We start from the raw sequence: 44,144 nt of genomic DNA, 5'->3' as shown, positions 1-44,144 counted from the left end.
CCGAGAATATCGATTTCCATGACGAACCTCCCAATGTGGTCTCGTTAAGACGACATTCAGCAGTATCGCGCTTCCCCGAAGGGGCGTCGGGTCCATCTCAGTAAATCAACAATCAGGCAGCAACTGGAGTTCGCCGTGCGCGACATGGGCCTGCGTTTTGGCGCGGATGTCATGTCCTCGCAGGTTTCGCCGTTGACGTTTCGGCTCGCAAGCAAGAGCGACGCGCTCGTGCTCGCATCGCAATGCATTGCGGAAGAGTTACATGCCCTGTATCGACTGCAACCCGTGCTATGTGAATTGCCACTTCATCTCGGCCCGCTCGTCGCTGTCACGCGCAGCGACAAGCCACTCAGCAAGGCAGCGTCCACGTTCTTGCAGCAGCTGAGAGGCGCGACGAACACACGCCATCCCGCACAGGGATAACTTGGCGGTGATCGGCCACGGCCTCGACCAGGACGCCATTACAGGAGCGAGCGCGGCGAGACAGCCGCATCGGCGAGTCGCGCTTCGTTTATTGTCGTACTCACTGAGATCAATTGCCTGCATGCGCCAGTATCGCGTCCTGAGTTGGTGGAAAACGAAGCGCGCATACGTCCAGTTTCGCCCAGCGCCTTTGCACAAAATGAACCGTTGACGGGTTCGCCCCCCGTATTGGGAAGCCATCTGCACCCGGGCGTGAGGAAGGCAGCAACGAATCGAACCGCGCCCCACGTCGATACGCCACATGATTTCGGTGCCCGACGCATCGAAGACGCTCAGCGAATGAATCGATGGACCAATCACTATCGTCAATTTTTTACAAGCGCGATCAAAGGCGAAGGATCACAGTAGGGGTAATCTTGCGCTGAGAAGCTCGGCATGGACATGTCGGTTTGCGAGCGCTCTTCGCTAAAGCAGCCTGGAGGTTGAAAGATATGAAGGTCGCGTACTATTCCTCAAAAGGCCCCGCTCGAGACGTTCTCGTCGTTGGCGAGCAGCCTGATCCGGCCCCTCAGGTGGGCGAAGTCCTGGTCCGCATCGCACACTCGGGCGTGAATCCTTCAGATGTCAAATCGCGCTCGGGCGTCACAAGCTCCGCGATGGAGTTTCCGCGCGTTATTCCTCACAGCGATGGCGCTGGCGTCGTCGAAGCAGTTGGGGAAGGCGTTTCGAAACATTGGATCGGACAGAGAGTCTGGACGATCAACGGCCAGTGGAAGCGACCGTTCGGTACAGCAGCAGAGCTGATCGCCTTGCCCGAAAGCCAGGTTGCACCTCTCCCTGACAAGGTGTCGACCGAGACGGGCGCCTCACTTGGGATTCCGCTTTTGACGGCCTGGTACGCCGTGCATGCTTGCGGAGGACTTCTCGGCAAGACGATTCTTGTCTACGGTGCCACCGGTGCGGTAGGTGGCTACGCGACGCAACTGGCCGCGCTCTCGGGCGCAAGAGTCATTGGCGTAGCGGGCAGTCGGGAGAAGTGCCAACTCGCATCCCGCCTGGGTGCCGAGTGGGTCATCAATCGCAACGAGCAGGATGTGGCTGCTTCGGTACGCGAGATCACAGACGGCCAAGGTGTGGACGCCATCATTGAAGTCGACGCCGCGGCAAATGCCGGCAAATATGGGGAAATGTTGAAGTTCGGCGGCGACGTGATCATCTATGGGTCGGGGGCCGGAGTGATCGAGGTCCCCTTCAGGTCGATGATCGTTGGTTTCGTGAATCTACGATTCTTTATCGTCTACAACTTGCCCATCCCGGTGAGGAAGGCAGCCATCAATGTGCTCACCCCTCTGTTAGAACGAGGGGCGCTGCAACATCCCAAGGTCGAAATTTTTCCTCTGTCGGAAATCGCGAAGGCCCACGAACGCGTCGAGTCGGGTGCAAACGCAAAGATCCTCGTCGACACGCGCAAATAGAGGTTCGCAATCCTCAAGCTTCACGGCACTCTTTTCGCCCCCCAAAAAATCCCGGGACCGTGCCACACGAGTTCGTTCAGATTGACGCCTTCACCGACTTGACAGAACCGCGTCAAAAGCGCCCCACGCAGCGTGTATACGCTCGCAGCATCATTGCGCTTGCCCATGGCGGGCACAGGGCCTGCAACTACGTCCTGCCTATATTAGGCACACTATTGTGGATGGTTCGGAGAACGCCGAGCAAGTGCGCCTTAGGGCGGCGGTTCGCTCGCTCCAATGCCGAAGGAATGCTCCGCAGAAGGCCCTGATGAAAGATCGCGTCGAGTACAAACGCAGCAACGAGATTCCGGGTCTCGTGCTTGGCGAGGCGCGCTTTTCTGATTACCGCTTCGAACGTCACTACCATCTGGACTACCATATCGCGCTGGTGACCGACGGTGTCCAGCGACAGGGATTCCATGGGGAAACGCTGCTACTCACGCCGGGCAGTATCCAGTTGATGCCACCCGGCGAGGTGCATGACGGCATCAGCGCCGGGGACGAGTCTTATACACTAAAGACGTTTCGCCTCTCGCCTCAATTGCTGGACGGACTCGGAGAGGAAATCTCCGGGCGGGATCGTTTCCCTGCACTGAGTGGAGCGGTCGTTCGGGATTCGTCGCTTGCCGGTCATCTGTCCCGATTGCACGATGCACTGCGGGCGGCTCCATCGGGATCCGGGCCCATTGAAGTGCAGTCCGAATGGCTGACGTTACTTGACCGTCTGTTCGTCCAGACGCGTAGGGTCAAGCCGCAGTTTGTCAAAGGCACGCTCACATCGGGACAGTGGCAGCGAGTCAAAGAGTATTGCGATGTCCACCTGGCTGAAAAAATCACCCTCGAAGAGCTTGCGGCCCTTTGCAATCTTGAGCGCTTCCACTTAACGCGCAGCACCCGTGTGCCCTCCCGCTGCAGTTAAACGACTGCTGCCTCAACGCATTGACGTCACGCAGCGATATCCCGGGCAGCTAGTCCATGCCTGGCATCTTATCCGCGCCGAGCGCCCCGCCGACGATTGAACCTCACAAGCGAAAAAACCCAACTTTTTACAAGCGGGACGGGCGTACGTTCTTTAACGTGGAGTCATGCGGAGAGTGACTTGTCGTCGCCCGATCGTCACGCTTCACGAGTCGCCTTTTGCCAGCAGGGCGCGACTCATGTCAAATGAGTTTTGACGAAATCAGATCGCGATGAGAAATACAACATAAGGAATACGAAATGACACAACCCACGTACTACGACATCGACGAACTGACGATGCGCACGCATGTACTCGATTTTTCGCCCGCCGACGACGGCAAGTTCCATGTGACGCTGGCCGAGACCCTGTTCCACCCGCAAGGCGGAGGACAGCTCTCGGTCCAGTACGACCTCGAATCCCGATTTTGACGATTTCACTCATGCCGTGTGCCCGTGTGCCCGTGTGCATTGGGCGTCTTGTGTCGTCACCTATTTCACTATTAAGGAATTCTTATGAACCGCGCTGAACTGGATGCCCGTCTCGCAGATCTAGGCATTGAACTACAACCGCCGAAGGCGGCGATCGCCAACTACGTACCCACCGTTCTGGCCGGTGGCTTTTTGCACATTTCTGGACAAGTCTCCTTCAAGGACGGCAAGCCGTTTGCGCTCGGCCAGGTCGGCAAAGAAGTCAGTATCGAGCAGGCGAAAGAAGCCGCACGGATGAGCGGCATGGCGATTTTGTCGCAACTTCGTTCGCAACTGACGGACGACCTGAGCGTGATCCGCGTCTGCTCCGTGACGGGTTACGTACATGCAGCAACTGAATTTACGGAGCATCCGGAAGTCATCAATGGCGCTTCGGAAGTTCTCGTTGAAGTTCTCGGCGAAAAGGGACGGCACAGCCGCGCCGCAGTGGGTGTTTCGAGCCTGCCGTTCCGTTGCCCGGTTGAAGTTTCCGCTGTTATCCAGATTGGCTAACGCCTTTCACCAATGAAGTCCTGCTATGACACTGCATATCGAAACACCGCTAATCAAGTCCCGCGCGCTCTCACTTAAGACGGGCAGAACAGTTCTCCTGAAGCTTGAAGGTCTGCAACCGAGTGGCTCGTTCAAGCTGCGAGGCGTTGGCTTTGCATGCGAAGAACATCAGCGCCGCGGTGCGCGGCGCTTCGTCACAGCGTCAGGGGGTAACGCGGGGTATGCGGTGGCCTACGCGGGCCGTGAGCTTGGCATTCCGGTGACAGTCGTCGTGCCGCAGACGACATCTGAGCGAGCCCGTGCCCTCATTCGTGGCGAAGAAGCAGAGGCTCAGTCCGTGGCCACGTCGCTTGGCGCCAACAAGGTATCCGCACGCATCGTGGCGCTCGCCAGGGAGCATCAGATACGGAACTGCCTCGTCACTGACGCTGAAGCGATTCAAGGCAGCGTGACCCTGCTCGAAGAGCATCGCCTTCTGACCGAGCCGGCCTGCGGTGCATCCGTGGCAGCACTCGCGCGGGTTCCCGAGTATTTCCCGGACGCGCGGCGCATCGTAGTCATTGCCTGCGGCGGTGTAGGTACGACAAGCCAGCAGTTGCTGGAGTGGTCCGATTTTTACCGGCTGGAGGGCAACCAGATCGCCACCAGTCATTCCGATGAAGTGAACTCGCCCGAGGCTCAGCAACCATGAACGACATTCTTATTAGTTCGCTTGGTGACGAGCTGTACGCCGCAGTAAAAGACTGTCGCGTGGTCGACCCGCTCACCAGTCGCCACCCCGATCTGATGATCGACGACGCATACCGCATCCAGCAACGCGTGAACGCCCGCCGCATCGAAGCGGGCGAACGCGTCATCGGCAAGAAGATCGGTGTGACCTCGCAAGTCGTCATGGACATGCTCGGGGTCCATCAACCTGATTTCGGCATGCTCACCGACGCGATGCTTTACGAGCAAGGCGACGCGATTCCGGCCGCCGCCCTGATCCATCCCAAGGCTGAGGGAGAGATTGCCTTTGTGCTCAAGCGCGATCTGCAGGGACCCGGCGTTACCGCCGCGGATGTCCTCGCCGCAACCGGAGGCGTGATGGCGTGCTTTGAGATCGTCGACTCGCGCATCCGCGACTGGAAAATCCGCATCGAAGACACGGTGGCCGACAACGCATCGTGCGGAGCAGGAGGACATGATCGAGGACACTGCGCTCACCCTGGCCAAGGCGTGAAATCTGGAGGGAGAGATTTGATGTGTTTGAGTGGATTTCTGGACAGATTGAACGCCTCGGTCGCGGCGGTCGCGATGTGGCCAAGGTCAGCCGACGCGACATTCCGATTCTTGTCGCACGTGGCGGCGATGGTGCGACGACGATCTCGGCGACGATGATCATCGCAAACTTGCTGAGGATTCATGTGTTCGCCGCCGGCGGTCCCGGTTTCGGTTTCGGTTTCGGTTTCGGTTTCGGTTTCGGTTTCGGTTTCGGTTTCGGTTTCGGTTTGCGTGGCATACATGCTCCTGTGAGCTGCATGTTATGCCTTACACACAAAATTTCTGACAGGCCCTTGGATGTCTTTTCATTGGCAACAGGCAATAAAAAACCCGCAGAGCCAGTAGCCATGCGGGTTTCAGCGGATTGCTCCGGACATCTTTGGACGTTTCCAGACGTCCTCGCGAAACGGAAATGGTGGGTGCTGAGAGGCTCGAACTCCCGACCTACGCCTTGTAAGGGCGCCGCTCTACCAACTGAGCTAAGCACCCGTTTCACGATTCAGTGCGCTGCTTTTGCCACCTGATTTGTCGACTTGCGCTCTAGCCCATACAACTGCGCATCAACTCAAGCAAGCCATGCAGAATTCGCCGCACTTCCTTCTAACGAATCCGCAATTCCCCAGGCAGCAAGCGCATTAGTTTAGCGCATCCTTCAGAGCTTTGCCAGGCCTAAATTTAGGCACCATCGCTGCCTTGATCTTGATGGCGGCGCCAGTGCGCGGATTGCGTCCCGTGCGCGCGGTGCGCTTGCCCACCGCAAACGTGCCGAAACCAACCAAGGTCACCGAACCGCCCTTCTTCAACGTACCTTTGACCCCGCCGATCACCGCATCCAGTGCACGGCCTGCCGCGGCCTTCGAAATATCGGCTTGCTGAGCAATGTGATCGATCAATTCCGTTTTATTCATTCCAACCCCCGAGAATGTTTATGGCAATCGTGACGGTGCTCTTTAGCACCTGGCATCACGCGGCTGGCGGCGAACGCCGAGCCGACTCATTAGAATTGGCCGAAACCCTTGTGTCAAGCGGGGTTGAGCCTGATTAGAAACGTTCTGGAGGAGGCTTCTCATCACCAGATATTCCAGCAAATCGATGCGCGCACAACCAGTCGGCAACTGAGAACGTTCTTTGCTCAAAAAGTGGGATAGCATGGGTTCCAGACACGTTTTTCGTCATCTCGCTGCCAATAAAAAACCCGCGACCAAGGTCGCGGGTTTCTTTACAGCAAACAGCTTTCGCCGCTGACTACCTTAGTGCTTCACGACTTCCGTTGCACCGGCGTCCTTGCCTGGCTCCGCCGCTGCAACAGGCGCAGCCGGCTTGGGCTCTTCTTCCGGCAATGCCTGAGGCACGCGTTCGAGCGCCAACTCGAGCACCTTGTCGATCCACCGGACCGGCACGATTTCGATCGCGTTCTTCACGTTGTCCGGAATTTCCGTCAAGTCCTTGACGTTTTCTTCCGGGATCAGCACCAGCTTGATACCGCCGCGATGCGCTGCAAGCAGTTTTTCCTTCAGGCCGCCAATCGGCAGGACTTCACCACGCAACGTGATTTCACCCGTCATCGCGACATTAGCGCGAACCGGAATACCGGTCAACACCGACACGAGCGCGGTTGTCATCGCGATACCGGCGGACGGACCGTCCTTCGGCGTCGCACCTTCCGGCACGTGGATGTGAATGTCCTGCTTCTCGAACGCTTCGTCCTTGACGCCCAGACGGCGCGAACGCGAGCGGACTACCGAGCGCGCAGCTTCGACGGATTCCTTCATCACGTCGCCGAGCGAACCCGTGCGAATCACATTGCCCTTGCCCGGCATCACCGCGGCTTCGATGGTCAGCAGATCGCCGCCCACTTCCGTCCACGCAAGACCCGTGACCTGACCAACCTGATTTTCCTTTGCGGCCAGACCGAAGTCGTACTTGCGCACGCCGAGGAAGGTGTCGATATTGCTGCCGTCGACCGTCACCGCGCCTTCCGCCTTCTTCAGCAGAAGCATCTTCACGACCTTGCGGCAGATCTTCGAAATTTCACGCTCGAGCGAACGGACGCCCGCTTCACGCGTGTAGTAACGAATGATGTCGCGGATCGCGGTTTCCGTCACATCGACCTCGCCATCCTTGAGGCCGTTGTTCTTCTTCTGCTTGGGCAAAAGATAACGTTGCGCGATGCTGACCTTCTCGTCTTCCGTGTATCCCGAGAGACGGATCACTTCCATCCGGTCGAGCAACGGCGGCGGAATGTTCAGCGAGTTCGACGTCGCCACGAACATCACGTCCGACAGATCGAAGTCGACTTCAACATAGTGATCGGCGAACGTATGGTTCTGTTCCGGATCGAGCACCTCCAGCAGAGCCGACGACGGATCGCCGCGGAAATCCTGGCCCATCTTGTCGACTTCGTCGAGCAGGAAGAGCGGATTGCGCACGCCGACCTTGGTCAGGCTTTGCAGAATCTTGCCGGGCATCGAACCGATGTACGTACGACGGTGGCCGCGAATCTCGGCTTCGTCGCGCACGCCGCCGAGCGCCATACGCACGAACTTGCGGTTCGTAGCGCGAGCGATCGACTGACCCAGCGACGTCTTACCGACACCCGGAGGCCCAACGAGGCACAGAATCGGCGCTTTCACCTTGTCGACACGTTGCTGGACCGCGAGATACTCGAGAATGCGTTCCTTCACTTTCTCGAGACCGAAGTGGTCTTCGTCGAGCACGCGTTCCGCATTTGAGAGGTCGTTGTTGACCTTGCTCTTCTTGCGCCACGGCAAGCCGATCAGCGTATCGATGTAGTTGCGCACGACCGTTGCTTCAGCCGACATCGGCGACATCAGCTTGAGCTTCTTCAACTCGGAGTCGGCCTTCTTCTTGGCTTCCTTCGGCATGCGCGCGGCGGTGATGCGCTTCTCGAGTTCCTCGAGATCCGCACCTTCTTCGCCCTCGCCCAGTTCCTTCTGGATCGCCTTGACCTGTTCGTTCAGGTAGTACTCGCGCTGGCTCTTCTCCATCTGGCGCTTTACACGCCCGCGGATGCGCTTTTCAACCTGCAGGATGTCGATCTCGGCTTCGAGCTGCGCGAGCAGATGCTCGAGGCGCTCGATCACCGGGAACATCTCAAGGATGTGCTGCTTCTGGTCGAGCTTGAGCGGCAGGTGCGCCGCGATCGTGTCAGCCAGACGGCCAGCCTCGTCGATACCCGACAGCGACGTCAGGATCTCCGGCGGGATCTTCTTGTTCAGCTTCACATACTGGTCGAACTGCGACACGATCGCGCGGCGCAGCGCTTCAGTTTCAGCGCTGTCGGCGTGGTCGGGTTCGAGCGGCATGACTTCGCACGAGAACTGCGTTTCCTGTTCTTCGATGGAAAGCGTTTTCGCGCGCTGCAAGCCTTCGACGAGCACCTTGACGGTGCCATCGGGCAGCTTCAGCATTTGCAGGATGTTGGCGATACACCCTACTTCGTACATGTCCTTTTCGGTCGGCTCATCTTTCGCAGCCGTTTTCTGGGCGACGAGCATGATGTGCTTGCCGCCTTCCATCGCTGCTTCGAGAGCCTTGATCGACTTCGGGCGGCCTACGAAGAGCGGAATCACCATGTGCGGGAAGACGACTACGTCACGCAGCGGGAGCAGCGGGAGCGTAATGCGTTCCGGCGGAAGGAGTTGGGTTCCTGACATTTCATTTCCCCATGAGTGGAATCAGTTCGTTCGATAGGTGAGGCCAGCAGAAAAGATTGCAAGCCTCCGCGTGTGGGAAAAGTTCAGTGACTCCGAAGGTTCAGTGACTCCATAGTGAAAACAACCATCCTGACCACACGATAAACGAAAAAAGCCGTTCACGTCGCCATGAACGGCTTTTTTTGCAGTACCCGAAAGCCGATCAGTTCGAACCCGCCACTTTGGGCGCGTCTTCGTAGATCAGCAGCGGCTTGCCGTCACCGTCAATCACGTTGTCGTCGATGATGACCTTGCTAACACCTTTCATTTGCGGCAGGTCATACATCACATCAAGCAACGCCTGTTCGAGGATCGAACGCAGACCCCGGGCACCCGTCTTGCGACGGATCGCCTTACGCGCAACAGCCTGCAATGCAGCCGGGCGAATTTCGAGCTCGACGCGTTCCATGTTGAACAGCTTGTGGTATTGCTTCACCAAGGCGTTCTTCGGTTCGACGAGGATCTTCATCAAGGCCACTTCATCGAGCTTGCCGAGCGTAGCCACCACCGGCAGGCGGCCGATCAGCTCAGGAATCAGACCGAACTTGATCAGATCTTCCGGCTCCACTTCGCGCAGCACTTCGCCGGCGTCGCGGTCCTGCTTGCTCTTCACGCTTGCGCCGAAGCCGATACCGGTCTTCTCGGTACGGTCGACGATGACCTTCTCGAGGCCGTCGAATGCGCCACCGCAAATGAACAGAATATTGGTGGTGTCGACCTGGATGAAGTCCTGATTCGGATGCTTACGGCCACCCTGCGGCGGCACCGACGCCATCGTGCCTTCAACCAGCTTCAGCAAGGCCTGTTGCACGCCTTCGCCCGACACATCGCGGGTGATCGAAGGGTTATCGGACTTGCGGCTGATCTTGTCGATTTCGTCGATGTAGACAATGCCGCGCTGGGCCTTGTCGACTTCGTAATTGCAGTTCTGCAGCAGCTTCTGGATGATGTTCTCGACGTCTTCACCGACGTAGCCGGCTTCCGTCAGCGTTGTCGCATCGGCAATGACGAACGGGACGTTCAGAAGACGTGCGAGCGTCTGCGCGAGCAAGGTCTTGCCGGAACCGGTCGGACCGATCAGCAGAATGTTGCTCTTGGACAGCTCGATCTCGTCTTTCTTGTCGAGGTGCTTGAGACGCTTGTAGTGGTTGTACACCGCGACTGCGAGAATCTTCTTCGCGCGCTCCTGACCGATCACGTACTGGTCGAGGATCTCACGGATTTCCTGCGGGCTCGGCAGATCGGACTTGGACAATCCCGCCTCAATGCCCGCGCCTGCAGCCTCATCGCGAATGATTTCGTTGCACAGGTCGATACATTCATCACAGATGAACACCGACGGGCCTGCAATCAGCTTTTTGACTTCATGCTGGCTCTTGCCGCAGAACGAGCAATACAACAGCTTTTCGCTGTTAGAACCTTTCTTGTCCGCCATAGATGTGTGAGCCTCCGGACACTCGATTACATGATACGCCGTTTGCCCCGGCCACGCAGTTTGGGCGCGGCAGGGCTTGAGCCAAGGTGACGGCGTTTGCCGCAGGCGCTCGGACGAGTCTTGATTATTTCACAACCGATCCGATGAAGGCCTCACCCCTTTTTGGGGCAAGACCCCACCAGTTCAAGGACGCTTGTGCGCCACCTGGTCAACCAGACCATAAGCTTGCGCGTCATCGCCGGACATGAAATTGTCCCGGTCGGTGTCGCGTGCGATACGCTCGACAGGTTGGCCGGTGTGATGCGCAAGCAGATGATTCAGCCGCTCCTTCAGGTACAGGATCTCACGCGCCTGGATTTCGATGTCCGACGCTTGACCGCGCGCGCCGCCCAGCGGCTGGTGAATCATCACGCGCGAATTCGGCAAAGCAAAACGCTTGCCCTTTGCGCCGGCTGCCAGCAGGAACGCACCCATGCTGGCCGCGAGGCCCATGCACAGCGTCGACACGTCCGGCTTGATGAACTGCATCGTATCGTAGATCGCCATCCCGGCCGAAACCGAACCGCCCGGGCTGTTGATGTAGAAGCTGATGTCCTTGTCCGGATTTTCGCTTTCAAGGAACAACATCTGCGCGACGACGAGATTGGCCGTCTGGTCGTTCACTTCGCCAACCAGGAACACGATGCGTTCCTTCAGCAGGCGCGAATAGATGTCATACGAGCGCTCGCCGCGGCCGCTCGTTTCCACGACGATCGGCACCAGTCCGAGCGCCTGCGCTTCGAGATCCCGCGACGACTGGGAGGTCAACGTGTCCAGCATTTGGGCGCGAAAGGTCATGCAATGGATCCTTGTCTGGAGATATTCTAAATATTAGATGCTAGACAGGTGTGGCCGACCAACCCGTATTCAAGTGCGCGATCAGTACGAACGCGGTATGCGAGGCGGCGTGAATCGCGCCATGCATAACGCAACGTACTTCCACAGCACAAAAAAACGGCGTGCGCGCCGTCGCTCCGACAGCCGGCACGCCGTTGCAGCGACGCTTATGCTTGCGCCGTTGCGCTTGCCAGTTCTTCGAAGCTTACTTCCTTGTCCGTCACCTTGGCCTTGCTGAGGACGAAATCGACGACGTTGGCTTCAACGACGTACGCTTCCATTTCGGCAAGACGTTGCTGATTGGAATAATACCAGCGGACGACTTCCTTCGGGTCTTCGTAGCTTTTCGCGAATTCGTCGACTTCGGCACGAATCTGCTCCGGCTTGGCTTGCAGCTCATTGGCCTTGACCAGTTCGGCCAGCACGAGGCCCAGCTTCACGCGACGCTCAGCCTGTTCCTTGAACATTTCAGCCGGGATCGGTGCGTCAGCGGCATTCGGCACGCCACGTTGCTCGAGGTCCTGACGCGCCATGCCGACCAGACGTTCCTGATCTTGTGCGATCAGCGCGTTCGGCACGTCCAGTTCCGAAATCTTCAGGAGCGCGTCCATGACCTGGTTCTTGACGATAGCTTGCGTGCGGCGCTTTGCTTCGCGTTCGAGATTGTCTTTGATCTCAGCGCGCATCTTGACCAGATCGCCGTCTTCGATACCGAGCGACTTCGCGAATTCAGCGTCGATTTCCGGCAGGTGCGGCCACTCGATCTTCTTCATCGTGATCGTGAATTGCGCGGTCTTGCCTGCGACATCCTTGCCGTGATAGTCAGCCGGGAAAGCCAGGTCGAATTCCTTCGCCTCGCCGACCTTCAGGCCGAGTGCCGCCTTTTCGAATTCCGGCAGCATGCGGCCTTCGCCCAGCACGAATGCGAAGTCTTCAGCGCTGCCGCCCTGGAACACTTCACCCTCGATCTTGCCGACGAAGTCGACCGTCACGCGGTCGCCGTCTTTAGCCGCCGTGTCCGCGCCGCCGTCGCCGTGCTCGCCGGATTCGCCGCGAGCGTGGAAGTGCACGCGCTGCTTGCGCAGAATCTCCAGCGTGCGGTCGATTTCCGCTTCGCTGATGGTGGTCGTGGTGCGTTCGATTTCAGCCACGGCGACGTCGCCCAGCTTCACCTCCGGATACACCTCGAACGTCGCGTCGAACGCGTAGTCGCCTTCAGTAGCGTCGACCTTCGGCGCGAAGCTCGGCTGACCGGCAACGCGCAGGTTTTCGGTGCGGCTGATGTCGAAAAATTCCTTGCCGACCTTGTCGCTCAGCACTTCGGCTTCCACCTGGCCCGAATACTGTTGCGTCACCATCTTGAGCGGCACCTTGCCCGGGCGGAAACCCGGCATGCGCACATTCTTCGCGAGTTGACGGATACGCGAGTCCACTTCCTTCTGCACGGCGTCCTTCGGCAGGGAAATCGTTACGCGGCGTTCGAGCTTGCCGAGGTTCTCAACAACGTTAGCCATGGCTTCAATCGTCCTAAAATTATTCGAGCGAATCAGTTATCTTCTCCGTGCCGCTTGTCGATGTCGCGCGATGTCGCTTATGTTGCGTTCGCGTCGTTTAGCATCGATTGCGCGCCTGCGCCGCGGGCTTGCAGGCCGCCGGCAGCACGGTTGGGTCCAAAGAGCCGAATATTTTAGCAAACTATTTGCGCGCTTAGCCGGGATTCGAAGATTGCGCGCGTTTTTATCGGCGTTCGGGCCGTTTTCCGCGCTGTTTTTTACCGGTTTGCAGCTCGCCTGGTGACTGTTTCGTACTTGCCTTGCGCCCATTTTCTGACGGCTTCCAGCCTGCTTGCGGCAATTGAACAGTCCCTTTCACCGGCGCCGCTTCCGCCAGAAAAACCCGCATCGCCGACAGCGTCGCGCTTGTCGCGCGCTTCGCCACGCTTGATTCCCGAGGGCCCTCCCGCGGACAATCCCGGCTATGCCATTCGACATATTCAGTCGGCGCGCCCATGCTGATAAGCTAATGGGCGCGCTCGGGGCTGCGCCTGCGTCAGTTCATTTCACCCGCCCTCGCAACGACTCCAACCATTCAGAGACACCATGCCGAATTTGCCGTCCTCGCCTGTCGTCGTCATTGCTCCCGATTCCTTCAAAGGTTCGCTTAGCGCGGAACAGGTCGCGCAGGCGATTGCGTCCGGCATCCAGCGCGCGCGGCCGGACGCCACTGTGCGCATCTGCCCGATGGCCGACGGCGGCGAAGGCACACTCGACGCCATGCTCACGAGCGGCGGTGAACGCCGCAAGCTGAGCGTGCGCGGCGCGGCCGGGCCAGTGCGCGAGGCGTTGACGGGCCTGCTTGCGGATGGCAGCGCGATCATCGAAACAGCGGAAATCGTCGGCATTACCGATCCGGTCGGCATGGGTGTACCGGTCGAGGCGCGCAGCACGCGCGGCATGGGCGAAGCGATTCGCGCACTGCTCGACGCGGGCGTGCGGCGCTTTTTCGTCGCGCTCGGCGGCAGCAGCACGAATGACGGCGGTGCCGGCTTGCTGGCCGGCCTCGGTCTGAAACTTTTCGACGCGCAAGACAAGGAACTCGACGCCACGCCCGAACAACTCGCCCGTGTGACGCGCCTCGACGTGTCACAGCTGGACGCCCGCCTCGCGGACACGCAGTTCGTCGGCATGTCGGACGTGGACAATCCACTGACCGGCGAACACGGCGCAACCGCCGTATTCGGACCGCAAAAGGGCGTGAAGCCGGAACAGGTTGCCCCGATCGACGCCGCCCTCGCCCGCTTCGCCGACCTGCTCGAGGCGGCGCTGGGGCGCACGGCCCGCGACCAGCCCGGCGCGGGCGCGGCCGGCGGTCTCGGCTTCGCGCTGCACATGCTGGGCGCGCAGTTCGAGCCGGGCGCGGAAACCGTCGCGCGGCAGATCGGTCTGGACCCGGCGCTTCAAGGCGCGAACTGGCTGATCACCGGCGAAGGCCGCTCGGACGTACAAACCTTGCATGGCAAGGCGCCGTTCATTGCTTGCCGTCATGCGCAGGCAGCGGGCGTGCCGGCCACCCTGCTTTCCGGCGCGGTCGACTCCGCGGCGCTACCGCGACTCGCCGAATATTTCAGCGGCTGCTTCTCGCCGGCGCCCGGGCCGATCACCCTCGAGGTCGCGATTCGCGACGCGGCGCGTTTGCTTGCCGACGCGGCCGAACAGTTGACGCGCCTTAAATACGGCGCGCGTTGACCGGCGGGGCGGTTGCGGCAACAATCACAGCGCCACGACCGCGCCACTCATCACGGGAAGACCATGAAGGCCTCCGCCAAAACCGGACTCGAACAGTTCCTGACGTACCGCCTCCATGTCCTGAATAAACTCGCCGAGCGTGGCATCGGCGAGCGCTATCAGGACAAACTGGGCGTGACACTCCCCGAAGCGCGGGTGATTGCATCGGTAGGTTCGTTCGGACCGTTTTCGATCATGGAACTGGCGCGGCATGCCAACCTCGATAAGAGTCAGGCAAGCCGTGCAGCCGAGGCGTTGATCAAGCAAGGACTCGTGAAACGCGAGCCGAGCGCTGAAGACGGCCGCGTCGTGCTGGTATCGCTGACCTCTGAGGGCCGCGCGCTCTATCGCAAGGTGATGCCGATCGCGCGTAAGTGGAACGGAGATCTGTTCGACTGCCTCGACGAACAGGAAAAGCTCGCGTTCGGCCACGCGCTCGACAAGATCATCAACACGATGTCGGAACGCGAGGAGTAAGCAACGGCGTGCCACCGCTGGCGGCGAGGCAACCCACAGTGCTGCGCAGCGCCTTGACGTTGCGCGAATCCTCCGCGCACTGCGGTTCCTCGTTTCGCAATCCGGCGCCAGCGTGCGGTCTCTCGGTGCGCTCCAATCTCGCGGTTCCGTGCAATCTTCCGCGCCGAATTACGCCCGCGCCAACGTCAGTTCTTTCCGGTGCTTTGGCCGTCAGCGCCGGCTGTGCCTGAGTCCTTGGCGGTGACGGTAACGCTTGCCGCGCCTGACCCGCCAGTCACATCACCGGCCGCTCCACCCGCCCCTCCCGCTCCACCGCCACTATCGGCCGCGCCCCCAGCCACACCGCCAGCCTGCGCCCCCGCCTGAGGCTGAGCGCCACGCGCAAGCCGCCAGGCGATCGCACCGAGCGAACCGACGGCGAGCAGCAAGGCCGTCCACAACATATAGCGCCGCATCGCATCCGGGTCTTTAGCCCGCGACTGCGCATCGGCCCCCTGCTCATCGGCCTGCGCCTCGCCCAGCCGCGCCGTGACGGCGACCGACGAAGCCCCCATCAGCAGATCGGCCCGGCTCACCGCCGACGACACCGCGGACGCGCTTCCGACCGCCAGCGTGAAAGGCGCGGCCCCACGCGCGACGAAGGTCAGTGTCGCCGGGCGCCAGCCTGCGGCAACGGTCAGCGTGCCGCTTCCCAAGCCGCCATTGCGCGTGTCGACCACCACGCGCCACTGACGATCCGTGTCGGGCGCCATTTCAAGCGATGGATTGCTTTGCTCCACCGTGCCGTTGTGCAACCGGAACAGCGTGGCGCTCGATACTTCTCTCCAGGCCGCCTCCAATCCCGTACGCGAGTAGACGGCAGCAGGCGCCACGGTGTTCGGCTGCGGCAGATTCAGCCGCAAGCGATCGACGGGATAAGACCCACCGGTATCGAAGTAATACTCGCCGTCTTTCGGACCCGGGCGGGCAACGATGCCCGCGCGCCATTCCCGTTGCGTATCCGCGCGCTGTGCGTTGTCGGCGCCGGCCGCCTGCACCTGAGCATCGATCGACTCGACGTACGGCGCGCCGTCGAGCCAGTGCAGACGCAGGTAGCGTGCGCGCCTGCCGTTGAGCTCGATGCGGTCCTGGCTCAGCGTGCTGCCGTTGTAGCTCACCTTGAGCAATTGCGCCTCGCCGGCGGGTTGCCAGTTGCGCAGATCGTCGCTCGATTCGACGCTGACGCGCCCCTGGTAATTGTCGTCACGCACATGGACGACCAATGCATCGACCCGCGCCTCCCCCCGCGTCTCGCGCGCGACGTCGATCAGGTCAGTGTCATGTTGCGCGCGGTCGGGTGGCGCTGACGTCGCACGCAGCGACCCGTCGGCGGCAATCGTCACGCCGAGTGGTGCGCCGGTGCTGCCGGGAGCCGCTGACGGCAAGGGAAACCAGCGCGCCGGACGCAGCGTGGCCGGTGCGCGGGAAGCCTCGCGCGGCGTGTCGAGCGAATATGGCACCGGTTCTCCGGCGCCATTGAACACGCGCACGTCGCCGAGATCGGCACGCTGACTGGCGGCGTAGACGGCAGCCGGCAGCGTCACGCTGTAGTAGGCGGCGCCGCTCTCGAATTCGAGTGCAAAGCGCTGCGCGAACCGATCGGCCGCGACGCCCGGCGTCGACACCCACACGGTCGATAAAGCAAGACACCACCCTGTCACGATCAAGACACGCTTCATTGCTCAGTTTCCAGAACTACTGCCTTGGGCGGCAACGGCGAGAAGTAGCCGATCAGCAGCAACATCAGGCCGATACCGATGAACGACACGATCCGCTCGATACCGGTCACATGCGACAGGTCGAACAGGAATAGCTTGACGACGGTGACCGCCAGCAGGCCCCCGCCGATAAACCAGAAGATCCGGCTGGCCCGGCGGGTCGCCCAGATCATCATGGCCAGCGCGCAGACCGTCCAGAACACCGACACCGAAGCCTGCACCAGCATCGAGTGTGACATTGTGTCGAGCCGGTACGGCAAGCCGATCCAGTGATGCAGCGTGCGCAGCAGCATCGCGTTGAGCCAGATGAATCCGGTCACGCCGACCGCCACCTGCAACGGCACACGGTATTCGCCGACAGGCACACCCAGGCGGTTGATACGCACGAACCACAACGACGCCAATGCAAAAATCACCGCCTGCACCAGGTCGAGCGGATTGAGCAGCGGCAGACGCGCCCACGCACCGCCGTCCTGTGTCAGGTTCGCATAGAACGTCCACACCCACATTACCAGCACAAGCGGCGTCGATGCGATCGCGCACAACCGCACAATGCTGTCGCGACGCGCGAGCCACAGCCCGGCAAATGCAAACGCGCTCCAGCCGACCAGGAACACCTGCTGGAAGTTGAACGACGCCAGCACCGATTCGACATCGTACGCCGCATGGAAATGATGATGCAGCGTGCGCAGCAGCAATGCGTTGAACCATATGAACAGTGTGGCGAGCACCGCATAGTCGAAAGCCCGCGGATGCCAGTGCACGCCCAGTGCGCGAAGGCGCCGCAGCCACACGGTGCAGGCGATAATCGCGAGGATCTGCGCCACATCCAGCGGATTGAGGATCGGCAGCCAGAACAGCGGCGCGGCGCTGCCATCGCTCGTCACGCTCGCGATGCTCCACGCCCACAGCAGCGCGGCGAGCGGCGCGGCGCCCCACACCTGATAGGCCGGTTCGAAGCGCGCAACCGGCCAGCGCAAACGGTGCCCGACGCCCGCCACCAGCAACAGCAGAATGCCGAAGCCATAAGCCCATGCGCTCCAGCTCCATGCGCCTTCCGGCACGTATGCCCGCAAGCCCCAGTAGCCTTCGAGCGCGCAGAGCGCGCCGGCCGTCCAGAACATCGGCACATGCAGCGCAGCGAGCACACGATCGCCGACGTCACGCTGCTGGCGCCACAGCAGCCCGTAGGCAGACACCGCCACGACCGCGCAAACCAGCCAGCCGTAACCGCTAACCGGCGCCATGCTCAGCCTGAACAGACTCAACGTCAGCAGAGCGAGGACCGGTACGAGCGCCAGCGCCGGCAGTTCGGCGAGCGGCCAACGCAGCGTGCGTTGCGCGCCGTGTGCGAGCCATGCTGTCAGAACAGCGAACAGCGCGACGACGGCAGTCTCGAAGCGATCCCGGTCATACGCAAGATGCGTCTGCGCGTACGCGTGGATTTCGTGAAGACCGCCACAGACCCACCACAACAGCCCCCACACGCTGGCGACAAGGCCGATCTGCGGGATCCATGCGTGCCACGCGCCCGCTTCGCTGCGCCCATGCAGGCGCCATCCCGTGAAGACGCCCGCGGCCGCGATCAGCACGGTCGCGATGTAAGCGCCGTTCAGGACTGGCCACGCATGTGCGCCATCGAACTGCGTGAGCGTGCCGACGCTATACGCGCCCGCCGCGGCCAGTTGCATCAGCAAACCGAATCCAAACGCCGTCAGGCGCCGTTGACGCACGGCGAGCCAGGTGATCGCGGCGCCTTCGATTGCCCAGGTCGCGCTCGTGGTCGGTCCGGTGAATGCGAGCGGCACAGCGAGCGTCGCGAAGATCACCGCAAGTGCGAGCATGGCCTCGAACATCATGCCGAGGCACGCGCGCCGCCGCCCCAGCCAGCCCGCGATCACGAGATAGAACGCGGCCAGTGCCGCCGCGCTCCAAGCCAGACCGAATTCAGTGCCCTTCATCAGCGCCGCTTGCAGACCGATCACGACGAGAGGCGTGCCGAACACCAGCGTGCCGTCGACGTAATGCTTCAGCGCGACCTCGCGGCGCACCGCGTAGAGCAACGCGATGCCGACATACATCAGGAAGAACAGGATCAGGAACGGCTCGGTGCTGGCAAGCAGCTCAGGCCGGTAAGCCGTCACGCCCCAGACGACGCCGATAGAAAACGTGAACACGAAGCCCAGCAGATTCAGAGGCCGCCATGCCTTGAACCACGCGATCGCGAAAATGCCCGCATTGAGCAGCACGTAGTAGCTGAACAACATGACGTGATTGCCGCCGCCCGTCGACAGGAGCACCGGCGCGAGGAAACCGCCCGCGCTGCCCATGAAGGCCAGCGACGACGCGTTCTGCCGCACCGCCAGAAACGCGCTCAAGCCGCAGATCGCGATCAGAAGCGGCAAGGCCGCACCCGCCGGCAGCAAGTGGTAGAGCCTGGTTGCCGCGAACACAGTCAGATAGAGCGCACCCACGCCGCCACCCTGCAAGATCAGCCCGTACGCGCCGCGGCGCTCGCCGATGCGCCAGCCAAGCCCGAGCAGGACGGCCGCGGCAAGCGCAACGCCGGCAAGGCGGAATTCGATCGGCAGGAGGCTGTTGTCGGCGGCGTACTTGAGCAGGAACGCAATGCCGAAGAACAGCACGATGATGCCGACCCGCACAACGGTGTTACCGCCGAAAAACCAGTCGCGGCCCCGTTTGAAGAGGCGTTCGACGAGACCTGGTCCGCGCGGCGATGCGGGCGGAGGCAGTGGCGCAGACGGGGGGCGCGCCGGCGGCGGTTCGGTGGGAAGCGGTGGCGACACGGCTATCGGACTGCTCGGCTGAGCATTCAGCGCGCTCGATGAACGCGGTTCGCTTGAGGCCGGCTCGCCAGCCACGCTCCCGGTCGCCGACGCACCGATAACGCCGGCCCGCAATTCGTGGATCTCACCGCGCAGAACGGCGATCTCGCGCTCGAGTCGCTCGACACGCCCGGCCAGATCGCCGGATGAACTGCCGGGTGGGGTCCAGTTATTAGGCGCCGCCGGTTTGCGCGCGGGTTCGTTCGCAGCCCCGCGCGACCTATTTTGCAGCAGACGTGCAAGCGCCAGGCCGGCCACTCCGCCCGTCAGCGCACCCAGGCCGATCGAGAAATCGTTCGAGAAGGCGGCCAGCATCCCGACCAGCGCACCGATCAAGGCAAATATCACGCTCATCGCATCCCTCTTTTATTGTCTTCTGCTGCGAGATCCGTTTGTCGCACGGCCTAGATCAGGCGGTATCCATTGTCACGCTAGATTAACTGCGTCGAACACCTTCGTCACGCTTCAAGCATGGCAGATCCGCCGGGGCCGTCGCGTTCGCCGCAAGCCGCCAACCATGTCAAAATTCGGAGTTCGGCATTCAGAATTGGCCACCGGGCCTTCAATCACCCCATCTCATCCAGGGACGTTTTAGTGGACATCAACAAACAGGTAGCGGCCCTCACCGCCTCAGAACTTCAAACCGCCGGCGCGAGCCAGGCGACGGCGATCGCCGTCAGTGTGCTGCTGCGTCATCTGCGTTCGCCTGAGCTGGCAAAACTCCTGTCGTCGGCATTCGAGAACCACCAGGCGGTCATGCTGCAAACGCCATGGCCCGACCCGATGCTGCAGGCGTTCGAATCGACCCGGCGCTTTCTCGAAGGCGCCACGCAAGCCGAGTTGCCAGGCACGCAAGCCGAAGAAAAACCGCTGACGCCTGGCGCCTGAGCGCAGCCCGGCACACGAGGCTCGATGCCCGTCACGCGGAAAACAAAAAACCCCGTCAGCCGAAAGACTTAACGGGGTTCTCTGCTACATACGGATGGTGCGAGGGAGGGGACTCGAACCCCTACACCCTTGCGGGCGTCAGGACCTAAACCTGGTGCGTCTACCAATTTCGCCACCCTCGCAGCCGGGCAAAGCGCTGGATGCTCCGCCCGATGTCCTGCATGCTCACGACCGCGTAAAAACCGCGCCCGAAAGCGTAAGCGCGAGATTCTAACCGATAGATTCGCGCTTGTCTGCATTTGCTCGTGCATCTGCCCGAGGAGCGTCGATGCTACAATTTTTGGCTAACCGCACGCACGCTGTGCCCTGAATGCCCGCCCTTCCCCACATTCCAATTCCGTGAATTTCGACGAATATTGCCAGCAGAAAGCGACGCCGCCCGGTTCGAGCACTTACTATGCGCTTCGGCAGGCGCCCGCGGCAAGCCAACCGCTGCTGACCGCGCTGTTCGCGCTGCGCCGCGAGTTAGAGGAAACCGTAAAAGAAATCAGCGATCCGGCCATCGGTAGAACCAAACTCGCGTGGTGGCAAAACGAGATCGCCGCGCTGGCTTCGGGCTCGCCGTCGCATCCGGTTTCAAAGGCGCTGGCGGCTTATCTGCCCGACGTGCAGGCCGAGTATCCGGCATTGCAGGCGTTGCTCGCCGGTTTCGAAATGGACCTCGACCAGGCGCGCTACCTCGACTACCCAAATCTGCGGCGCTACGTGCAGAGCGTCGGCGGCACCTTCGCTTCGCTGGTCGCGCGCGCCGCGGTGAAAGTAAAAGACCCCGCACAGACGTCGGGCTGGTCGGCGCCGATCGGCGAGGCGCTACAGCTTGCGCAGTTCGTCGTCGAAACCGGCAATGATGCGCGTCACGGCCGCATTTATATTCCGGTCGACGAAATGCAGCGCTTTAACGTCACTGCGGCGGATCTGATCAATCGGAAATATTCCGATGCATTTACCGAGCTGATGCGCTTCGAGACCAAGCGGGCCCGCGATGCGTTGCACGCGGCACGTGCCGCGATACCCGCGAATGAGCGCCGCTCGCAGCGCACGCTGGCAGCCCAGGCGGCGCTCGCGCTCGCGCTGCTCGATGAAATCGAACGTGACGGCTATCACGTGCTGCATCAGCGCATCGCGTTGACGCCAATCCGCAAACTCTGGATCGCGTGGCGCGCCAGGTAAGCAGGCGACAATCACGGCCGCTATCTCATGCTGTCCAGGAAGTGCCGTCCAGTATCAGACGCGTAGCAACGGCAGCGGCTCGAACCGCTGCTGCAGGATCGCGGAGGCGTCGAGCCCCCACCAGGGGCCGAGCACCGTCGCGTAGAGTTGCTGGAAGTCGATGCCGACCGGCAAGTTGCCGTTGCCGTCAAGCCGCGCGAGCACCGGCGGCACGCCATACAAACCGCCCCGCACTCGCCCGCCCATCACAAAATGCGGCGCCACGGTGCCGTGGTCGGTGCCGTTGCTCTGATTCTCACGCGGGCGCCGGCCAAACTCGGCATAGGTCATGACCAGCGTCTCGTCCCAGCGGCCGAGTTCCACCAGCGCCGACTTCATCGACGCAAACCCTTCGGCCAGTTGCTTGAGCAGCGCCGCCTGCTGCCCGGGCTGGTTCTGGTGCGTATCGAAACCGTTCAGCGTCAAGCGGATCACCGCGACGCCCTGCCCGGCCTTCGGCTGCCATTGCGGCGTGCCCCCCGAGGGGGCTTCCTTCAGGGCGTCCCCGGCGGCAAGTACCTGCATCGCGGTCTTGATCGAACTGCCGAAGGCGCCACCAGGAAACACCGTCTTCAATTGCGCCTGACCTTGCGTGGGGCGCAGGCGATCGGCGGCTTTCACGATGTCGTTCTCGACGTCGAGAATGTGCGCCAGCTCAGGATTACGCTCGTGCAACGACACTGGCGTGGCGAGACGCGAAGCCTTGACGAATTGCGCTGGATTGACCAGGGCGATCGCGCGCGCGCCGTTGGCGAGCGGTCCCATTTCGGCGCTGCCGATCACGACGCCGTCAGCAGCAAAGCCGGCGGGCACCGGAACCTGCGCGAATGCACGGGTGAGCCAGCCCTCGCGCAAATATTGATCCGAACGCGACGCGGTATCCCAGATCTCGATCGAGCGGAAATGCGACAGGTTCGGTTGCGCGTAGCTCACACCCTGCACGATCGCCAGTTGCTGGCTCTGCCAGAGCGGCATCAGCGGCTGCAGCGACGGATGCAGCGCGGTGCGCTCGTCGAGTTGGATCGCCTGCTCGCGCTTGATGCCGATGTTTTTCCGCAGCTGATAGTACGTGGGATCCGCGAACGGAATGACAGTGTTCAACCCGTCGTTACCGCCCTTCAACTCGACGAGAATCAGCAGATTGCCGTAGCCCCGGTTCATTGAGCCGCCCAGAGCTGCCGCCTGCGCGCCGAACGCGCGTGGCAACCACAGCGTTGCACCGGCGGCGGCACCCATCGAGAGAAAGCTGCGTCGTTTCATCCTGCACCTCGTTCGATTGTCGTGACGCGTGTCTTGCCGCCGCCGACGGACCGTTCATTTGCGCTGCCGATCTGAGTTAAACGGTTGAGCTGCCCAATCCCGTCGCCCGTCACAGTCGCTCACCTCAACAGAAAAGCCAGTGTCTCACTTCAACTGGTAAGCCGGGTCCATCAGCAACGACTCCAGATAAGCGCTGGCGGTCGAATCGGTTGCGATCGCGTCGACCGGCGTGAGCGGCAAGACCGCGTGCTGCAACTGAAGCTCCGCCGACAACCCCGCCTTCGCCGTCGGCGCAGTGTTGTAATGCGCAAGCCATGTATCGATGTCAAAGCGTACGCCACCCTGACCCGCCTGGCCGGCTCGCGCCGCCGCGCGCTGCATCGGCGGATTCGCCTGCATGTTGCCCGGTGCGCCGCTTGCCGGCGTCTTTGGGCTCATCGGATTGCTCATACGCCGCGGACCGGCGGTTTCAGTCGCGCGAAACAGTTGCTCGACGAATTGCTTGCGCGCAAGCAGCGTCGAACTATTGATCCATATCGTGCCGCCCGGCCAACCTTTGACGTTGGGCGGGTAGAACAGGTTCTCGCCGAGCGTGCGGATCTGTGCGGCGAACGGTGCCGTGTTGTCATAGCCAATGTCGAACGCACGCAGTGTCCCGACCACGAATTCCACGGGCGATTTCACAAGGACGCCGCGATCGCCTTCGTCCCAGAACGCGTCGCTCATAAAGAGGCCGCGCAGCGCCACCTTGATATCGTAGTGACTCGCGCGGAACTGCGCGGCGATCGGCGCGATGCGGGCGGGGTCCGGCGTGTCGGAGACAAACTCGCGCCACAGTTTGGTCGTGACGAAGGTCGCGGTTTCCGGGCGCGCAAGGAGGATGTCGAGCACCTGATCGCCGTCGAACGGACCCGTTTGACCGAGCACGGTCTTGTCGCCGTCGTCGTGCTGGTTGGCGCGCCACACGTACGTCTGTGTGTCGGGATCGAGGCTCCACCCTGTGTACGCACGCGCGGCTTCCGATACGTCGCGCTGCGTGTAGTGCCCTTCGCCGAGCGTGAACAGCTCCATCACTTCACGCGCAAAGTTTTCGTTAGGCTTACCCTTGCGGTTGCTTGCGCCATCCAGGTATTGCAGCATCGCCGGATCTTTCGCGACGTCGTGCAACAGCTCGCCGAAGTTGCCGAGCGCGTCACGGCGCAACAGCATGTTCTGCTGCGCCATTTGCTGCGGATACTGGACTTTGTCCTGCCCCGAGGTGAAGTGGTTGTGCCAGAAGAGCGTCATGCGTTCGGTCAGCGGCGACGGCGTGCTCAACATCTCGCGCACCCACCACGCACGTAATATTTCGTAACGCTGGCCACGTAGCCGCTGTTCGTCGCGGCGTTGATCGTCTGTCCATGTCTTGCGGATTTCGCGTGTCGGGACCGGCTCGAGCACCCAGTCCGGCAACGGTGTGACGGCTTCGGTTCGGGCGCTCGCCAGCACCTTGTCGACGGCCTGCTCGCGCGTGAGTCCAACGTATTGGGTGAGCTCGCCACTATCTGGCGCAAAGCCGACTCGTGTCAGGAAGAAGCGCGCGTCGTCGGCGTCGAGGATGTCCTGGTCGGCCGCGGAAGCGGCAGATGCGGCAGCCGGCGCGCGATGCTTGTTGTGGGGCGCATGAGCGGTGTCTTGCTGCACGGCCGGAGCCGGTGCGCACCACGTCACGGCCGTGAGCGCGGTGGCCGTGACTGCCAGCCAGCGCTTACCCTTACCGCCTGTCAGCATTTTCATCATCGACCATCCGGTTGCGGGGCGTCACGAAAAGGCATTGGCGCATGCAAAACGCGCTGTGCTCTGGCAGCTCAACGGCAATTGGAATGGGAAAGTTGACGGGGGAAGTGCAACGAAATCTTTCAAGCGCGGAGAAAGCGCGCGCGGCGTGCCGAGGGCGGGCACGGAAATGGCTACCGTTTGTAGAGTTCGCGGACGGCGTCTTCGATGTGCTGGCGTAACAGACGCCGCTCGTCGGGCGTCATATGGCCGTCACGACGGCGTTGATCAAGATCGGGGGGAACTGCAGTGCGCAACATGACGTCTGACGCAGGGTGGTCATTGTTAATGTTGGGGTTGCGGCGACTTGCTTTGGAAACAGGCGACCTGGGCACGCGCTCGCTCGCAGCTCTGTCGGCCGAAGGCTGGGCGTGGGCGAGCATTGGTCCTAGTGTGCCTACAAGCGTCCCGGCTATCGCCAGTGCAATTACGCTTAGGCGCACATTCGGCCAAACCCCTCCCTTCATGTTGTTCCCTTCGTGGTGCGGCAACCGGCTACCTCAAATGCGTATACAAACCCCGGTAGCGAGCCGGGTGCGAGAGTTTTAGTCGAGTGAAGTATCCACCGAACAGCCGCATTCAGTAAAGGAGTCTACCTGCCCCCGCTTTACGTCGTGCCACAGTGCGGGTAAATTTTGTAACTGACTGTAACGTGACAAATGATGCAACCGCGCACCACTTTCTAATCGCGCTAAGATGCCGACCATGGAAACCAAAAACCCTTCGAAAATCCTCGTCGTCGACGACGATCCGCGCCTGCGCGATCTGCTGCGCCGCTACCTCGGTGAACAGGGCTTCAATGTCTATGTTGCCGAGAACGCGCCGTCCATGAACAAGCTCTGGGTGCGTGAGCGCTTCGACTTGCTCGTGCTCGATCTGATGCTGCCCGGCGAGGACGGCCTGTCGATCTGCCGCCGCTTGCGCGGCAGCAACGACCGCACGCCGATCATCATGCTGACGGCCAAGGGTGAAGACGTCGATCGTATCGTCGGCCTCGAAATGGGCGCTGACGACTATCTGCCCAAGCCGTTCAACCCGCGCGAGCTGGTTGCGCGGATTCACGCGGTGCTGCGCCGCCAGTCGCCGTCCGAATTGCCGGGCGCGCCGTCCGAAACCACCGAAGTGTTCGAGTTCGGCGAGTTCGCGCTGAATCTTGCCACCCGCACGCTCACCAAGGCCGGCCAGGAAATTCCGCTGACCACGGGTGAGTTCTCGGTACTGAAGGTGTTTGCGCGTCACCCGCGCCAGCCGTTGTCGCGTGAAAAGCTGATGGAACTGGCGCGCGGCCGTGAATATGAAGTCTTCGACCGCAGTCTTGACGTGCAGATTTCGCGTCTGCGCAAACTGATCGAACCTGATCCGGGCAGCCCGCGCTTCATTCAAACCGTCTGGGGTCTTGGCTACGTGTTCATTCCTGACGGTGCAGCCTGAGTTTGTTCTCGCCTCCCGTTTTTGATTTCAGATAAGAAGGGCCCATGCGGATCGACCGGCGCCTCCTGACGCTCGCGTTCGGTGGCCTTTTCTGGCGGACCTTTCTGTTGATCGCGCTGTTGATCGCAGTCAGTCTCGCCGCGTGGTTCCAGAGCTTTCGGGTGATCGAACGCGAGCCGCGCGCACAGCGCGTGGCGTTGCAACTGGTTGCCATCGTCAAGCTCACGCGCACCGCACTCCTCTATTCCGATCCCGACCTGCGGCGCGCGCTGCTGCAGGATCTGGAGAGCAATGAAGGGGTGCGCGTGTACCCGCGCGAAACCACCGACAAATACAAACTCCAGCCTGACGAGTCGCTGAACCGGCTGATCGAGCACGACATTCGCGGCCGCCTCGGCGACGACACGGTCATTGCGCAGAGCGTCAACGACATCCCCGGCGTCTGGATCAGCTTCAAGATCGACGACGACGATTACTGGGTGGCGCTCGACCGCGATCAACTGGACAACGCGACGGGCTTGCAATGGGCCGGCTGGGGCGTGTTCGCGCTGGCGCTGTCACTGTTCGGCGCGGCGTTCATCACCAGTCTCGTGAACCGCCCGTTCGCCCGGCTTGCGATGGCCGCGCGCAAGGTCGGTTCCGGCCAGTCGCCGGAGGCGCTGCCCGAGCGCGGCATGGGCGTGGCCGCCGAGACCAATCGCAGTTTCAACCAGATGGTGCAGGACCTCGAACAGCTCGAAGCCGACCGTGCGCTCATGCTCGCCGGTATCTCCCACGATCTGCGCACCCCGCTCGCGCGGCTGCGGCTCGAAACCGAAATGAGCCCGTCCGATCAGGCCACCAAAGATGCGATGGTCGACGACATCGAGCAGATGGACATGATCATCGGCCGGTTCCTCGATTACGCTCGTCCGGTGCAGCGGGTGCCGGAGCCCGTCGATCTGTCGGTGATCGCCGGTGAACTGGCCGCGCGCATGCAGAGCGAAGACAGCATGCGTCTCATCACGCGCCTCGCGCCATCGGCGGTGATCGAGGCGGATGAAACCGATATGCGGCGCGTGGTCGGCAATCTGCTGGAGAACGCCCGCAAGTATGGTCTGAGCGACGGCGACGGCATACCGCATGTGATTCTGGAAACGCGGGTGTCGCACTCGCGGGTCGAGTTGTCCGTGGTCGACGAAGGGCCCGGCATTCCTGAAGACCAACTGGCCCTTGTCACGCGGCCGTTCTATCGCGTGAACTCGGCGCGCACCCAGGCGAACGGCACGGGCCTTGGCATGGCCATTGTGCAGCGGCTGGTAGGCCGTTATCGCGGCGCGTTGCGTCTGCGTAATCGCACGCCAGGTCCTGGGCTTGAGGTGACGATCGAGTTTCCGCTGGCAAAGGGCGCCTGACCAGGCGGGGCATTGCGTCACCTGGCGAGCGTCGGCCGCGTTGAATGGTCGCTTACCCATGACATTATGAAAAAACTATTGATCCGACAGTGTCATAGGGCTATGGTCAAACACGTGTAACGTGTTCGTTACGACGAGCTGATAGCGTCAAACATGCTGTTTTTCGATCCCAGGAAGGAGCACTCGCATGAAAACCGTTGGCGATAAAGTCGAAGCGTTCACTGTGACTGCGGCCAAGCCGGGCTTCAACAACCATGAAGAAAACGGCGTGTCGGCGTTCGAAGAGATTACGGAGCAGTCGTTTCCGGGCAAGTGGAAGATTATCTATTTCTATCCGAAGGACTTCACGTTCGTGTGCCCGACCGAAATCGTCGAGTTCGACAAGCTGGTCAAGGATTTCGACGAGCGCGACGCGGTGTTGCTCGGCGGCAGTGTGGACAACGAATTCGTCAAGCTGGCCTGGCGCCGCGAGCACAAGGACCTGAGCAGGCTAAACCACTATTCGTTTGGTGACGTGAAGGGGGAGTTGATCGATCAGCTCGGCGTGCGAGACAAGGAGGCCGGTGTGGCGCTGCGCGCGACGTTTATTGTCGATCCGGACAATACGATTCAGCACGTTTCGGTGAATAACCTGAATGTTGGCCGGAACCCGGAGGAAGTACTGCGGATTCTCGATGGTTTGCAAACGGATGAAGAGTGTCCTTGTAATCGAGCCGTTGGCGGCGCAACGCTGTAGGGCATGCTGTTGGAAGCCTGCCAGGCTTGAAGGCGCCGCCGGCTTTTTAATCGACAGTTCATTTGGATATTGATGTTTGTTTTGGTTTATTTAGATCTTGGTTTTTTGGCCTTTCCTTGAATTCTTAGTGGTCTATTAGCGTCGCCCCTGTGCGGGGCGGCACTTACTTTCTTTGCCGCCGCAAAGAAAGATAAGCAAAGAAAGCGGCTCAAACCGCTAATTCTTAAGTGGGTCCCCCGCGCAGTTGCGGTAGTGGTGCATCTGGAATCTGTGTTCTCGCACATTCGGCGTGAGTGACAAGGCTGTCATACTTCCGGCGGCGCTGCGCGCGCCGACGCGGTAGTTCATTGAACCGCTCGCCGTTTTTGCATTTGGCAATATTTCATAACACCGCTCGCTTATTCAATGCCCTCGATACTGCATAAAACTGCCTGTCGTATCTGATGCTCGCGGCACTTAACCAAATTGTGTGCCGTACTTGATACTCGTGGCACCTAACCAAACTGCCTGCCGTAATTGATGTCCGTGGCATGCAAAAGGCAGCTTGCCGTTTTCAGCGCGCGTCGCGCTTCGTATGCCGTTAGGTATGTCTGGCGTCGGGGCGGGTCCGAAACGCTGAATCAGTAAGCATGTCGTCGAGGCGAAGCCAATGGCCCCGCCACGCTCCAAACGAAGCCCCGTGTTCTTCGATGAACCCTTCCGGCGAGCACGCAGTGCGAGGCGGGAAGAATGACGCCCTTGTCACTCACGCCGAATATGCGAGGAAACAGATTCCAGATGCACCACTACCGTGGCTGTGCGGGGGACCCGCTTAAGAGTTAGCGGTTTGAGCCGCTTTCTTTTGCCTACTTTTCTTTGCGGCAGGCAAAGAAAAGTAGGTGCCCCCCGCACAGGGGGAACGCTAATAGACCAATAACAAATCAAGGAAAGGCCAAAAAAATCCAGACCAAGAAAAACCCCAAACATCAACCCTTAATCAACAAAACCACAGCCTGCGCCTCAATCCCCTCACCGCGCCCGAGGTACCCCAACTTCTCATTAGTCTTAGCCTTAACATTAACCCGCTCAACCGGCAGGTTAAGATCCGCAGCAATATTAGCCCGCATCCCCTCAATATGCGGCGCCAGCTTGGGCGCCTGAGCAACCACACTACTATCCACATTAGCAATAGAAAACCCCGCCGCGGTCACACGAGCAAAACACTCCCGCAACAAAACCCGACTATCCGCGCCAGCGAACTGCGCATCGGTATCGGAAAAATGCCGCCCAATATCCCCCATCGCGGCAGCACCAAAAATAGCATCGGTAATCGCATGCAGCAGCACATCCGCATCCGAATGCCCGAGCAGCCCGCGCTCATAAGGAATCGTCACGCCGCCGATAATCAACGGACGTCCAGGCACCAGCGCATGCACGTCATAACCCTGCCCAATTCTGAAATCCATATGCGTCAAGTCCTCAAGCCCATTCATTAAAAATCGATTATCCGCTCAGGAAGCCGAAATCGGCCGGGACAGAATCGCCTCGGCCAGATCGAAGTCTTCCGGATAAGTGACCTTGAAGTTACGCAAACTCCCCTGCACCAACCTGGGCGCGTGCCCCAGCCACTCAATCGCGCTCGCTTCGTCGGTCAAATCGTGACCGTCCGCCTGCGCGCGCAAAATCGCCTCGCGCAACATGCCGATGCGGAACATCTGCGGCGTCTGCGCTTGCCACAGGCCGTCGCGCGCCTCGGTGCGGGCAATCCGCCCGTCGGACGAACCGGCGTCTATCCGCTTCAAGGTATCCGCCACGGGCAAGGCCATGATGCCGCCCACCGCGTCGTCCTTGAGCGCCGTGATCAGCGCACGGATCAAGCCTGGCGTAATACCAGGCCGCGCGGCGTCGTGCACCAGCACCCAGTCGTCGTCATGCGCGCCGAACTCGGCCAGCGCGTGCAGCCCGTTCAGCACCGACGCCTGGCGCGAGGCCCCGCCGGAGCGGCGCACGGCAAAACGCAAGCCGCTGAAGCGGCGGGCGTCGAAATGCTGGTCGTCGGGGGCAATCACCACAAGGGTTTGCGCAAACTCGCTGCAGGCGTCGAAAGCCGCCAGCGAGTAATGCAACATGTCGCGACCGGCGACAGTGCGATATTGTTTGGGCATCGCGGCGCCGGAACGGCTGCCGGTGCCAGCGCACGGAATCAGGGCAAATAGACGGGAAGTCACGAGTGCGGATGCCGCGAGGTCAAAGTAAAGGACGGATTTTATAATAGGTCCTTCGCATCTTCGCCCCGACACGCGTAAACTTGCCGATCACGTGTGAGCCCAAGGCCGCCTTTTCTCTTCTATGTCAGACATCGCCGCATCATCGCAGTACTCCCCGCCCGTCGCGCTCGTCAAGGCCGGCCAGCGTTTTGCCTTCGACGGCACGCACGGCTCGTCCGATGCGCTGCTGATCGCCCGCTACCATCTCGCCTACCGCGAGAAGGTGCCGCTATTGGCGGTCGTCTGCGAAAGCGCGGTCGACGCGCAACGTCTGTCGCAGGAAATCGCCTTTTTCGCGCCCGAGGCACGCGTGCGTTTGCTGCCCGACTGGGAAACGCTGCCTTACGACACCTTTTCGCCCCACCAGGATCTGGTCTCCGAGCGCCTCGCCACGCTGCACGATCTTGGCGAAGGCCGCTGCGACATCCTGCTGGTCCCGGCCACAACCGCTTTGTACCGGATGCCGCCCGCCTCGTTCATGGCGGGCTACACGTTCGCCTTCTCGCAAGGCGAGCGCCTCGACGAAGCCAGGCTCAAAGCGCAATTGACGCTGGCCGGCTACGAGCACGTGAGCCAGGTGGTGCGCCCCGGCGAATACTGCGTGCGCGGCTCGCTGCTCGACCTCTTTCCGATGGGCTCGCCGCTGCCGTACCGGATCGACCTGTTCGACGACCAGGTCGACTCGATCCGGGCATTCGATCCGGACACGCAGCGCAGCCTCTATCCGGTGAAAGACGTGCGCATGCTGCCCGGCCGCGAATTCCCCTTCGACGAGGCCGCCCGTACGGCATTCCGCAGCCGCTGGCGCGAGACCTTCGAGGGCGATCCGAGCCGTGCGTCGATTTACAAGGATATCGGCAACGGTGTGCCCTCGGCGGGCATCGAATACTATCTGCCGCTCTTCTTCGAAGAAACGGCGACGCTGTTCCACTACCTGCCCGAAGGCGCGCAACTGGCGTTCGTCGGCGATCTGGACGCGGCGATCCGGCGCTTCACCAACGACACCAGACAGCGCTACAACTTCCTGTCGCACGATCGCGACCGGCCCATTCTGGAGCCGCAGCGTCTGTTCCTGTCGGACGAGGATTTCTTCGCGTTCGCCAAGCCGTTCGCGCGACTCGCTTTGCCTGCCAACGCCGGCGGCGGCTGGTCAACGCCGTTACCGAATCTGGCGATCGACCGTCACGCGGAAGATCCGGTCGCGCCCCTGCGCGCCTACCTCGACACCACGCCCAACCGCGTGCTGTTCGCCACGGAATCGGCAGGCCGGCGCGAAACGTTGTTGCAACTGCTTGCCGACAATCACCTGAAGCCCGTATCGAGCGACAGCTTCCAGGACTGGCTCACGAGCAACGAACGTTTTTCGCTGGGCGTCGCGCCTTTAGCCAACGGTTTTGCAGTGCCCGCCGACGGCATCGCGATCATCACCGAAACGGAGCTTTACGGCCCGCTCGCGCGCCGCGCAGGGCGCCGCCGCCAGGAACAGGCGAGCAACGTCGATTCGATGGTGCGCGATCTGTCCGAACTGAAGATTGGCGATCCGGTCGTGCATTCGCAGCACGGCATCGGTCGCTATATGGGTCTCGTCACGATGGATCTTGGCGAAGGCGAGACCGAGTTCCTGCACCTCGAATACGCGAGCGACAGCAAGCTCTACGTGCCGGTCGCGCAGTTGCACGTGATCTCGCGCTACAGCGGCGCGGATCCGGAAAGCGCACCGTTGCATTCGCTCGGATCAGGCCAGTGGGAAAAGGCCAAGCGCAAAGCCGCGCAGCAGATCCGCGACACCGCGGCAGAACTGCTGAACCTGTACGCCCGTCGCGCCCTGCGCGAAGGCCACGCATTCGCGCTTGAACCGAAAGACTATGTGAAGTTCGCCGAGAGCTTCGGCTTCGAAGAAACTCCGGACCAGGCCGCGGCGATTGCCGCCGTGATCGGCGACATGACGAGCGGCAAACCGATGGACCGCCTCGTGTGCGGCGACGTCGGCTTCGGCAAGACCGAAGTCGCACTCCGTGCAGCGTTCATCGCGGTGATGGGCGGCAAGCAGGTCGCACTGCTCTCGCCTACCACGCTGCTCGCCGAACAGCACACGCAAACCTTTACCGACCGTTTCTCGGATTGGCCGGTGCGCATCGCCGAATTGTCGCGCTTCAAGTCGACCAAGGAAGTCAATGCGGCGATCCAGCAGATCAACGAAGGCACGGTCGATATCGTGATCGGCACGCACAAGCTGCTGTCATCGGACGTGCAGTTCAAGCGGCTGGGGCTTGTGATCATCGACGAGGAGCACCGCTTCGGCGTGCGTCAGAAAGAGGCGTTGAAAGCGTTGCGGGCCGAAGTCGATGTACTCACGCTCACTGCCACGCCAATCCCACGTACGCTCGGCATGGCGCTCGAAGGCCTGCGCGATTTCTCGGTGATCGCCACCGCGCCGCAAAAGCGCCTCGCCATCAAGACCTTCGTGCGACGCGAAGAAGACAGCGTGATTCGCGAAGCGATGTTGCGCGAGTTGAAACGTGGCGGCCAGGTGTACTTCCTGCATAACGAAGTCGAAACGATCGAGAATCGCCGGCAGATGCTTGAGGCGCTCGTACCCGAAGCGCGCATCGCCGTCGCGCATGGACAGATGCATGAGCGCGAACTCGAACGCGTGATGCGCGACTTCGTTGCCCAGCGCGCGAACGTTCTGCTGTGCACGACGATTATCGAAACCGGTATCGACGTACCGAGCGCTAACACGATCCTGATTCACCGCTCCGACAAGTTCGGCCTCGCGCAATTGCATCAGTTGCGTGGCCGCGTGGGCCGGTCGCATCACCAGGCGTATTCGTATCTGCTGGTACATGACCCGCAAGGTTTGACCAAGCAGGCGCAGCGCCGTCTGGAAGCAATCCAGCAGATGGAGGAACTCGGTTCGGGCTTCTATCTCGCGATGCACGACCTCGAAATTCGCGGCACAGGCGAAGTGCTCGGCGACAAGCAATCGGGCGAGATTCAGGAGATCGGCTTCCAGCTCTATACCGACATGCTGAACGACGCCGTGAAGGCGCTCAAGGAAGGCAGGGAGCCGGACCTCACCGCACCGCTCGCCGCGACCACCGAGATCAATCTGCACGCGCCCGCGATTCTGCCGGCGGACTATTGCGGCGACGTGCAGGAACGTCTGTCGCTCTACAAGCGCCTCGCCAATTGCGAACACAACGATTCCATCGACGGCATTCAGGAAGAATTGATCGATCGCTTCGGCAAGTTGCCGCCGCAAGCGCATGCACTTGTCGAGACGCATCGTTTGAGGTTGGCGGCCAAGCCGTTGGGCATTTCGAAAATCGATGCGGGCGAAGCCGTGATCGGCTTGCAGTTCATCCCCAATCCGCCGATCGACGCGATGCGGATCATCGAGATGGTGCAGAAACACAAGCACATCAAGCTCGCGGGCCAGGACAAACTGCGTATCGAAACGCGCAGCCCGGATCTGGCCGTGCGTGTGGCGACGGTGAAGGAAACCTTGCGCGCGCTCGGAACGCCCAGCCGCGGCACGGCGGCCACGGCTGCCGCGCGCTAACGTGTCGCTAGCGTGTCGCGCCGGTATCGCGTCAACACCGGCGCCGGTACGTGGCACTTAAGCCGGCACCCACGCCGCCAAACAAAAAACGGCGTACGTCTAGCCGTTTATCGTTCATGCTGCGGTGCGCAAACACGCACCGCAGCATACGCGTGCGCTTTTTTTGGGTATGATCAAAAGACTCAAATGCTGGAGTCTCGTCATGTCTCACGTCGCTGAATCGGCGCAGCCCTCGCAAACGCCCGCCTCCGCATCGAATTCGTCCTCGCCTGCTACCCCCGCCTCGCTTCCCTGGGTAACCCGTCTCGTGTCGATGGACACGGTGAGCCGCAATCCGAATCTCGGTCTGATCGAAACCGTGCGCGACGAACTGCGTGCCGTCGGCATCGAAGCCACGCTCACTCACGACAAAAGCGGCAAATGGGCCAATCTGTTCGCAACGATTCCCGCGCACAACGGCGAGACCAATGGCGGCGTGGTGCTGTCGGGCCATACCGACGTCGTGCCCGTAGACGGTCAGCAATGGGATAGCGATCCGTTCAAACCGGAAATTCGCGGCGATAAACTGTACGGCCGTGGCACCTGCGACATGAAGGGATTCATCGGCGCGGCGCTCGCACTCTTGCCCGACATGCAGCGCACGAGGCTCGCCAAGCCGATTCACCTCGCCTTGTCGTTCGACGAGGAAGTGGGCTGCGCAGGCGCACCGCTCCTGATTGCCGATCTGATGAAGCGTGGCGTGAAGCCGGACGGCTGCATCGTCGGCGAGCCGACCAGCATGCGGCCGATCGTGGCGCACAAGGGCATCAACGCCTATCAGTGCTGCGTGCGCGGGCAGGCCGCGCATTCGTCGCTCACGCCGAAGGGCTTGAATGCGATCGAATACGCCGCGCGCCTGATCTGCTACATCCGCGACATGGCCGATCAATTCCGCGAGCAAGGCCCATTCGACGAACTGTATGACGTGCCGTTCACCACGTCGCAAACCAGCACGATCATCGGCGGCAATGCGATCAATACCGTGCCGGCCGAATGCAAGTTCCAGTTCGAGTTTCGCAATCTGCCCACGCTCGACCCCGAACCGATCTTCGCGCGCATCGATCAATATGCACGCGAAACGCTCCTGCCGAAAATGTTGCGCGAGCATCCATCTGCTGCGATCGAGATCACGAAGATCGCCGCGGCACCCGGCCTCGATTCGTCTGAACAAGCCGCGATCACACAACTCGTGCGCGCGCTGACCGCCGACCAGGACAAACGCAAGGTCGCGTACGGCACCGAAGCCGGGCTGTTCTCGCTGGCGGGCATCCCGAGCATTGTGTGCGGCCCCGGCGATATCGAGCAGGCGCACAAAGCCAATGAATTCGTGGCGCTGGACCAGCTCGTGGCGTGCGAACGTTTCCTGCAAAAATTCATTCACAGCATGTCGATGGACGCCCCGGCGCACGCGCACTGAACCTGACCGCTGCAAAAATAGTCTCAGGCATATTGAGGAAAAACACACCCACGCCATGTCATCCGCCACGCCGCAGCACACCGACCATACGATCGACGGCGAGCCGATCCCCACACTCGACGACATCGCCACGCAGCACTTTGCGTTGACACCGTGGGTCACGCGAACGCCGGTGTTCGACCGGCTCGACTTTCCGTCGCTGGAAGGCACGGTCGTCAACTTCAAGTTCGAGCTGCTGCAAGCGGGCGGGAGCTTCAAGGCGCGCGGCGCGTTCACCAACCTGCTGGCGCTCGACGAAACGCAACGCAGCGCGGGTGTCACCTGTGTTTCGGGCGGCAATCATGCGGTGGCGGTCGCATACGCGGCGATGCGTCTTGGCATCAGCGCGAAGGTCGTGCTGTTTCGGGCGGCCAATCCGGCACGCATCGCATTGTGCCGGCAATATCGTGCCGACATTGTGTTCGCCGAAAACCTTGCCGAAGCATTCGAACTGGTGCGCCGTATCGAGGCGGAGGAAGGCCGCTACTTCGTGCACCCGTTCAACGGTTATCGCACCGTGCTGGGCTCGGCCACGCTCGGCTATGAATGGGCCACGCAAACGCCCGACCTCGAAGCGGTGATCGTACCGATCGGCGGTGGCGGTCTCGCTGCCGGTGTGGCCACCGCCATGCGGCTCGCGAATCCGCGGGTGCACGTTTATGGCGTCGAACCGGAAGGATCGGATGCGATGGGCAAAAGCTTTGCCGCCAATCACACGGTCAAGATGGGTCACATGCACACCATTGCCGATTCATTGGCGGCGCCGCATACCGAAGAATACAGCTACGAATTGTGCCGCCGTCATATCGATCAGCTCGTCACCGTATCCGACGACCAGTTGCGCGCGGCCATGCTGACCTTGTTCGGACAACTTAAGCTAGCCGTGGAACCGGCGTGCGCGGCGGCTACGGCCGCGCTGCTCGGGCCGCTGCGCGAAACGCTGCAAGGCAAACGCGTAGGCGTGCTGCTGTGCGGCACCAATACCGACCCGATCAGCTTTGCCGCGCATATCGAACGGGCGCGCCATAGCCAGGCGCCGTTTCCTGAATAGCGCCAGGCCGCTCTTTCCGTGCCAAAAGACTAGCCTATCCTTCTCAGATTGGTATGATTCGACAATCGACTTCTGGGAGAAATGTATATGAGCATGATTAAGGAATTCAAGGAATTTGCCCTCAAAGGCAACGTAATGGATCTCGCCGTCGGGGTAATTATCGGCGGCGCATTTTCCACCATCGTCAATTCAATTGTTAAAGACCTGATCATGCCGGTTATCGGCGTTGTCACCGGCGGCCTCGATTTCTCCAACAAGTTCATTCGCCTCGGCGATATTCCCGCAAGCTTCAAAGGCAATCCCGATTCGTATAAAGACTTGCAGACGGCAGGCGTAGCGGCGTTCGGTTATGGCTCGTTCATCACCGTGGCCATCAACTTCATCATCCTCGCGTTCATCATTTTCCTGATGGTCAAGTTCATCAACAATCTGCGCAAGCCGGCTGAAGGCGCCCCCGCAGAGCCGCCGCCGACACCCGAAGAAGTCGTGCTGCTGCGTGAGATCCGCGATTCGTTGAAGAACTCGCCGCAGCGTTAAGTCTTTTTGCCGGCATATTAGCCGGCGCAACTAAAAAGGCCTGTGGCGACGAAGTCGCCACAGGCCTTTTTTCATGTCACGCGTAAATGACGCCCGCGCAGTCAACGCCGCGAACACACTAAGCGTCCCTTCCCGACTTCAGACTCAGCGCACTTTCGATCATCGTTTCGAGCTGTCCGAAATTGACAGGCTTCGTCAGATGCGAAGTAAAGCCCGCGCTCAGGCAACGGCGCACATCTTCGTCAGTACCGAAACCGGTCAACGCAACCGCCGGCGCATCCGAATGCTCGCGGAACGCCTTGACGAAATCGAGACCGGTGCCGTCGGGCAAGCCCACATCGCTGATCACCAGATCGAAGGCCTGCAACTGGGTGGCGGCCAATGCATCGTCCACCCGGCCCACCGTGGTCACGTCGTGCCCCAGGCTGCGAATCAGCTGCGCCATGACCTCGGCGGTATCCAGATGGTCTTCGATCAGCAGGACGGTCAGCAGGCCGTGAGAACGCACCTCGTCAGGCGCTGCGACAGGTGTCAACTCCGCGGGCGCGGCGGCGGTTGGCAGCGTGATCGTGAAAGTCGCGCCGCAGTGCGCGCCAGGGCTCTGTGCGATTACCGTGCCGCCGTGCACATCGGTCAATGCCTTGGTGATCGCGAGGCCCAGTCCCAGCCCGCCGAACTGCCGCGTCATGTTCTGGTTGCCCTGCTCGAACGCGTTGAACAGTTTGCCGATCTGCTCGGGCTCGATACCGATACCGGTATCCTCAACCGATATCTGCACATGCATGCGCTCATCCTGCGTGCGCACATAGATATGACCGCCGTCCGGCGTGAATTTGGCGGCGTTGCGAATCAGGTTCCACAGCATCTGTTGCAGCCGTGCGCGGTCGGCGAGTACGTAATGGTGCTGCGCGTTCTTGTAGACATGCACGTCCTGCTGCTTGACCTGAATCTCGCTGCGAAAGAGTTCGAGCACGCTGTCCATCACCTCATGCACGTCGACTGTTTCAAGCGATAGACGCAGTTTGCCGTTCGCCACGCGCGTGAGATCGAGCAGGTCGTCGATCAGGCGCGCTTCGAGTTCAACGTTGCGGCGGATCATGCGCACGCTCGAGCGTGCCTGATCGGGCAGATCCGGGATCATCTCCAGCACACTGGCACCCGCCAATACCGGTGTGAGCGGCGTGCGCAATTCGTGCGACAGCATGGCGAGGAAGCGGTCTTTCGCACGATTGGCTTCTTCCGCAATCTGGCGGGCGGCCTGCTCCGAGGCGAGCAGCCGTTCGCGCTCCTCGATGGCCTCGCGCTGGGGATGAATATCCGTGCAACTGCCGAACCATTTGCTGACATTCCCCTCGGGGTCGCGCATGGCGACCGCGCGGACGTCGAACCAGCGATAGGCGTCATCGTGGCGGCGAATCCGCAGTTCGTGCCGATAATCGCCGGTGCCGCTCGACACTGCCTTGAGCCAGGTGCGTCGAATCTCTTCACGATCGTCGGGATGCACCGCGTCGAGCCACGCAAGACCGTACGAACTGCTTTCCGCCAACCCCGTGTAGTCGAACCATTGCTTCGAAAGGAAATCGCAATCGCCCGCGGCATTGCAGGTGAGCACGAGGTGCGGCAAGGCCTCAGACAAGGTGCGGTAATGCTGTTCGCGATCGCGCAGCAGCAAGGCTTCGTCCGAGGCCTTCTGCAAACGCACCTGGGACAGCACGCGGTCCACCGCTTCGGGCAGGTAGTCGAGGTAGTCGCCGGATTTCGGCACCACGTCGGATACGCCCGCACGGAGCGCTTCAATCACACGGGATTCGTCAGTGAAACCGGTCACGAGGATGGCGGGGATCCGCACACCTTCCGCCCGCAAGCGGCGAAAGAAGTCGAGGCCGGTCTCCGGCCCGCTGAGCTGGTAGTCGAGCACAAGCAGGTCGGGCGCGCCCGCGGCAAGCCGTTCGCGGGCCACGTCGACACCTGCGCAGATTGCAACCCGGCAGCCGGCGCGTTCGAGCGACTTGCGCGCGAGCCGCAGGATGCCTTCGTCATCATCGACGACCAGCACATACGCGGCGGGTTGCGTGGATACTTCTTCGGTCATGCAAAGTCTTCTTTGGGTAGGTCTGGTGTGGCTATCTTGTCATGGGCCGCTTTCGGCGCGCCTTCACATGAACTTTTCGTCACGGCGCGGCCAACCGGTGGCCCGGCGGCAGCTTGACTACCTGCAGGAAGAAGCCGAGACGGCGCACGGCTTCGATGAACGCGTCATATTCGACCGGCTTGGTGATATAGACGTTGCAGCCGAGCTCGTAGCAGCGCGCGATTTCGCGCGGATCGTCGGTCGTGGTCAGCACGATCACGGGCACCGCGGCTGTCTGGGGCGAATCCTTAAGACGCCGCAGTACCTCGAAGCCATCCACGCGCGGCATTTTCAGGTCGAGCAGCACGACGAAATTCGTCAGATCTTCGCGAGGCGGATAAGGGCTGGACGCAGCGTCCGCCGGTGCCGGGCCGAAGAAATAATCGAGTGCCTGCTGGCCATCGCGAAAGCGCACGAAGCCGTTCGAAATACCGGCACGGCGCAAATTGCGCTCGACCAGTGTGGCGTGACCGTCATCATCTTCGATCAGCACGATACTGACCGATTCCCCGTGACTCATATGTCCTCCGTGCTGACGATCTGTTTTTGCATTGTGTCTTTAACTGTCCCCACCGGTTCTCCCGGTGCCTTTCACAACTCAATTGCGCGCAGGCTGTTCCGGCAACACGACGAAAAAGGTCGATCCCGCGCCTTCTGCCGACTCGACCCAAACGCGCCCGCCATGCCGCTCCACCATGCGCCGCACCACCGCGAGGCCAACGCCGTCACCGTTGGCGACGTCGCCATGCAAACGCTGAAACGCGCGGAACACTTTCGACATATACGCCGCCGGAATCCCGAGGCCGTTGTCGCGCACATAATAAGTGCGCGTGCGCAACGCGAGCGGCTCCGTCTCGTCGACCGGTTCCGGCTCCAGCGTGCCAATCTCGATGCGCCCATTGCGTGCCGGGTCGAGATAATTGAGCGCATTACCGACCAGGTTGCTGAAAATCTGTTCGATCGCGCCTGGATCGCCCCATGCGGGCGGTAACTCGCGCACGGTGACCACGGCCGCACGCTGCTTGATCGCGCCCTGCAGCGCGTCGACCACACGGCCCACCACCCGCCCGACGCTCACCCGCTGCCACTGGTATTCGAGCCGGCCGGCACGCGAAATCCGCAATAGCGCGTCGATGATCGCCGCCGCCTGCGTCACCGCGCTGCGCAGATATTGCAGAGACTCGCGCACGTCGCCGTCGAGGATATGCACCATCCGCCGATGTTCGGCCTCCGGCAGTTTCGCCGCCTCGACGATGCTGTCCAGTTCGTCGCACGACACCTGCAATTCTTTCGAAAAGCCTTGCAGATTCACCAACGGCGAGCGTAGATCGTGCGACACGCTGTAGATGAACATTTCGTTGTCTTGCGTCTCCTGGCGCAGCTCTTCGTTCACACTCGCCAGTTCCCGCGCACGTGCTTCGAGCCGCGCTTTCAGCATAGCCTGCTCGCCCTCGGCCGCGCGCAGGCGCGCGCCCGTCTGGTGCAGCACCGCGTCGAGTTCGGCAATTTCGTCGCTGCCGGACAGCCGTGCCGCGAGCTCCCGCCCACGGCCCAGACGTTCGGCGTTGCCTGTCAATACTTCCAGCCGCCGGCCGATGCTGCGCGCAAACACCACGGCGGTAACCGCCCAGATCAGCATCGATCCCAGCACCGCGGCGATCAGCGCGTATTGCTGGCGTTCATGGCGCCGTGCCAGCGCCGCCCCGCGCTCGGCGTCGAGCCGCGAGGCCTCGCTACTGAACGCGGCGAGTTGATCGCGAAACAGCGCGATCTGCTGGGGGAGCGCGCCGGTATCCTGCGCGGCAAACGAATTCAGGCTTTGGCCCGCATGCAGCGCCTGCGAGATCCTTGCGGCCTGCGCGTGATACGCCTCGATCGCCTGTTGCATCTTGTGCACGCGCTTGACCTGTTGCGGCGTATCGGCCACCAGTGCTTCGAGATTCGAAAGCCGGTCGCCGAGATCGACCCATACAGTGTGGCGGTCGATTAACGACGGGTCGCCGACGACCATGCCCGTGCGGACCCGCGCGGCCTGACGCAGCAGCGGATCGACAATGGCCGACGACTGATAAAGGACCTGCTTGCTGTTGCTGACCCACTGCGCGGCCTGTGCTGTTTGCTCCTGGGTATCGAAGACGACGCCCAGAAGCGCCAGCTCGACCGCGCTCGGCACCGCAATCAGCAGCAGACCCTTGGTGAATAGTTTCATGTTCGCCCGAAGGGTCGTTCAAGCAGCGGTATGCCTGCCCGTCCTGCACAGGCCGCGCGCCTCACCTCGCGACGCGGGCGGTCTGTTGCGGTGCAAGACTGGCAGGCACGCCGCAGTGCAGCCGGACGGGCCATTATCGACGTGAATGTGAGATATTTCAACGTAGCGGCAAGATGCGCTCGCCCACACAAAAATGACTTTTTTATTAGTACGAGGTGTTTTTTCGGCGGCGCGTGAGTCTATGATGGAGACAGATGTGCTGGGAAGCGAAAGCGCGCGGCGAGGCGGTTCGGCATGATTCGTGCGGGAGGCGGTGGAACGGCGTAGACGTCGAATCACCGTGAATCCGGCCTTGTCGTATGCTATAAAAGATCGACGTGCGGCGCGCGAAGCCGGGAGTTGTCGCATGAGGACGCTGCGTTTCTTGCAATTCTTTTTCAGGCGAATTTTTATGTCCTTCCCGAAAAAGCGTAGGCGCGCGAAGGTGGACGGCGATGAGTCGTTCCTCGCGGTACTACGGCATTTCAAGCCGTTCGGTCAGCTCGATACCAAAATTGCGCGCGCCCGCGCTCAGGACGAGCCGGTGCTCTACGCACATGTGCTGCCCGGACTCGACGTTCTTCTGTGCAGCGTGCGAGGCGCACAGCCCCCCTATCCCGCGCCCGCCGAATTGCGGCGGCGTTGTATCGAATCCATTACCAATGCGCTGGAGCAACCGCTCGATGGGCTCGAGAACGGCGGATATTGGTACGAAGCCGACGGGTTTGGATTCCTGGTCTTTGCCAGCCGCGCCAGGGGCAAGATCCTGATGGAGTTTGGCGCCACCCGCGTTGGCGGCGCCCGGCGAGGGGTTCGCAGGCAGGACGCTGCAGGGGACGCCGCTCCGCGCTCGTTAAGGTAGTTCTTTTGTTTCCTTTCCTTTATCGGCGCTGAAGGTCGAACTCCGCACGTCCGCAGGCAAAGCAGAAAACCGTCAACTCCCCTTATATTCGGCCGCCGTGGCCGGCAACATGGCCGCAGGCTTCTTGTCCGCGCCTGCGGGCGCGCGAGCGCCAGTGGAAGGCTTGTTGAGCGGCGCGCCGTCGAGGGAAATGGCCGCCTTGGGTTGCTCCTTCACGCCCGGCGGCGGTGCGCTCGGCGCCTGACGAATCTGTGACAGCAACTGTCCGCACGGCAGCGGTTTGTTATTGCTCGGGGCAAGCAGCGGAATCAGCGCCGCAAACGGATTGATCAACCCGAGCGCGACAACGGCGCCACCTCGCAACGCCAGCGCGGTTGCATTCACCCCCACATGCGGATCCTTGAACGTCCCCTTGACGTAAAGCGGCGAGCGCAGCGAAAACACCCGGAAACCCTTGGTATGCGGATGGACGCCAAGATCCATCGATTCGTCGCGTAGATTCACATTGCCGTCAATGTTGATCACCGCGTCATCCGTGTCGAGCGCGAAGACGCGCGAATCCAGCACCCCGTTCGTCGCGACAAAATCCGCCGCCGCGCAGTTGATCTTCACGTCGCGATTGGCAAACAGCTTTTCATACACCACGTTCGCCACGTTCAGCCCCGCGGCTTCCATCAGGAGGCGGCTCACCGCGCCCTCGGTGATCAACGCCTTCACCTCGCCGTTCGACGTCGCGGCCAACGCCGCCGGCGAATTGCCGGTCGCGCTCAGCGCGGCGTCGCCGTTGATTTCACCTAGCGCGTTCTGCATCGTCTTGAAGTTCGGAAACAACTGTTTGAGCTTCAGATGCCGCGCCGACGTCGCGAAACGGCCTTTTAGCGGCGTCGTGCTGCCATCCAGATGAATTTCGGACGACAACGAACCGCCCGCCACGCCGAACTTCAGTGGCTCGAGCGACAGCACGCCGCCGGTCATCACGATGTGCGCGTACAAGTCCGTGATCGGCAGGTTGGCGTCCTTGACGATGCGGCGCCCCGTGAACTTCACGTCGGCGTCGATCGCCTGCCATCGGTCCGTGCGGAATTCTTCCACCGGCAGCACTTTATTGCCCGGTTGCGCCGTCGCGTCGCCGCGCTTCGCCTTACTGGCTGCCGAGTCCGCGCCGATGACCGGCGCCAGATCGGCGAATTGCAGCAGATGCGATACCAGTTCGCCCTGCAACAGGGGACGCGGCTCACGTGCCGTGTAGGTCAGCGAGCCGTTCAGATCGCTGCCGCCCACCCGGCCCGTAAAGTTTTCGTACTTGAATACGTTCCCGCCGGACTTGAACTGGCCGACGAGACGCCCGTCGGTCGCATACGGCGGCGTCTCCGGCAAGGTCACGCCCGTCAGCGCGTACAACCGCCCGAGGCTGTTGCCTTGCAGCCAGAGGCGCAAATCGACCGCTGCAAGATGCGCGGGATCGGTGATCGTGCCCACGAGACCGACCCGCAGATCGCCGGCCTTCACGTCGGCCTGCACCGGGAACGGCCGGTTAGCGTCCTGCAACGCCAGCACGCCGCCTACCTTGCCGCTACCGGACACCGGCGTCTTGTTGTAGGTACCCTTCACGCTCCAACCGATCGCGTAAGGGGGGATCTCCGGCTTCGCACCGTTCGCCGTGCCTGCCTCGGCGGCGCTCGAC

At 61.5% G+C, this 44,144-nt stretch carries 35 protein-coding genes, 2 tRNA genes and 2 pseudogenes (1 of these 39 cut by a window edge); 20 read left to right on the top strand and 19 right to left on the bottom strand.

Annotated features, from left to right (window positions below; genetic code table 11):
* Positions 1-54 precede the first annotated feature (54 nt).
* The 8 genes and pseudogenes from KHO23_RS28675 to KHO23_RS35705 form a co-directional block, all read left to right on the top strand.
* Positions 55-423, top strand: a complete 369-nt coding sequence (locus tag KHO23_RS28675) for a LysR substrate-binding domain-containing protein (protein WP_328822009.1) — start codon at positions 55-57, stop codon at positions 421-423.
* A gap of 491 nt (positions 424-914) precedes the next feature.
* Positions 915-1,898, top strand: a complete 984-nt coding sequence (locus KHO23_RS28670; RefSeq protein ID WP_211615462.1) for an NADPH:quinone reductase — start codon at positions 915-917, stop codon at positions 1,896-1,898.
* A 307-nt stretch (positions 1,899-2,205) separates the two neighbouring features.
* Positions 2,206-2,856 (top strand): AraC family ligand binding domain-containing protein, encoded by a 651-nt coding sequence (locus KHO23_RS28665; protein ID WP_211615460.1) that lies wholly within the window; start codon positions 2,206-2,208, stop codon positions 2,854-2,856.
* 299 nt (positions 2,857-3,155) lie between these two features.
* Positions 3,156-3,326, top strand: a complete 171-nt coding sequence (locus tag KHO23_RS28660) for a hypothetical protein (protein ID WP_211615458.1) — start codon at positions 3,156-3,158, stop codon at positions 3,324-3,326.
* A gap of 84 nt (positions 3,327-3,410) precedes the next feature.
* Positions 3,411-3,878 (top strand): RidA family protein, encoded by a 468-nt coding sequence (locus tag KHO23_RS28655; RefSeq protein WP_211615456.1) that lies wholly within the window; start codon positions 3,411-3,413, stop codon positions 3,876-3,878.
* Positions 3,879-3,903: 25 nt separating this feature from the next.
* Positions 3,904-4,569 (top strand): pyridoxal-phosphate dependent enzyme, encoded by a 666-nt coding sequence (locus KHO23_RS28650; RefSeq protein WP_211615454.1) that lies wholly within the window; start codon positions 3,904-3,906, stop codon positions 4,567-4,569.
* Positions 4,566-5,051 (top strand): annotated as a pseudogene (locus KHO23_RS28645) (2-oxopent-4-enoate hydratase); the annotation flags it as partial. The gene KHO23_RS28650 and the pseudogene KHO23_RS28645, both read left to right, overlap by 4 nt.
* A 71-nt stretch (positions 5,052-5,122) precedes the next feature.
* Positions 5,123-5,248 (top strand): annotated as a pseudogene (locus tag KHO23_RS35705) (pseudouridine-5'-phosphate glycosidase); the annotation flags it as partial.
* Positions 5,249-5,554: 306 nt separating this feature from the next.
* Here KHO23_RS35705 and KHO23_RS28635 read toward each other — a convergent pair.
* The 7 genes from KHO23_RS28635 to KHO23_RS28605 form a co-directional block, all read right to left on the bottom strand.
* Positions 5,555-5,630, bottom strand: a tRNA-Val gene (locus tag KHO23_RS28635).
* 146 nt (positions 5,631-5,776) lie between these two features.
* Entirely contained in the window at positions 5,777-6,049 is a 273-nt protein-coding gene (locus tag KHO23_RS28630; RefSeq protein ID WP_211615452.1) for an HU family DNA-binding protein, read from the bottom strand.
* Positions 6,050-6,391: 342 nt separating this feature from the next.
* Complete coding sequence (lon, locus tag KHO23_RS28625) at positions 6,392-8,818, bottom strand: endopeptidase La (protein WP_211615450.1); 2,427 nt, start codon at positions 8,816-8,818, stop codon at positions 6,392-6,394.
* 202 nt (positions 8,819-9,020) lie between these two features.
* Positions 9,021-10,292 carry an ATP-dependent Clp protease ATP-binding subunit ClpX gene (gene clpX, locus KHO23_RS28620; RefSeq protein ID WP_007182009.1) on the bottom strand — a complete coding sequence of 424 codons (1,272 nt, stop codon included), beginning with the start codon at positions 10,290-10,292 and terminating at the stop codon, positions 9,021-9,023.
* A 183-nt stretch (positions 10,293-10,475) separates the two neighbouring features.
* A complete protein-coding gene (gene clpP, locus KHO23_RS28615; protein WP_007182010.1) occupies positions 10,476-11,129 on the bottom strand; it encodes an ATP-dependent Clp endopeptidase proteolytic subunit ClpP in 654 nt (217 codons plus the stop codon).
* 206 nt (positions 11,130-11,335) lie between these two features.
* Entirely contained in the window at positions 11,336-12,682 is a 1,347-nt protein-coding gene (gene tig / locus KHO23_RS28610) for a trigger factor (protein ID WP_211615448.1), read from the bottom strand.
* Between the two features lie 223 nt (positions 12,683-12,905).
* Complete coding sequence (locus KHO23_RS28605; RefSeq protein WP_211615446.1) at positions 12,906-13,106, bottom strand: hypothetical protein; 201 nt, start codon at positions 13,104-13,106, stop codon at positions 12,906-12,908.
* 161 nt (positions 13,107-13,267) lie between these two features.
* Between KHO23_RS28605 and KHO23_RS28600 the strand changes: the two genes are divergently transcribed.
* Complete coding sequence (locus KHO23_RS28600) at positions 13,268-14,413, top strand: glycerate kinase (RefSeq protein WP_211615444.1); 1,146 nt, start codon at positions 13,268-13,270, stop codon at positions 14,411-14,413.
* Positions 14,414-14,476: 63 nt separating this feature from the next.
* Positions 14,477-14,929, top strand: a complete 453-nt coding sequence (locus tag KHO23_RS28595) for a MarR family winged helix-turn-helix transcriptional regulator (RefSeq protein ID WP_211615442.1) — start codon at positions 14,477-14,479, stop codon at positions 14,927-14,929.
* Between the two features lie 185 nt (positions 14,930-15,114).
* On the opposite strand, the gene KHO23_RS28590 is transcribed toward KHO23_RS28595, so the two are convergent.
* Entirely contained in the window at positions 15,115-16,647 is a 1,533-nt protein-coding gene (locus KHO23_RS28590) for a DUF3999 domain-containing protein (RefSeq protein ID WP_211615440.1), read from the bottom strand.
* Positions 16,644-19,886 (bottom strand): DUF2339 domain-containing protein, encoded by a 3,243-nt coding sequence (locus tag KHO23_RS28585; protein ID WP_211615431.1) that lies wholly within the window; start codon positions 19,884-19,886, stop codon positions 16,644-16,646. The genes KHO23_RS28590 and KHO23_RS28585 overlap by 4 nt, the downstream gene beginning before the upstream one ends.
* Before the next feature lie 240 nt (positions 19,887-20,126).
* Here KHO23_RS28585 and KHO23_RS28580 point away from each other — a divergent pair, with 240 nt between their 5' ends.
* Positions 20,127-20,420: a hypothetical protein gene (locus KHO23_RS28580; protein WP_211615430.1), complete on the top strand. Its 294-nt coding sequence runs from the start codon at positions 20,127-20,129 to the stop codon at positions 20,418-20,420.
* Between the two features lie 95 nt (positions 20,421-20,515).
* Here the strand turns inward: KHO23_RS28580 and KHO23_RS28575 are convergent.
* Positions 20,516-20,602 (bottom strand) — tRNA-Leu (locus KHO23_RS28575).
* Between the two features lie 217 nt (positions 20,603-20,819).
* Between KHO23_RS28575 and KHO23_RS28570 the strand changes: the two genes are divergently transcribed.
* Positions 20,820-21,650: a squalene/phytoene synthase family protein gene (locus KHO23_RS28570; RefSeq protein ID WP_211615429.1), complete on the top strand. Its 831-nt coding sequence runs from the start codon at positions 20,820-20,822 to the stop codon at positions 21,648-21,650.
* Between the two features lie 54 nt (positions 21,651-21,704).
* On the opposite strand, the gene KHO23_RS28565 is transcribed toward KHO23_RS28570, so the two are convergent.
* The 3 genes from KHO23_RS28565 to KHO23_RS35235 form a co-directional block, all read right to left on the bottom strand.
* The gene (locus KHO23_RS28565; RefSeq protein WP_211615428.1) at positions 21,705-22,949 is read right to left on the bottom strand and encodes a DUF1501 domain-containing protein; all 1,245 of its coding nucleotides are present in this window, start codon (positions 22,947-22,949) and stop codon (positions 21,705-21,707) included.
* Between the two features lie 144 nt (positions 22,950-23,093).
* A complete protein-coding gene (locus tag KHO23_RS28560; protein ID WP_211615426.1) occupies positions 23,094-24,728 on the bottom strand; it encodes a DUF1800 domain-containing protein in 1,635 nt (544 codons plus the stop codon).
* A 170-nt stretch (positions 24,729-24,898) separates the two neighbouring features.
* Complete coding sequence (locus KHO23_RS35235; protein WP_236067023.1) at positions 24,899-25,231, bottom strand: hypothetical protein; 333 nt, start codon at positions 25,229-25,231, stop codon at positions 24,899-24,901.
* 229 nt (positions 25,232-25,460) lie between these two features.
* On the opposite strand from KHO23_RS35235, the gene ompR reads away from it, so the two are divergent.
* The 3 genes from ompR (at position 25,461) to KHO23_RS28545 (ending at position 28,325) form a co-directional block, all read left to right on the top strand.
* On the top strand, positions 25,461-26,195 hold the full coding sequence (gene ompR, locus KHO23_RS28555; RefSeq protein ID WP_006048917.1) for an osmolarity response regulator transcription factor OmpR: 735 nt from the start codon (positions 25,461-25,463) through the stop codon (positions 26,193-26,195).
* A 44-nt stretch (positions 26,196-26,239) separates the two neighbouring features.
* Entirely contained in the window at positions 26,240-27,589 is a 1,350-nt protein-coding gene (locus KHO23_RS28550) for an ATP-binding protein (RefSeq protein ID WP_211615424.1), read from the top strand.
* A gap of 187 nt (positions 27,590-27,776) precedes the next feature.
* Positions 27,777-28,325, top strand: coding sequence for a peroxiredoxin (locus KHO23_RS28545; protein WP_211615422.1), 549 nt, complete (start codon positions 27,777-27,779; stop codon positions 28,323-28,325).
* A 965-nt stretch (positions 28,326-29,290) separates the two neighbouring features.
* Here KHO23_RS28545 and ispF read toward each other — a convergent pair.
* Together ispF and ispD are read right to left on the bottom strand one after the other, a co-directional pair.
* Positions 29,291-29,770 (bottom strand): 2-C-methyl-D-erythritol 2,4-cyclodiphosphate synthase, encoded by a 480-nt coding sequence (gene ispF, locus KHO23_RS28540; RefSeq protein ID WP_211615420.1) that lies wholly within the window; start codon positions 29,768-29,770, stop codon positions 29,291-29,293.
* 45 nt (positions 29,771-29,815) lie between these two features.
* Positions 29,816-30,532 (bottom strand): 2-C-methyl-D-erythritol 4-phosphate cytidylyltransferase, encoded by a 717-nt coding sequence (ispD, locus tag KHO23_RS28535; protein ID WP_211615418.1) that lies wholly within the window; start codon positions 30,530-30,532, stop codon positions 29,816-29,818.
* 121 nt (positions 30,533-30,653) lie between these two features.
* Here ispD and mfd point away from each other — a divergent pair, with 121 nt between their 5' ends.
* The 4 genes from mfd to mscL all read left to right on the top strand — a co-directional run bounded on the left by mfd (position 30,654) and on the right by mscL (position 37,219).
* Complete coding sequence (gene mfd / locus KHO23_RS28530; RefSeq protein ID WP_211615416.1) at positions 30,654-34,136, top strand: transcription-repair coupling factor; 3,483 nt, start codon at positions 30,654-30,656, stop codon at positions 34,134-34,136.
* Between the two features lie 202 nt (positions 34,137-34,338).
* Positions 34,339-35,592: an acetylornithine deacetylase gene (gene argE, locus KHO23_RS28525; RefSeq protein WP_211615414.1), complete on the top strand. Its 1,254-nt coding sequence runs from the start codon at positions 34,339-34,341 to the stop codon at positions 35,590-35,592.
* Positions 35,593-35,647: 55 nt separating this feature from the next.
* On the top strand, positions 35,648-36,682 hold the full coding sequence (locus KHO23_RS28520) for a threonine/serine dehydratase (protein ID WP_211615412.1): 1,035 nt from the start codon (positions 35,648-35,650) through the stop codon (positions 36,680-36,682).
* An 87-nt stretch (positions 36,683-36,769) separates the two neighbouring features.
* The gene (mscL, locus tag KHO23_RS28515; RefSeq protein WP_211615410.1) at positions 36,770-37,219 is read left to right on the top strand and encodes a large conductance mechanosensitive channel protein MscL; all 450 of its coding nucleotides are present in this window, start codon (positions 36,770-36,772) and stop codon (positions 37,217-37,219) included.
* A gap of 118 nt (positions 37,220-37,337) precedes the next feature.
* Here the strand turns inward: mscL and KHO23_RS28510 are convergent, their stop codons facing one another.
* The 3 genes from KHO23_RS28510 to KHO23_RS28500 all read right to left on the bottom strand — a co-directional run bounded on the left by KHO23_RS28510 (position 37,338) and on the right by KHO23_RS28500 (position 41,559).
* Positions 37,338-39,311, bottom strand: a complete 1,974-nt coding sequence (locus tag KHO23_RS28510; RefSeq protein ID WP_211615408.1) for a hybrid sensor histidine kinase/response regulator — start codon at positions 39,309-39,311, stop codon at positions 37,338-37,340.
* Between the two features lie 79 nt (positions 39,312-39,390).
* Positions 39,391-39,870 (bottom strand): response regulator, encoded by a 480-nt coding sequence (locus tag KHO23_RS28505; protein WP_211615406.1) that lies wholly within the window; start codon positions 39,868-39,870, stop codon positions 39,391-39,393.
* A 78-nt stretch (positions 39,871-39,948) separates the two neighbouring features.
* On the bottom strand, positions 39,949-41,559 hold the full coding sequence (locus tag KHO23_RS28500) for a sensor histidine kinase (RefSeq protein ID WP_211615404.1): 1,611 nt from the start codon (positions 41,557-41,559) through the stop codon (positions 39,949-39,951).
* A 406-nt stretch (positions 41,560-41,965) separates the two neighbouring features.
* Here KHO23_RS28500 and KHO23_RS28495 point away from each other — a divergent pair, with 406 nt between their 5' ends.
* A complete protein-coding gene (locus KHO23_RS28495) occupies positions 41,966-42,460 on the top strand; it encodes a hypothetical protein (protein WP_211615402.1) in 495 nt (164 codons plus the stop codon).
* A gap of 72 nt (positions 42,461-42,532) precedes the next feature.
* On the opposite strand, the gene KHO23_RS28490 is transcribed toward KHO23_RS28495, so the two are convergent.
* Positions 42,533-44,144: the 3' portion of an AsmA family protein gene (locus tag KHO23_RS28490; RefSeq protein ID WP_211615400.1), read on the bottom strand. Its footprint extends 875 nt past the window's final position; the window shows 1,612 of its 2,487 coding nt (coding positions 876-2,487); the start codon falls outside the window, past its right edge; the stop codon is at positions 42,533-42,535.

Origin of the sequence: Paraburkholderia haematera (assembly GCF_905220975.1) — a bacterium.
Lineage (GTDB): Bacteria > Pseudomonadota > Gammaproteobacteria > Burkholderiales > Burkholderiaceae > Paraburkholderia > Paraburkholderia haematera.
The sequence above is the reverse complement of the archived record's forward strand: the minus strand, read 5'-3'. Positions and strand labels throughout refer to the sequence as shown.

Bases quoted from the DNA above. Each gene is read 5' to 3' on its own strand.
- KHO23_RS28670 (WP_211615462.1), top strand. From the start codon at position 915: ATGAAGGTCGCGTACTATTCCTCAAAAGGCCCCGCTCGAGACGTTCTC.
- KHO23_RS28665 (WP_211615460.1), top strand. From the start codon at position 2,206: ATGAAAGATCGCGTCGAGTACAAACGCAGCAACGAGATTCCGGGTCTC.
- KHO23_RS28660 (WP_211615458.1), top strand. From the start codon at position 3,156: ATGACACAACCCACGTACTACGACATCGACGAACTGACGATGCGCACG.
- KHO23_RS28655 (WP_211615456.1), top strand. From the start codon at position 3,411: ATGAACCGCGCTGAACTGGATGCCCGTCTCGCAGATCTAGGCATTGAA.
- KHO23_RS28650 (WP_211615454.1), top strand. From the start codon at position 3,904: ATGACACTGCATATCGAAACACCGCTAATCAAGTCCCGCGCGCTCTCA.
- KHO23_RS28630 (WP_211615452.1), bottom strand. From the start codon at position 6,049: ATGAATAAAACGGAATTGATCGATCACATTGCTCAGCAAGCCGATATT.
- lon (WP_211615450.1), bottom strand. From the start codon at position 8,818: ATGTCAGGAACCCAACTCCTTCCGCCGGAACGCATTACGCTCCCGCTG.
- clpX (WP_007182009.1), bottom strand. From the start codon at position 10,292: ATGGCGGACAAGAAAGGTTCTAACAGCGAAAAGCTGTTGTATTGCTCG.
- clpP (WP_007182010.1), bottom strand. From the start codon at position 11,129: ATGACCTTTCGCGCCCAAATGCTGGACACGTTGACCTCCCAGTCGTCG.
- tig (WP_211615448.1), bottom strand. From the start codon at position 12,682: ATGGCTAACGTTGTTGAGAACCTCGGCAAGCTCGAACGCCGCGTAACG.
- KHO23_RS28600 (WP_211615444.1), top strand. From the start codon at position 13,268: ATGCCGAATTTGCCGTCCTCGCCTGTCGTCGTCATTGCTCCCGATTCC.
- KHO23_RS28595 (WP_211615442.1), top strand. From the start codon at position 14,477: ATGAAGGCCTCCGCCAAAACCGGACTCGAACAGTTCCTGACGTACCGC.
- KHO23_RS28590 (WP_211615440.1), bottom strand. From the start codon at position 16,647: ATGAAGCGTGTCTTGATCGTGACAGGGTGGTGTCTTGCTTTATCGACC.
- KHO23_RS28585 (WP_211615431.1), bottom strand. From the start codon at position 19,886: ATGAGCGTGATATTTGCCTTGATCGGTGCGCTGGTCGGGATGCTGGCC.
- KHO23_RS28565 (WP_211615428.1), bottom strand. From the start codon at position 22,949: ATGAAACGACGCAGCTTTCTCTCGATGGGTGCCGCCGCCGGTGCAACG.
- KHO23_RS28560 (WP_211615426.1), bottom strand. From the start codon at position 24,728: ATGATGAAAATGCTGACAGGCGGTAAGGGTAAGCGCTGGCTGGCAGTC.
- KHO23_RS35235 (WP_236067023.1), bottom strand. From the start codon at position 25,231: ATGAAGGGAGGGGTTTGGCCGAATGTGCGCCTAAGCGTAATTGCACTG.
- ompR (WP_006048917.1), top strand. From the start codon at position 25,461: ATGCCGACCATGGAAACCAAAAACCCTTCGAAAATCCTCGTCGTCGAC.
- KHO23_RS28550 (WP_211615424.1), top strand. From the start codon at position 26,240: ATGCGGATCGACCGGCGCCTCCTGACGCTCGCGTTCGGTGGCCTTTTC.
- KHO23_RS28545 (WP_211615422.1), top strand. From the start codon at position 27,777: ATGAAAACCGTTGGCGATAAAGTCGAAGCGTTCACTGTGACTGCGGCC.
- ispF (WP_211615420.1), bottom strand. From the start codon at position 29,770: ATGGATTTCAGAATTGGGCAGGGTTATGACGTGCATGCGCTGGTGCCT.
- mfd (WP_211615416.1), top strand. From the start codon at position 30,654: ATGTCAGACATCGCCGCATCATCGCAGTACTCCCCGCCCGTCGCGCTC.
- argE (WP_211615414.1), top strand. From the start codon at position 34,339: ATGTCTCACGTCGCTGAATCGGCGCAGCCCTCGCAAACGCCCGCCTCC.
- KHO23_RS28520 (WP_211615412.1), top strand. From the start codon at position 35,648: ATGTCATCCGCCACGCCGCAGCACACCGACCATACGATCGACGGCGAG.
- mscL (WP_211615410.1), top strand. From the start codon at position 36,770: ATGAGCATGATTAAGGAATTCAAGGAATTTGCCCTCAAAGGCAACGTA.
- KHO23_RS28510 (WP_211615408.1), bottom strand. From the start codon at position 39,311: ATGACCGAAGAAGTATCCACGCAACCCGCCGCGTATGTGCTGGTCGTC.
- KHO23_RS28505 (WP_211615406.1), bottom strand. From the start codon at position 39,870: ATGAGTCACGGGGAATCGGTCAGTATCGTGCTGATCGAAGATGATGAC.
- KHO23_RS28500 (WP_211615404.1), bottom strand. From the start codon at position 41,559: ATGAAACTATTCACCAAGGGTCTGCTGCTGATTGCGGTGCCGAGCGCG.
- KHO23_RS28495 (WP_211615402.1), top strand. From the start codon at position 41,966: ATGAGGACGCTGCGTTTCTTGCAATTCTTTTTCAGGCGAATTTTTATG.